The 57,094-nt window shown below is 46.3% G+C and carries 63 protein-coding genes (2 of these 63 only partly in view); 53 read left to right on the forward strand and 10 right to left on the reverse strand.

Annotation, left to right across the window (positions count from 1 at the left end; all coding sequences use genetic code 11):
• The 3 genes from ATL39_RS01240 to argS form a co-directional block, all read left to right on the forward strand.
• Positions 1–164 carry the end of a cyclodeaminase gene (locus ATL39_RS01240; protein WP_120191467.1) on the forward strand. It extends 823 nt beyond the left edge of the window, so 164 of the gene's 987 nt are visible here — the last part of the coding sequence; its start codon lies beyond the left edge, outside the window; the stop codon is at positions 162–164.
• Between the two features lie 162 nt (positions 165–326).
• Complete coding sequence (locus ATL39_RS01250; protein WP_120191469.1) at positions 327–764, forward strand: YwiB family protein; 438 nt, start codon at positions 327–329, stop codon at positions 762–764.
• 4 nt (positions 765–768) lie between these two features.
• Positions 769–2,439: an arginine--tRNA ligase gene (argS, locus tag ATL39_RS01255; protein WP_120191470.1), complete on the forward strand. Its 1,671-nt coding sequence runs from the start codon at positions 769–771 to the stop codon at positions 2,437–2,439.
• Positions 2,440–2,514: 75 nt separating this feature from the next.
• Here argS and ATL39_RS01260 read toward each other — a convergent pair whose 3' ends face one another.
• On the reverse strand, positions 2,515–2,850 hold the full coding sequence (locus ATL39_RS01260; protein WP_147419323.1) for a hypothetical protein: 336 nt from the start codon (positions 2,848–2,850) through the stop codon (positions 2,515–2,517).
• A 183-nt stretch (positions 2,851–3,033) separates the two neighbouring features.
• On the opposite strand from ATL39_RS01260, the gene chrA reads away from it, so the two are divergent.
• Genes chrA through ATL39_RS17590 form a run of 3 tightly spaced genes read left to right on the forward strand, consistent with a single transcriptional unit; the run spans position 3,034 to position 4,644 of the window.
• Positions 3,034–4,206, forward strand: a complete 1,173-nt coding sequence (gene chrA, locus ATL39_RS01265) for a chromate efflux transporter (protein ID WP_120191472.1) — start codon at positions 3,034–3,036, stop codon at positions 4,204–4,206.
• Positions 4,207–4,221: 15 nt separating this feature from the next.
• Entirely contained in the window at positions 4,222–4,482 is a 261-nt protein-coding gene (locus ATL39_RS01270) for a hypothetical protein (protein WP_120191473.1), read from the forward strand.
• Between the two features lie 27 nt (positions 4,483–4,509).
• On the forward strand, positions 4,510–4,644 hold the full coding sequence (locus tag ATL39_RS17590; RefSeq protein ID WP_256497877.1) for a protein-tyrosine phosphatase family protein: 135 nt from the start codon (positions 4,510–4,512) through the stop codon (positions 4,642–4,644).
• Positions 4,645–4,680: 36 nt separating this feature from the next.
• Here ATL39_RS17590 and ATL39_RS01280 read toward each other — a convergent pair whose 3' ends face one another.
• From ATL39_RS01280 to ATL39_RS01290, 3 genes are all read right to left on the reverse strand, one after another.
• Positions 4,681–4,848: a YvrJ family protein gene (locus ATL39_RS01280; protein ID WP_120191474.1), complete on the reverse strand. Its 168-nt coding sequence runs from the start codon at positions 4,846–4,848 to the stop codon at positions 4,681–4,683.
• Positions 4,832–5,467, reverse strand: coding sequence for a sigma-70 family RNA polymerase sigma factor (locus tag ATL39_RS01285; protein WP_120191475.1), 636 nt, complete (start codon positions 5,465–5,467; stop codon positions 4,832–4,834). The genes ATL39_RS01280 and ATL39_RS01285 overlap by 17 nt, the downstream gene beginning before the upstream one ends.
• A gap of 74 nt (positions 5,468–5,541) precedes the next feature.
• Positions 5,542–6,048, reverse strand: a complete 507-nt coding sequence (locus ATL39_RS01290) for a metallophosphoesterase family protein (RefSeq protein WP_120191476.1) — start codon at positions 6,046–6,048, stop codon at positions 5,542–5,544.
• A 67-nt stretch (positions 6,049–6,115) separates the two neighbouring features.
• On the opposite strand from ATL39_RS01290, the gene ATL39_RS01295 reads away from it, so the two are divergent.
• From ATL39_RS01295 to ATL39_RS01350, 12 genes are all read left to right on the forward strand, one after another.
• Positions 6,116–7,579: a xylulokinase gene (locus ATL39_RS01295; RefSeq protein ID WP_120191477.1), complete on the forward strand. Its 1,464-nt coding sequence runs from the start codon at positions 6,116–6,118 to the stop codon at positions 7,577–7,579.
• Between the two features lie 145 nt (positions 7,580–7,724).
• Positions 7,725–8,573 carry an AhlS family quorum-quenching N-acyl homoserine lactonase gene (gene ahlS / locus ATL39_RS01300; RefSeq protein WP_120191478.1) on the forward strand — a complete coding sequence of 283 codons (849 nt, stop codon included), beginning with the start codon at positions 7,725–7,727 and terminating at the stop codon, positions 8,571–8,573.
• A gap of 24 nt (positions 8,574–8,597) precedes the next feature.
• Positions 8,598–9,776: an iron-containing alcohol dehydrogenase gene (locus ATL39_RS01305; RefSeq protein WP_120191479.1), complete on the forward strand. Its 1,179-nt coding sequence runs from the start codon at positions 8,598–8,600 to the stop codon at positions 9,774–9,776.
• Positions 9,777–10,007: 231 nt separating this feature from the next.
• Positions 10,008–12,098, forward strand: coding sequence for a (Fe-S)-binding protein (locus ATL39_RS01310; RefSeq protein WP_120191480.1), 2,091 nt, complete (start codon positions 10,008–10,010; stop codon positions 12,096–12,098).
• A 175-nt stretch (positions 12,099–12,273) separates the two neighbouring features.
• A complete protein-coding gene (locus ATL39_RS01315; protein WP_120191481.1) occupies positions 12,274–13,455 on the forward strand; it encodes an acetyl-CoA C-acetyltransferase in 1,182 nt (393 codons plus the stop codon).
• A gap of 12 nt (positions 13,456–13,467) precedes the next feature.
• Entirely contained in the window at positions 13,468–14,319 is an 852-nt protein-coding gene (locus tag ATL39_RS01320) for a 3-hydroxybutyryl-CoA dehydrogenase (RefSeq protein ID WP_120191482.1), read from the forward strand.
• A 17-nt stretch (positions 14,320–14,336) separates the two neighbouring features.
• Positions 14,337–15,476 carry an acyl-CoA dehydrogenase gene (locus tag ATL39_RS01325; protein WP_120191483.1) on the forward strand — a complete coding sequence of 380 codons (1,140 nt, stop codon included), beginning with the start codon at positions 14,337–14,339 and terminating at the stop codon, positions 15,474–15,476.
• Positions 15,477–15,491: 15 nt separating this feature from the next.
• A complete protein-coding gene (locus tag ATL39_RS01330; RefSeq protein WP_120191484.1) occupies positions 15,492–16,634 on the forward strand; it encodes an acyl-CoA dehydrogenase in 1,143 nt (380 codons plus the stop codon).
• A gap of 19 nt (positions 16,635–16,653) precedes the next feature.
• Positions 16,654–17,286, forward strand: coding sequence for a TetR/AcrR family transcriptional regulator (locus tag ATL39_RS01335; RefSeq protein ID WP_120191485.1), 633 nt, complete (start codon positions 16,654–16,656; stop codon positions 17,284–17,286).
• Between the two features lie 22 nt (positions 17,287–17,308).
• Positions 17,309–20,545: a fused isobutyryl-CoA mutase/GTPase IcmF gene (icmF, locus tag ATL39_RS01340; RefSeq protein WP_120191486.1), complete on the forward strand. Its 3,237-nt coding sequence runs from the start codon at positions 17,309–17,311 to the stop codon at positions 20,543–20,545.
• Positions 20,546–20,685: 140 nt separating this feature from the next.
• Positions 20,686–21,159: a DNA-directed RNA polymerase subunit delta gene (gene rpoE, locus ATL39_RS01345; protein ID WP_120191487.1), complete on the forward strand. Its 474-nt coding sequence runs from the start codon at positions 20,686–20,688 to the stop codon at positions 21,157–21,159.
• A gap of 236 nt (positions 21,160–21,395) precedes the next feature.
• On the forward strand, positions 21,396–22,994 hold the full coding sequence (locus tag ATL39_RS01350; protein WP_120191488.1) for a CTP synthase: 1,599 nt from the start codon (positions 21,396–21,398) through the stop codon (positions 22,992–22,994).
• Positions 22,995–23,040: 46 nt separating this feature from the next.
• On the opposite strand, the gene ATL39_RS01355 is transcribed toward ATL39_RS01350, so the two are convergent.
• Positions 23,041–23,556, reverse strand: a complete 516-nt coding sequence (locus ATL39_RS01355) for a DUF2529 family protein (protein ID WP_120191489.1) — start codon at positions 23,554–23,556, stop codon at positions 23,041–23,043.
• A gap of 132 nt (positions 23,557–23,688) precedes the next feature.
• On the opposite strand from ATL39_RS01355, the gene ATL39_RS01360 reads away from it, so the two are divergent.
• From ATL39_RS01360 to ATL39_RS01390, 7 genes are all read left to right on the forward strand, one after another.
• Positions 23,689–24,054 carry a response regulator gene (locus ATL39_RS01360; RefSeq protein WP_120191490.1) on the forward strand — a complete coding sequence of 122 codons (366 nt, stop codon included), beginning with the start codon at positions 23,689–23,691 and terminating at the stop codon, positions 24,052–24,054.
• A 183-nt stretch (positions 24,055–24,237) separates the two neighbouring features.
• The gene (gene fba, locus ATL39_RS01365; RefSeq protein ID WP_120191491.1) at positions 24,238–25,104 is read left to right on the forward strand and encodes a class II fructose-1,6-bisphosphate aldolase; all 867 of its coding nucleotides are present in this window, start codon (positions 24,238–24,240) and stop codon (positions 25,102–25,104) included.
• Positions 25,105–25,293: 189 nt separating this feature from the next.
• A complete protein-coding gene (gene fsa / locus ATL39_RS01370; protein ID WP_120191492.1) occupies positions 25,294–25,935 on the forward strand; it encodes a fructose-6-phosphate aldolase in 642 nt (213 codons plus the stop codon).
• A gap of 108 nt (positions 25,936–26,043) precedes the next feature.
• Positions 26,044–27,009, forward strand: a complete 966-nt coding sequence (glpX, locus tag ATL39_RS01375) for a class II fructose-bisphosphatase (RefSeq protein WP_120191493.1) — start codon at positions 26,044–26,046, stop codon at positions 27,007–27,009.
• Positions 27,010–27,350: 341 nt separating this feature from the next.
• Complete coding sequence (rho, locus tag ATL39_RS01380) at positions 27,351–28,640, forward strand: transcription termination factor Rho (RefSeq protein ID WP_120191494.1); 1,290 nt, start codon at positions 27,351–27,353, stop codon at positions 28,638–28,640.
• Between the two features lie 109 nt (positions 28,641–28,749).
• Positions 28,750–28,992, forward strand: coding sequence for a type B 50S ribosomal protein L31 (locus ATL39_RS01385; protein ID WP_120191495.1), 243 nt, complete (start codon positions 28,750–28,752; stop codon positions 28,990–28,992).
• A 232-nt stretch (positions 28,993–29,224) separates the two neighbouring features.
• Positions 29,225–29,845, forward strand: a complete 621-nt coding sequence (locus tag ATL39_RS01390; RefSeq protein WP_120191496.1) for a thymidine kinase — start codon at positions 29,225–29,227, stop codon at positions 29,843–29,845.
• Between the two features lie 76 nt (positions 29,846–29,921).
• Here the strand turns inward: ATL39_RS01390 and ATL39_RS01395 are convergent, their stop codons facing one another.
• Entirely contained in the window at positions 29,922–31,253 is a 1,332-nt protein-coding gene (locus tag ATL39_RS01395) for an FAD-dependent oxidoreductase (RefSeq protein ID WP_120191497.1), read from the reverse strand.
• 181 nt (positions 31,254–31,434) lie between these two features.
• Between ATL39_RS01395 and prfA the strand changes: the two genes are divergently transcribed.
• The 25 genes from prfA (at position 31,435) to ATL39_RS01515 (ending at position 51,721) form a co-directional block, all read left to right on the forward strand.
• Positions 31,435–32,508 (forward strand): peptide chain release factor 1, encoded by a 1,074-nt coding sequence (gene prfA / locus ATL39_RS01400; RefSeq protein WP_120191498.1) that lies wholly within the window; start codon positions 31,435–31,437, stop codon positions 32,506–32,508.
• The gene (gene prmC, locus ATL39_RS01405) at positions 32,508–33,365 is read left to right on the forward strand and encodes a peptide chain release factor N(5)-glutamine methyltransferase (RefSeq protein WP_120191499.1); all 858 of its coding nucleotides are present in this window, start codon (positions 32,508–32,510) and stop codon (positions 33,363–33,365) included. Before prfA ends, prmC begins: the two co-directional genes overlap by 1 nt.
• A gap of 126 nt (positions 33,366–33,491) precedes the next feature.
• Positions 33,492–34,538, forward strand: coding sequence for an L-threonylcarbamoyladenylate synthase (locus ATL39_RS01410; protein ID WP_120191500.1), 1,047 nt, complete (start codon positions 33,492–33,494; stop codon positions 34,536–34,538).
• An 86-nt stretch (positions 34,539–34,624) separates the two neighbouring features.
• A complete protein-coding gene (locus tag ATL39_RS01415) occupies positions 34,625–35,068 on the forward strand; it encodes a low molecular weight protein arginine phosphatase (protein ID WP_120191501.1) in 444 nt (147 codons plus the stop codon).
• 27 nt (positions 35,069–35,095) lie between these two features.
• The gene (gene rpiB, locus ATL39_RS01420) at positions 35,096–35,533 is read left to right on the forward strand and encodes a ribose 5-phosphate isomerase B (protein ID WP_120191502.1); all 438 of its coding nucleotides are present in this window, start codon (positions 35,096–35,098) and stop codon (positions 35,531–35,533) included.
• A 14-nt stretch (positions 35,534–35,547) separates the two neighbouring features.
• Complete coding sequence (locus ATL39_RS01425; protein WP_120191503.1) at positions 35,548–36,099, forward strand: TIGR01440 family protein; 552 nt, start codon at positions 35,548–35,550, stop codon at positions 36,097–36,099.
• Between the two features lie 136 nt (positions 36,100–36,235).
• Complete coding sequence (locus ATL39_RS01430) at positions 36,236–37,480, forward strand: serine hydroxymethyltransferase (protein WP_120191504.1); 1,245 nt, start codon at positions 36,236–36,238, stop codon at positions 37,478–37,480.
• Between the two features lie 211 nt (positions 37,481–37,691).
• Positions 37,692–38,321, forward strand: coding sequence for a uracil phosphoribosyltransferase (gene upp / locus ATL39_RS01435; RefSeq protein ID WP_120191505.1), 630 nt, complete (start codon positions 37,692–37,694; stop codon positions 38,319–38,321).
• Positions 38,322–38,759: 438 nt separating this feature from the next.
• Positions 38,760–39,131 carry an ATP synthase subunit I gene (locus ATL39_RS01440; RefSeq protein WP_120191506.1) on the forward strand — a complete coding sequence of 124 codons (372 nt, stop codon included), beginning with the start codon at positions 38,760–38,762 and terminating at the stop codon, positions 39,129–39,131.
• Positions 39,132–39,182: 51 nt separating this feature from the next.
• Positions 39,183–39,911, forward strand: a complete 729-nt coding sequence (atpB, locus tag ATL39_RS01445) for a F0F1 ATP synthase subunit A (RefSeq protein WP_120191507.1) — start codon at positions 39,183–39,185, stop codon at positions 39,909–39,911.
• Positions 39,912–39,971: 60 nt separating this feature from the next.
• Positions 39,972–40,184 (forward strand): F0F1 ATP synthase subunit C, encoded by a 213-nt coding sequence (gene atpE / locus ATL39_RS01450; protein WP_120191508.1) that lies wholly within the window; start codon positions 39,972–39,974, stop codon positions 40,182–40,184.
• A 95-nt stretch (positions 40,185–40,279) separates the two neighbouring features.
• Positions 40,280–40,771, forward strand: a complete 492-nt coding sequence (atpF, locus tag ATL39_RS01455; protein WP_120191509.1) for a F0F1 ATP synthase subunit B — start codon at positions 40,280–40,282, stop codon at positions 40,769–40,771.
• Positions 40,768–41,319, forward strand: coding sequence for a F0F1 ATP synthase subunit delta (locus ATL39_RS01460; RefSeq protein WP_120191510.1), 552 nt, complete (start codon positions 40,768–40,770; stop codon positions 41,317–41,319). Before atpF ends, ATL39_RS01460 begins: the two co-directional genes overlap by 4 nt.
• A gap of 11 nt (positions 41,320–41,330) precedes the next feature.
• On the forward strand, positions 41,331–42,839 hold the full coding sequence (gene atpA, locus ATL39_RS01465; protein WP_120191511.1) for a F0F1 ATP synthase subunit alpha: 1,509 nt from the start codon (positions 41,331–41,333) through the stop codon (positions 42,837–42,839).
• A gap of 40 nt (positions 42,840–42,879) precedes the next feature.
• Positions 42,880–43,740, forward strand: a complete 861-nt coding sequence (gene atpG, locus ATL39_RS01470; protein WP_120191512.1) for an ATP synthase F1 subunit gamma — start codon at positions 42,880–42,882, stop codon at positions 43,738–43,740.
• Positions 43,741–43,773: 33 nt separating this feature from the next.
• Positions 43,774–45,189 carry a F0F1 ATP synthase subunit beta gene (gene atpD, locus ATL39_RS01475; protein WP_120191513.1) on the forward strand — a complete coding sequence of 472 codons (1,416 nt, stop codon included), beginning with the start codon at positions 43,774–43,776 and terminating at the stop codon, positions 45,187–45,189.
• 31 nt (positions 45,190–45,220) lie between these two features.
• Positions 45,221–45,625: a F0F1 ATP synthase subunit epsilon gene (locus ATL39_RS01480; protein ID WP_120191514.1), complete on the forward strand. Its 405-nt coding sequence runs from the start codon at positions 45,221–45,223 to the stop codon at positions 45,623–45,625.
• A 410-nt stretch (positions 45,626–46,035) separates the two neighbouring features.
• Positions 46,036–46,263, forward strand: coding sequence for a DUF1146 family protein (locus tag ATL39_RS01485; RefSeq protein WP_120191515.1), 228 nt, complete (start codon positions 46,036–46,038; stop codon positions 46,261–46,263).
• A gap of 179 nt (positions 46,264–46,442) precedes the next feature.
• A complete protein-coding gene (gene murA / locus ATL39_RS01490; RefSeq protein WP_120191991.1) occupies positions 46,443–47,762 on the forward strand; it encodes a UDP-N-acetylglucosamine 1-carboxyvinyltransferase in 1,320 nt (439 codons plus the stop codon).
• 150 nt (positions 47,763–47,912) lie between these two features.
• The gene (locus ATL39_RS01495; RefSeq protein WP_120191516.1) at positions 47,913–48,728 is read left to right on the forward strand and encodes a flagellar hook-basal body protein; all 816 of its coding nucleotides are present in this window, start codon (positions 47,913–47,915) and stop codon (positions 48,726–48,728) included.
• Between the two features lie 22 nt (positions 48,729–48,750).
• On the forward strand, positions 48,751–49,590 hold the full coding sequence (locus tag ATL39_RS01500) for a flagellar hook-basal body protein (protein WP_120191517.1): 840 nt from the start codon (positions 48,751–48,753) through the stop codon (positions 49,588–49,590).
• Between the two features lie 45 nt (positions 49,591–49,635).
• Positions 49,636–49,911 (forward strand): DNA-directed RNA polymerase subunit beta, encoded by a 276-nt coding sequence (locus tag ATL39_RS01505; protein WP_170146801.1) that lies wholly within the window; start codon positions 49,636–49,638, stop codon positions 49,909–49,911.
• A 68-nt stretch (positions 49,912–49,979) separates the two neighbouring features.
• A complete protein-coding gene (gene fabZ, locus ATL39_RS01510; protein WP_120191519.1) occupies positions 49,980–50,417 on the forward strand; it encodes a 3-hydroxyacyl-ACP dehydratase FabZ in 438 nt (145 codons plus the stop codon).
• Between the two features lie 149 nt (positions 50,418–50,566).
• Positions 50,567–50,740: a hypothetical protein gene (locus ATL39_RS17305; RefSeq protein WP_170146802.1), complete on the forward strand. Its 174-nt coding sequence runs from the start codon at positions 50,567–50,569 to the stop codon at positions 50,738–50,740.
• A gap of 159 nt (positions 50,741–50,899) precedes the next feature.
• Positions 50,900–51,721, forward strand: a complete 822-nt coding sequence (locus tag ATL39_RS01515) for an undecaprenyl-diphosphate phosphatase (protein ID WP_120191992.1) — start codon at positions 50,900–50,902, stop codon at positions 51,719–51,721.
• A gap of 45 nt (positions 51,722–51,766) precedes the next feature.
• Here the strand turns inward: ATL39_RS01515 and ATL39_RS01520 are convergent, their stop codons facing one another.
• The 3 genes from ATL39_RS01520 to ATL39_RS01530 form a co-directional block, all read right to left on the reverse strand.
• Complete coding sequence (locus ATL39_RS01520; RefSeq protein ID WP_120191520.1) at positions 51,767–52,843, reverse strand: branched-chain amino acid aminotransferase; 1,077 nt, start codon at positions 52,841–52,843, stop codon at positions 51,767–51,769.
• An 89-nt stretch (positions 52,844–52,932) separates the two neighbouring features.
• Positions 52,933–54,111 carry a YbfB/YjiJ family MFS transporter gene (locus tag ATL39_RS01525; protein ID WP_120191521.1) on the reverse strand — a complete coding sequence of 393 codons (1,179 nt, stop codon included), beginning with the start codon at positions 54,109–54,111 and terminating at the stop codon, positions 52,933–52,935.
• A 408-nt stretch (positions 54,112–54,519) separates the two neighbouring features.
• On the reverse strand, positions 54,520–54,729 hold the full coding sequence (locus ATL39_RS01530; protein WP_120191522.1) for a hypothetical protein: 210 nt from the start codon (positions 54,727–54,729) through the stop codon (positions 54,520–54,522).
• A 238-nt stretch (positions 54,730–54,967) separates the two neighbouring features.
• Here ATL39_RS01530 and ATL39_RS01535 point away from each other — a divergent pair, with 238 nt between their 5' ends.
• Together ATL39_RS01535 and ytvA are read left to right on the forward strand one after the other, a co-directional pair.
• Positions 54,968–55,342: a hypothetical protein gene (locus ATL39_RS01535; protein ID WP_120191523.1), complete on the forward strand. Its 375-nt coding sequence runs from the start codon at positions 54,968–54,970 to the stop codon at positions 55,340–55,342.
• Positions 55,343–55,482: 140 nt separating this feature from the next.
• Positions 55,483–56,265, forward strand: a complete 783-nt coding sequence (gene ytvA / locus ATL39_RS01540) for a YtvA family blue-light photoreceptor (protein ID WP_170146803.1) — start codon at positions 55,483–55,485, stop codon at positions 56,263–56,265.
• 42 nt (positions 56,266–56,307) lie between these two features.
• Here ytvA and ATL39_RS01545 read toward each other — a convergent pair whose 3' ends face one another.
• The gene (locus tag ATL39_RS01545) at positions 56,308–56,487 is read right to left on the reverse strand and encodes a CsbD family protein (RefSeq protein WP_120191525.1); all 180 of its coding nucleotides are present in this window, start codon (positions 56,485–56,487) and stop codon (positions 56,308–56,310) included.
• A gap of 104 nt (positions 56,488–56,591) precedes the next feature.
• On the opposite strand from ATL39_RS01545, the gene ATL39_RS01550 reads away from it, so the two are divergent.
• Positions 56,592–57,094, forward strand: the 5' portion of a protein-coding gene (locus tag ATL39_RS01550; RefSeq protein ID WP_120191526.1) for an IclR family transcriptional regulator. The gene runs 283 nt beyond the window's last position; the window shows 503 of its 786 coding nt (coding positions 1–503); the start codon lies at positions 56,592–56,594; the stop codon falls past the right edge of the window.

The following is a 57,094-nucleotide window of genomic DNA, read 5'->3' on the forward strand; positions in this document are numbered from 1 at the left end:
TAGAACTTGGCACGATTATCAATGAAAAAACGCCGGGCCGTACTTCTTCCGATCAGGTAACCATCTGCGATTTGACAGGCACAGGGGTTCAGGATACGGCTATTGCCGTGCAGGCCTTTAAAAAGCTCCGTACGGAAAATAAGGGGACTGTATTTGGAGAGTAGAACCACGCAGGATGCGATGTCAGCCGATGTCGCATCTTTTTACGCATCCGCCCCGGAAAAGCAGGGGCCGTTTTTTGATTGTGCTTGCAACGCCAGTAGTGACACGCTACACTTTATCATATTGGACAATAAGACAGAACAGCAGAAGAGGGGAGGAGAGCAATGGAACCCAGCGCCAAAACACCAGTGAACGTAGAAATGGTCACAAAAATAACCCAGGATGGGGAAAAGGATGAAATCCGCCTTTCCGCCAAAGGCAGTCTCGTTCACAAAAACGAGTGGGTATACGTATTATTTACTGAAAAGCTGGAGGAGATGGGCGAAGTCAACACTACGCTTAAAATAGGGGATTCAGAAATGCTGATTCTCCGGTCCGGATCTGTTTCGATGCGCCAGGTATATATCTACGGGCAGATGACAGAAGGCACATACGAAATGCCTTTTGGAAAAATGGCCACAGAAGTACAGACCCATCACCTTGCGGCTTTATGGGAGGATAACGGCCGCTCAGGCAGGATACAGTTCGGCTATGACCTCAAGCTGCAGGGAGAAGAAGCAGGCAGGTACGACATAACAATTGCGATAGAGGAGGAAAAATAAGTACATGAACATTGCAGAACAAATGAAAAACACACTAAAAACAGAAATTATAAAAGCCGTTGAAAAAGCCGGTCTGGCTTCCGGGGAAGAGATCCCTGAGGTAGTGCTGGAAACGCCGAAGGATAAGGCACACGGGGATTTTGCCACTAATATGGCAATGAAGCTGGCAAAGATCGCCAAAAAACCTCCACGCCAAATCGCAGAAAATCTGGCAGCCCAAATAGATAAAGACGCTGCTTCCATCAAAACGATAGACATTGCAGGACCAGGATTTATTAACTTCTTCCTCGATAACAGCTACCTAAAAGACATTATTCCGGCTGTGCTTCAGGAAAGAGAAGAATACGGCTGGACCAACCATGGTAATGGCAAAAAGGTGCAGGTGGAATTTGTTTCTGCCAATCCGACAGGGGATCTTCATCTCGGCCATGCACGCGGAGCGGCTGTTGGTGACTCGATCTGCAATATCCTCGCTAAAGCAGGCTATGACGTGTCCAGAGAATATTATATTAACGACGCCGGAAATCAGATTAACAACCTTGCTTATTCGATCGAAGCACGTTACCTGGAAGCGCTGGGCATGGAAAGCAAAATGCCGGAAGGCGGCTATCAGGGAGCGGATGTAAAAGGTTTCGGCGAAGACCTTGCAAAAGAACACGGCGATAAATACATCAGCATTGATGAAGCCGAAAGACTCGCCTTTTTCAGGGAGTACGGCCTGAAGCGCGAAATGGAAAAGCTGAAAGAGGCCCTTCAGGAGTTCCGGGTGGAGTTTGACGTCTGGTTTTCCGAGACCTCTCTTTATGAAAGCGGGAAGGTACAAGCGGCTCTTGAGTTCCTTAAAGAGAAAGGCGAAACTTATGAAGAAGGCGGTGCTGTATGGTTCCGTTCGACGGAATATGGGGACGATAAGGACCGGGTTCTTGTGAAAAATGATGGCAGCTTTACCTATCTTCTGCCGGATATTTCTTATCATAATAATAAGTTTGAACGCGGATTTGAACAGCTGATCAACGTGTGGGGCGCCGATCATCACGGCTATATACCGAGAATGCGTGCTGCTGTGCAGGCGCTCGGATACGACAAAGATCAGCTTGCTGTAGAGATTATTCAAATGGTAAACCTTTATGAAAACGGCGAACGGATTAAAATGAGTAAAAGAACAGGAAAAGCCGTAACGCTTAAGGATTTAATGGAAGAGGTAGGAATAGATGCAACACGTTATTTCTTTGCGATGAGAAGCCCGGACACTCATCTTGATTTTGATTTGAGCCTGGCTAAATCAGAATCCAATGAAAATCCAGTGTACTATTCTCAATATGCCCATGCCAGAATTTCAAGTATTCTTCGTTCCGCCGAGCAGAAAGGTATTCCATATAATCCCGAAGCGGAGATTGAAGAAATCGGCACCGAAAAAGAGATGGAGCTTCTAAAGAAAATCGGGGAGTTTCCAGAGACGGTGGTGTTTGCAGCGGAAAAGCGTGCGCCGCACCGGATTACCAACTACCTGCATGAACTGGCCTCTGCCTTCCACAGCTTCTATAATGCAAACCGCGTTGTGGATCCGGAAAACGTACCGCTTTCCCAGGCGCGCATGAAGCTGGCGGCTTCCGCACAGTATGCACTTAAAAACGGGATGACGCTGATTGGCGTACATGCTCCCGAAGAAATGTAAAACAAAACAGCTATCCTTTTTCTTTTCGGACAGCCTTAAAATTCCAGTTATCCATTCGTGATAACTGGAATTTTTTTATTGCTGGCGGAATCGTTTGAGAATGGGCAGCTTCCAGAAAAAAGAGCGGGCCGGTTTTTTCTCAGGTTCCTGCTGCTCCTGGTATGTTTCAAAAAATAAATCTTTAACAGGGGTCGACGGCGGTACAGGCGGATCAAGTGTTACGATATCGCCTTCTGTCATATGAATCAGTTCCGTGTGGCATTCGGGCAGCTCTTTTACGAGATCGGCCTGGAAAGCAAGCGCCCGCTGCAAAGTGGGAAATGATGCTTCCAGCATACCGGTTTCTTCTTCTGCTGACGAAGACTGCTCTGCTGTTGTTTCAATCAAAATTACCTTATAGTGAGAGGCCATAGCCATTCCTGCCTTTCTGGTAAATAAAAAGCCATTTTTCATACAATACCCGTAAAAGCAGAGCGGTAAGCCGATCGTCCCTTTTCGGATTTTATTTAGATTTTATTACAATAAGCGCAGGCCATACAGATGGGTTTTTATTTATGATACATTGAAAAAAGTAAAAAAACAGGGGGAGATGAGATGAGAGAAAGAGAAACGAACCTGCTGTCTATATTTATGATTTCGCTTCGGCTCGGTTTGACTTCATTTGGAGGGCCGATTGCCCACCTGGCTTTTTTCAGGCAGGAATACGTGGAGCGGAGACGCTGGCTTAAAGAAAAAGAATACGCCGATCTTGTTGCGCTGGCACAATTCATTCCCGGGCCGGCGAGCAGTCAGGTCGGAATGGGAATAGGGCTCCTGCGGGGCGGCCTGTTAGGGGCATTTATCTCCTTTCTCGGGTTTACACTGCCTTCTGTAGTGGTGCTCATGGTGTTTGCTCTTGCTCTGCAGAGCTACGGCCTGACAGATGCCGGCTGGATTCAGGGATTAAAAGTAGTCGCCGTAGCGATTGTAGCGCAGGCGTTGATTGGAATGGGGAGAAATCTGGCGCCGGATCGGAATCGGGCAACGATAGCTGTACTGACGATTATCGTGCTGCTTGTCTGGCAGACAGTATTCAGCCAGGTTGTTTTAATTGCAGCAGCAGGTGCTGCCGGTTACATATTATATAAAGGAAAAGCAAATGAAAGCACAACGCCTATGCCGGTTCCCTTATCGAAAAAAACCGGTGCCGGCTTTCTGGCCGTATTCACAGGTCTGCTGGTGATACTGCCGCTTCTGCGCCCGGTGGTGAACACATGGTGGTTTGACATGTGGGACAGCTTCTACCGGGCCGGAGCGCTTGTGTTCGGAGGCGGCCACGTCGTGCTGCCACTGTTGGAAAGAGAAGTCGTTCCAGCTGGGCTTGTGACTGCTGATGAATTTCTGGCAGGGTATGGAATGGCTCAGGCGGTACCGGGTCCGCTGTTTACCTTTGCTTCTTATCTAGGCACCGCAGCATCCGGTATCCCCGGCGGCATCATGGCCACAGCGGCTATTTTTCTGCCTGCTTTTCTGCTGATTGCCGGAGTGCTTCCGTTTTGGAACACAGCGAGGCAGAATCGCTCCATGCAGGGAGCCCTGTACGGGATTAATGCATGTGTAGTAGGTATTTTAGCGGCCGCTTTTTATGATCCTATTTTCACAAGTGCCGTCCAGAGCTCTATAGAAGCGGCCCTGGCCGTGCTGCTGTTCGGACTTTTGGTTTTCTGGAAAGCGAAACCGTGGGTCGTCGTACTTACAGGGGCGCTGCTCGGCCAATTATTATTATAGAAAAGAGGGAAATGAATGACGGCAGGACACGTTTTTGAAAAATTATTTTTGTGTGGCGAAACAGAAGCCGCAGAAGCGGCTCAGCAGATGAGTCCGGACTACGTGATCGATCTGCGGGCGGAAGCAGAACAGCCGCTGCAGGGAGCGGTTTCCAAAGAAGGAACGGTTTCTTTTGCGCTTATAAACGGCGGGCCGACCCCTCTTGATGAAATGAAGCGGGCCATTGCTTTTACAGCAGAAGCAGTAAAAAATAATAAAAGCGCGGTTCTTCACTGAAAAGGCGGAAAAAGCCGCACAGGTAGTGTGGCCGCAGGCGTATTACTGGAACTGGGCATTGCAGAAAAAGTAGAAGAAGCAGAAGCACTTGTAAGACAGGCCAGGTCAGAAGCGGTTTTGGACAGGCATGCAAGAGAAGCGCTGGAAAAGCTTTATAAGTAACAACAGGGGATCGGCTGAAGAGCCGGTCCCCTGTTGTTATCGGTTGGACATAAATTTAATCATTTCCGCCAGATCGCCCAGAATTTTTTCGAGCCGTTCAATTCTTTTTTCAAACCGCATCAGCAGGTAAACAGAAATCATAATCGGAAAACCGAAGTTGGCCACCAGATGAATGAACATGGGAATATCATACAGGGTGCCCATATGAAGTCCTTTCCAGACAGATTTTAAGCTTCTTTAACGCCTGACGATTAATTTTGGAGACACCCTGCTGGGTAATATGGAGATGCGCGGCGGCTTCTTTTGTCGTTAATCCTTTATCGTACAAAAGCTGGAGCACTTCGATCTGTCTGGGGGTCAGGAACGAAAGTCCTTCATACAGCTCTTTGTTTTCTATTTTTTTCTCGAGATGCACTTCTTTCTCGGTTACCTGCGTTTCCAAAGAAAGACCTTCTTTGACAGCAGTATGGGAAAGAAAGCTTTCGTCATAGTCGTTTCTCCCGTCATGATAAACGTGTTTGTCTGTATATCTTCGCTGTTTTTTATCAAATTGAACGGCTTCCCAGCGAATCGTTTTACTGACATACTGAAGCAGACGAATACTGCTCAGAAAAGAGTGAAAGGCGCGGTCGAGTGCTTCTTTAGCTTCAGATGAAGGATGACAGGCATACTCGGCCAGAAGCTGCCGGTGGGAATTTTCCTCCAGAAACGATTGAATAAGCGGATGATCCAGCACGGCATGCTGATTTTTCAAATAGGTTTCCATGGCAGGGCAGGGACAATGTTCATTTACGGTGAGGTCTTTCATAAACTGGCAGGTCATGTTGTTCCCCTCCTTACTCTATAAAGGGGGAAAATAGAAAAAATAACAACCAAAATAAGAACACTTGTTCGTTTTTATGATTTATCTTGATAAAATATATGTTCTGCTCTTATTTCCTGCTTTTCAACATATAAAAGGCCAAAGGAATAATACGGCAGTTTTCTTTTGTCCGTAACGGAACCGGGATTAAACAAAAGTGTTTTATTTACATAGCGGAGCAGAGGCAGGTGGGAGTGGCCGAACAGAATACAGTCAGGAGCTGTTTCCATATCAGAAAATGCAGCCACGGCCCGCTTTTCTGTTGTCAGACGCTCCCCGTGTCCATGAACAAGACCGAAAGTGAGACCGCCGGCAGTAAAAATTTCCCGTTCCGGGAGGCGGGCCCGCTCCTTTTCCCCGTCGGTATTGCCGACGACGGCTTTTACTGGTGCAAAATGTTCAAGTTCCTGCAGAAAAGCGAGTTCCTGAATATCTCCTGTATGAACAATCAGGTCGCAGTTTTCCATTTCCTGTATTAACCTGGAAGGAAAGCGGGCGCCTTTTTTAGGCATATGGGTGTCACCGAGAACTACAATTTTCACAGAAGCGGCTCCTCTCATTATTAAATATAGAAGATGAATAAAAAGTGTAGCAGGAAAGGACAAAAAGATGAACTATACAGCGGCATTTGATCTTGGTACTACCTCGATTAAAGGGATTCTAATAAATAAAGACGGAATGATTAAATATACCGAAGAAAGAAACATTCATACGTATTATCCGGAAAAGGGACATGTGGAGCAGGATCCGGAAGAATGGTGGGAGCATTTCTGTTCTATTCTTAAAGAGTGGCAGAAAAGCGATGTGGCCGCTGCTGACATTCTGGCTTTGTCATTCAGCGGACAGATGCAGGACTGTATTCCCATAGATATGCAGGGCCGGCCGCTGCGCCGGGCGGTACTATACAGTGATGCAAGGGCGGACAGCGAGGCGGATGAACTCTCCGGTCTATTTTCCACAGCGGAAAGCAATCCGTTCAACGGCACGATGCTTCCGCCTAAGCTGCTGTGGCTGAAGCGGAATGAACCGGACCTGTTTGAAAAAACAGCCTGCTTTCTAGTTGGGGCAAAGGATTATATTATTTACAGGCTTACCGGGAATGCCTGCACGGACCCTACCACAGCATCCACTACGGGAATGTTCCATTTAAAAAAGCGAAGCTGGATGGAAAAAGAATTAACTACCTGCGGCCTGCCGGAAGATAAACTTCCGCGTCTTTATGCAGCACATGACTTGGCAGGCAGCGTTCATAAAGAAGCTGCCCGGGAATGCGGGCTTCTATCCGGTCTTCCCGTAGTGTGCGGAAGCGGAGACGCAGGAGCTACTACGATTGGAGCAGGGGCGGCGGCAGCCGGTCAGGCCTATGTATATATGGGAACGACTGGATGGATTGCCAGCATCAGTCCGAAGCTGGAACACCACCGCGAGGGAATTTTTCAACTGCTGCACCCGTCACAGCAGGCTTATATCGTCATCGCCCCTTTACTCAATGCAGGCAGCGTGCTGGAATGGGCAGCAGAAACCTGGTACGGAGAGGAAGCAGATCCTTATCAAAAGATGAGCGAAGAAGCAGCTCTTGTGAACGGACCTTTTCCGGATCTGCTGTTTCTGCCTTACCTGCAGGGAGAACGTTTTCCGGTGCAGGATATGGAAGCCTCCGGAATATTTACCGGCATAAAAAAAGAAACCGGCCGAAAGGAGCTCGTACGTGCCGTGTATGAAGGCCTCGCTTTTCACGTGCTTCAGGCTCTGGAACAGTTTTCAGATGGAAAGAACAAAGAAACAGCTGTTCCGCTGATCGGAGGAGGCGCCCGCAATGAAGAATGGTGCAGCGTGCTGGCGGATGTGACAAATGAAAGCTGGACCATCCCCGCAGACATGGATCTGCTTCCGTGCCTGGGGGCGGCAGCACCGGCTTTTATTTATCTGGGCTGGTCGGATGATTATGACGCTTATACAGCACACGTTCTGGCCCGGCATGAAAAACAAAGACACAATGCCGGCGATTCAAAAAAATACGAAGCGCTGTATACCAAATATAAAATGCTGTATCCTTTGTCAGCTCATATGTGAGATGCCTGGAGGTTTTCCTGCATACCCTGATTTGAGCGCCTTCGTTTAGTTTGGAGGTGATTTTTTCGGGGTATCTGTTTTTTAACGATGTTTCTAACTTATTCATTTTTTGTAAGCGCTTAACAAATAATGAGGAGGAAAGAAAATGGCTAATATCAATCACCCGAAGCCAAAACTTTACGTCATGGACAACGGCCGCATGAAGATGGACAAAAATTTTATGATCGCTATGCACAATCCGGCAACCGTTGATAATCCGAATGCGCCGGCTGAGTTTGTAGAGTTCCCGATTTATACGGTGCTGATCGATCATCCTGACGGGAAAATTTTATTTGATACTGCCTGCAATCCAAATTCGATGGGGCCGGAAGGCAGGTGGATAGAAGCCACGCAGAAAACTTTTCCATGGGAAGCAGGGGAAGAATGCTATCTGCATAACCGGCTTGAACAGTTAAATGTCAGGCCCGAAGACATTAAATATGTAGTAGCGTCCCACCTTCATCTCGATCATGCCGGATGCCTGGAAATGTTTACAAACGCTGAAGTGATTGTTCATGAAGATGAATTAAATGGCGCCCTTCAGGGTTATGCGAGGCATAAGCAGGCGGGTGCGTATATCTGGGCAGACATAGATGCGTGGGTCAAAAACGGCCTGCAGTGGAAAACGATCCGTAAAAACGAAGATTTCCTCAAACTGGCAGATGGGGTCACGTTGTTAAATTTCGGGAGCGGTCATGCATGGGGAATGCTTGGACTTCATATAAACATGCCCGAGCAGGGCGGTATTATTCTGGCTTCAGATGCGATTTATACAGCGGAAAGCTATGGGCCTCCGATTAAGCCGCCGGGCATCATTTATGATTCAGTTGGATTTGTGCGGACCGTGGAGAAAATAAAAAAGCTGGCAGATGAAACAGGGTCGCAGATCTGGTACGGCCATGATTCCGCGCAGTTTAAACAGTTCCGCAAGTCGACAGAAGGATACTATGAATAATCACCAAAAAGGAGAAGTGAGAGCATGACGGATGCAAAGCTTGTCTTTACCCCGCTGTCCTATACAGGCTGGGGATCTCTTTCCCATCTGGTGGAAGAAGTGGAAAAGCACAGCCCGGCACGGATATTAGTCGTAACCGATCCCGTGCTTCAGGATATTGGAATAGTAGAAAAAGTAATTTCTCCTCTGAAAAATCAAAAGTATGAAACAGACGTATATACAAAAGTAGTGCCGGAACCGCCTATTGCAGCAGGGGAAAGCCTGGTCGAATATATTAGAAAAGGCGGCTATGAATTAGTTATCGGTCTTGGCGGGGGAAGCGCTCTTGATATGGCTAAAGCTGCGGCCGTGCTTGCCACCCACGAAGGAACGGCAGAGAGCTATTTGAATTTAAGCGGGAGCCGTGAAATCAGCAGCAAAGGACTGCCTAAGATTTTAATTCCAACGACCGCCGGGACCGGATCAGAAGTAACCAATATCGCGGTATTCAGCCTGGAGAATACAAAAGATGTTATCACTCATGACTATCTGCTGGCGGACGCGGCCATTGTAGATCCGGAAATTACGATGAGCGTACCTGCGAAAGTAACGGCCGCTACCGGGGTGGATGCATTGACCCATGCGATGGAGGCGTATATTTCGAAATTCGCAAGTCCGGCAACGGATGCCCTGGCCCTGCATGCGATCAAGCTGATCGGGCGTTCCCTTGTGACAGCAGTGAAGGATGGAAACGATAAAGAAGCCCGCTCGGATATGAGCCACGGCAGCTATATTGCGGGACTCGCTTTTTTCAATGCAGGAGTGGCGGGCGTTCATGCGCTCGCTTATCCGCTGGGCGGACAATTCCACATTGCCCACGGGGAATCGAACGCTGTTCTGCTGCCATACGTAATGAGCTATATCCGCAAAAGCTGTGAAAGGCGTATGAAAGAGATGTATGAGGCTCTTGGTTTTGATGGAAGGGACTTAACAGATGAAGAAGGATCAAAAAAATTGATTGAAACCCTGGAAAATCTTGTAGAAGAGGTGGGTATTCCCAAAACGCTGCAGGGCTTTAATGTACCTGAATCCGCACTGGATTCGCTCACCGACGACGGGGTGAAACAGAAAAGAATCCTGGCACGAAGCCCCCTCACGCTTGAGAGGGAGGATATCCGGAAAATTTATGAATCGGCGTTTACCGGCAGCACAATAGAAGCATAATAACTTTTTCAGCTAAAAACCAGCCTGCCTGTGCAGACTGGTTTTCTTTGTGAAAATAAATGATTCAAGTGTTTGAAAAGCAGCATCTCATAAAAAAGATAAAATATTTTTATGACTGAATGTTCATTCATTATGTTTTTTGTTATACTGTAGTTAATAAAGAATAAAAGAGCGTTGACCGGTTCTTTATATAAAATGAAGAATCACATTTTGAGAGGAGCGATACATCTTATGGAAACATTCATCATCGTTAACTGGATTGCCTTTATTCTTGTAACCGCTTACGCTTTATTCCTGTTCGGCCAGCTTGTGTATACGCGCTATACGTATATAAAGCTCGGAAAAAAAGCGGAATTTGACCGCAGTACGAAAGAACGCTGGAACGATATCGTCGTCAATGTATTCGGCCAGAAAAAATTATTAAAAGACAAAAAAAGCGGCATTATTCATATTATGTTTTTTTACGGATTTCTACTCGTTCAGTTCAGCGCGATTGATATTATCTGGAAAGGACTGGCCGTAGGTTCGCATCTGCCGCTCGGGCCTTTGTATCCAATATTTACGCTGTTCCAGGAAGCTGTTGTCGTTATGATACTTATCGCCGTGGTATGGGCATTCCACCGCCGCTACGTGGAGAAAATCGTACGTTTGAAAAGAAACTGGAAGGCAGGGCTTGTGCTTATTTTTATCGGCGGGCTGATGGTCTCAAAAATGCTTGCCAAGGGCATGGAATTTATTTGGCTCGATAAATCGTTAACCGGTTTTGAGCCGATTGCATCTGCGATCGCTTTTGCGGCCTCTCCTTTGAGCGCCGGAGCGGCCGGGCTGCTCTTCTACGTATTCTGGTGGGCGCACCTGTTGTTTCTACTTACATTCCTTGTCTACGTTCCCCAGTCCAAGCACGCTCATTTAATTGCGGGTCCTGCCAACGTATGGCTTGGAAGGACAGAGCCGGTAGGGAAATTAGCATCAATTGATTTTGAAGATGAGACAAAAGAAGAATTCGGAGTAGGGAAAATTGAAGACTTTAATCAAAAGCAGCTGCTTGACTTATACGCCTGTGTGGAGTGCGGGCGCTGCACGAATATGTGTCCGGCAACCGGAACAGGGAAAATGCTCTCCCCGATGGATCTGCTTCTTAAAATGCGTGACCATTTAACGGAAAAAGGGGCTGCTGTTACTTCCAGGTCACCGTGGATGCCGGCCTATGCGTTCAGCGGCACAAAAGGGAATCAGCTGGCCGCGCAGAGCCCGGAAGAAGCGATGGATGCCTATCATCCAAGCCTGATCGGCGACGTGATTACAGAAGATGAGATCTGGGCCTGTACGACCTGCCGGAACTGCGAAGACCAGTGTCCGGTGATGAATGAACACGTTGATAAAATTATCGACCTCCGCCGTTACCTTGTGTTAACGGAAGGCAAAATGGATCCGGATGCCCAGCGCGCCATGACGAACATTGAGCGGCAGGGAAACCCTTGGGGGATCAACCGCAAAGAAAGAGAAAACTGGCGTGAGACACGGGAGGATATTGAAGTGCCGACCGTAAAAGAAATGAATAAAAAGGGAGAAACATTCGAGTACTTGTTCTTTGTAGGGTCGATGGGATCCTATGACAAGAGAAGCCAGAAGATTGCCCAGTCCTTTGCGAAGCTTTTAAATGAGGCCGGCGTTCGTTTTGCCATCCTCGGAAACAAAGAAAAAAATTCAGGGGACACCCCGCGCCGGATTGGAAATGAATTTTTGTTCCAGGAGCTGGCAGCATCAAACATCAGCGAATTTCAGAAAAACGATATAAAGAAAATCGTAACGATTGACCCGCACGCGTACAACATGTTCAAAAATGAATATCCGGAATTCGGTCTTGAGGACGTAGAGGTGTTTCACCATACTGAACTTCTGGCCGAGCTGGTAAAAGAAGGCAGGCTGAAGCCGTCACATGAAGTTAATGAAACCATCACCTATCACGATTCCTGTTATCTCGGGCGCTACAACGAAGTGTATGATCCACCAAGAGATATTCTGGAAGCCATTCCGGGCCTTACGGTAACGGAAATGGAACGAAACCGGCAGGACGGCATGTGCTGCGGCGCAGGCGGCGGCATGATGTGGATGGAAGAAGACAAAGGAGAGCGGGTCAACGTGGCCAGAACGGAACAGGCGATGGACGTTAACCCTTCCATGATCGGAAGCGCCTGCCCATACTGCCTGACGATGCTTTCCGACGGAACAAAAGCCAAGGAAGTAGAAGAGGATATCCAAACGATGGATATTGCAGAAATATTGGAACTGTCAGTAGTAGGAAAAAAACAGGCTGTATAAGAAAAGAAGGGCTCTATGGTTGAAATGGAGCCCTTTTTCTCTAGTTTTCCCTAAGCCCGTGCGCAATACGGGGTCTTGCCTTTTAGGCAGAATTCTTATACATTTATAATTAAGAAAACGCTTTCAGTTAAAACGAGTGAGCGTTCGCTCAATAAAAAGCGGGGAGAAGGATGAAATGGAAAAAACAGCAATTATTGGCGGTGCGAGAACACCTTTTGGCAGATTCGGAGGAGCGCTGCAGCCACTGTCGGCAAGCAGCCTGGGCGGTGAAGCTATTAAAGGAGCGCTGGAAAGGGCTGGAATCGATGGAAAAGAAGTAGAAGAAGTACTGATGGGTAATGTGCTGCAGGGAGGCCAGGGCCAGCTTCCGTCCCGGCAGGCGGCAAGATATGCCGGACTTCCCTGGGAAACCGAAACAGAAACGATAAATAAGGTCTGTGCTTCCGGGATGCGGAGTCTTACACTCGGTGACCAGATGATTCGAGCCGGTGACAAAAGCATCGTCATCAGCGGCGGTATGGAATCGATGAGCAACGCTCCTTATTTTTCCGATACGGCCAGATGGGGATTACGGATGGGGAATACAGTTCTCAAGGATATGATGGTTCATGACGGGCTCACCTGTTCATTCCGGGACGTTCATATGGGCGTTTACGGGGGAGAGGTTGCCGACAGCTACAATATTACAAGGGAGCGCCAGGATGAGTGGGCGCTTAGAAGTCATGTCCGTGCCGCGGCAGCAATAGATAACGGCTGGCTGGCCGAAGAAATAATAGGAGTTGGCGTACCGCAGAAAAAACAGGAACCTCTAATGGTGCTTGATGATGAAGCACCTCGGAGAAACACAACGCTGGATGGCCTGCGGGGGCTGTCTCCTATTTTCTCCAAAAGCGGAACGATTACAGCTGGAAACGCTCCCGGTGTAAACGACGGGGCGTGTGCGATGGTATTAATGAGTGGAAAGGAAGCGGAAGCCAGAAGAACACAGCCGCTTGCCTGGATCGAAGCACACACCGCTCTAGCAGTAGAGGCGGAGCTTTTTCCTAAAACGCCGGGGCTCGTAATTCAAAAGCTGCTGCAGAAAACGGGTTACAAGCCGGAGGATATCGATCTATTTGAAATAAATGAAGCATTTGCCGCTGTAGCGCTGGTCAGCAGTGATATAGCCGGCCTGGATGAAAATAAAATCAATATTAACGGAGGAGCTGTAGCGCTGGGCCATCCAATTGGAGCCAGCGGTGCCCGAATTATTCTCACCCTCGCTCATGCACTAAAACGCAGGGGCGGAGGCCTTGGAATTGCAGCAATATGCAGCGGCGGCGGCCAGGGAGATGCCGTTTTAATCAGAGTTGACTAACAGGAGGATGCTATGAACATAAAAACAATAGCCGTAATCGGCGCAGGACAGATGGGGTCAGGCATTGCCCAGGTGCATGCAGAAGCCGGCTACGAGGTGTATTTATACGATATCAGCGGAAAACAGGTGGAAAAAGGGCTCGAATCGATTCAGAAACGGCTGGAGCGAAATGCAGCAAAAGGCAGAATGACAGTGGAAGACCAGGAAAAGACGATGGGGAATCTGCATGCTTCTTACGTCTTAAGTGACGTTTCAAGAGCTGAATTAATTATCGAAGCCGCTTCTGAAAAAATGGAGATAAAAAAAGCGATTTTTGCCCAGCTTAATGAGGAAGCGCAGGAAACCGCTATTTTGGCAACAAACACGTCTTCTCTTCCTATCACCGAGATTGCAGCCGAAACGACAAGACCCGACCGGGTCATCGGAATGCATTTTATGAATCCGGTACCTGTTATGAAGCTTGTCGAAGTCATCCGCGGTCTGGCTACAAGCGGAGAAACGACGAAAGCCATTATGGATGTGATTCAAACACTGCAGAAAACAGCAGTAGAGGTTCAGGATTCACCGGGTTTTGCGGCCAACCGGATTTTAATGCCGATGATAAACGAAGCGGTGTTTACGCTGCATGAAGGAACAGCTGACGTGGAAGGGATTGATAACGTCATGAAGCTCGGCATGAATCATCCAATGGGACCGCTTGAGCTTGCTGATTTTATCGGACTTGATACGTGCCTGTATATTATGGAAATTCTGCACGAAGGACTGGGCGAAGACAAATATCGTCCTTGTCCTCTGCTGCGTAAATACGTAAAAGCCGGATGGCTCGGAAAAAAGACAGGACGCGGGTTTTATGAATACAACTAAAGAATAGGGGCGGAAAAATGAATCTCCGATGGACGGACGAACAGCAGATGATGCGGAAAACAGCCAGACAGTTCGCTGAAAAGGAAGTAGCTCCTGAAGTAGCACGTATGGAAGAAGAAGACCGCTTTCCGGCCGAACTGGTGCAGAAAATGGCCGGACTGGGCTTTATGGGGATCCCGATCGCTGAAAAATGGGGAGGGGCCGGAATGGACTTCCCCTCCTACATTCTGGCAATTCATGAAATATCCAAAAAAAGTGCGGCACTTGGCGTAATTTTATCGGTTCACACCTCTGTGGGCACGACGCCGATCGTCCATTTTGGGACAGACGAACAGAAAGCACATTACCTACCCAAGCTTGCATCGGGAGAGTATCTTGGAGCATTTGCTCTAACAGAAGCAGGCTCTGGAAGTGACGCGTCCAGTTTAAAAACAACAGCAGAAAAGAAAGACGGCCGGTACGTGCTGAACGGTTCCAAAGTGTTCATTACCAATGCGGGAGCCGCGGACACCTATATTGTGTTCGCATCTACCTCGCCCGGCACCGGGGCAAAGGGAATCAGTGCATTTATTGTCGAAAAAAACTTTCCGGGCTTTTCTGTAGGGAAAAAAGAACGGAAAATGGGTATGCACGGATCCAACACCTGCGAAATTATCCTGGATCATTGTGAAGTGCCTGTTGAAAACCTTCTCGGCAAAGAAGGCGAAGGGTTTTCGATTGCCTTATCAAACCTTTATGCAGGGCGGATAGGCATTGCCGCACAGTCGCTGGGCATAGCGGAAGCGGCTCTCGAAGCGTCTGTCGCCTACGCCAAAGAACGCAGACAGTTCGGAAAGCCGATCGGTTCGATGCAGGGCATCAGCTTTAAACTGGCTGATATGGCTACAAAAGTGGAAGCGGCCCGGCTTCTCGTGTATCAGGCAGCCGATGCCTATGAAAAAGGAAAAGCGACCGCGCAGTCGACCTCGATGACGAAGCTGTTCACCTCAAAAACGGCAATGGACGTGTCAGTTGAAGCGGTTCAGGTATTCGGCGGCTACGGCTATACGAAAGAATATCCGGTGGAACGCTTTTTCCGTGATGCAAAAGTGTGCGAGATTTATGAAGGAACAAGCGAGATACAGCGGATTGTAATTGGGAAAAGCCTGATGGCATAAAAAGGAGAGAGAAAAATGGACTTTGGACTCACAGAAGAGCAGCAGATGATCAGAAAAATGGTGCGCGATTTTGCCAAAAAAGAAGTAGCACCGACCGCGGAAGAACGGGACGAAGAAGAGCGGTTTGACCGCAGCATTTTTAACAAGATGGCAGAGCTCGGACTTACCGGTATACCGTGGCCGGAAGAATACGGAGGTATAGGGGGCGACTACGTAAGCTACGTGATTGCCGTAGAGGAGCTTTCCAGAGTCTGTGCCTCAACGGGAGTGACTTTATCAGCGCACCTTTCCTTAGCAGGCTGGCCGGTTTATACTTATGGAACAGAGGAACAAAAACAGAAATATTTAACAGCGATGGCTGCCGGTGACATGATGGGAGCCTACGGCCTCACAGAGCCCGGTTCCGGTTCCGATGCTGCCGCGATGAAAACAACAGCCAGAAAAGAAAACGGGGAGTATGTCCTGAACGGCTCCAAAATATTTATCACAAACGGAGGCGAAGCAGATGTTTATATTGTTTTTGCGGTAACGGATCCGGCTCTCAAGCATAAAGGCGTGAGCGCATTTATCGTAGAAAAAAACTTTCCCGGTTTTTCAGTCGGAAAGAAAGAAAAAAAGCTCGGCATCCGCTCCTCTCCCACTACCGAAATTATATTTGAAGACTGCCGCGTGCCCGAAGAAAACCTGCTTGGAAGCGAAGGCCAGGGGTTTGCCATTGCGATGAAAACGCTTGACGGCGGACGCAACGGCATTGCCGCCCAGGCGGTGGGAATAGCGCAGGGCGCACTGGATGCCGCGGTTGACTACGCGAAAGAACGAAAGCAGTTCGGAAAGCCGATTGCCAGCATGCAGGGTATTTCATTTAAGCTCGCGGATATGGCAGTTAAAGTAGAGGCCTCCCGCCTGCTTACCTACCAGGCAGCCTGGAACGAAAGCGAAGGAATTTCGTATGGAAAAGAATCGGCGATGTCGAAGCTGTTTGCAGGTGATTCGGCGATGGATGTTACGATAGAAGCAGTTCAGGTATTCGGAGGCTACGGATACACGAAAGATTATCCAGTCGAGCGGTACATGAGAGATGCTAAAATCACCCAGATTTACGAAGGGACAAATGAAGTCCAGCGTCTCGTCATTGGTAAAATGCTGCTCAGCGACTGATAAATACAGGAGGAGAAGCATGCAGAAGAAAAAAGTGCCTTCCATGGTAAAAGACGAGCAGCTCATACAAATAAGAAGAGAACAGCTGATCAAAGGAGCGGTCAAGCTTTTTAAGGAAAAAGGCTTTCATCGCACAACGACGAGGGAAATGGCAAAGGAAGCCGGCTTCAGCATCGGTACGCTGTATGAATACATCGGCTCTAAAGAAGATGTTCTCTACCTGGTCTGCGATTCGATATATGAAGAAGTAAGGACCCGTCTGGATGCCCACCTTGCAAAAAATGAAGCAGGGATGGACCGGCTCAGGCAGGTTATTGCTTCACTTTTTAAAGTGATGGACGAAATGCAGGATGAAGTGCTCATCATGTACCAGGAAGCCAAATCTCTTCCAAAAGAATCGTTGTCTTATGTGTTAAAAAAAGAAGCAGAAATGACAGCACTCGTAGAAAGCGCTGTTCGTGAAGCATCGGAACAGGGCAGCATCGCGCCTCTTGATCCGACAGAAATGGAAATACTGGCCAACAATATTATGGTGGCCGGACAGATGTGGACATTCCGGCGCTGGACCGTGCAGAAAGCCTGCACCTTATCGGAATATACGGCTGTGCAAAGCAAACTGCTGCTTTCCAGCCTGACAGTGGAAGCAAAGTAGTTTAGAAACGGAGGAATGCAGCATGGCAGTACAGGAGATGCATACATTAAAAAATCCGGTACGGTTTGTGACTGCTTCCAGCCTGTTTGATGGACATGACGCCTCGATTAATATTATGAGGCGCCTTCTTCAGGCAGGGGGGGCAGAAGTGATTCATTTAGGGCATAACCGTTCTGTTGAAGAAATTGTAAACGCCTCCATACAGGAAGATGTTCAGGGTATTGCGATTTCTTCTTATCAGGGCGGACACATGGAATACTTTAAATACTGCTACGACCTTCTTCAGGAAAAAGGAGCCGGCCATATCCGTATTTACGGCGGAGGAGGAGGAGTGATTAACCCTCCTGAAATTAAAGAGCTTCACGAATATGGAATCGCTCATATTTTTTCTCCGGATGATGGAAGAACCTTCGGCCTGCGCGGCATGATCAGCCAAATGCTCGAAGAATGTGATTTTCCGGCAGCGTCGAATCAGGTATTTTCGCTCAGCGATATTAAAGAAAAAAATGACCAGGCCGTCGCTCGTTTTATGACGGTGGCTGAAAATGAGAACCTTCGTACAGGACCCTGGAAAGAAGCACTGCTGTCTATACAGCACACTGAAGGAACATATCCGGTGCTTGGTATTACAGGAACAGGGGGCGCCGGGAAAAGTTCATTAACTGATGAACTCGTGCGCCGGTTCCTGCGGGAATTTACCGATAAATCCATCGCCATTTTGTCTATAGATCCGACCAAGCAGAAAACAGGCGGCGCCCTGCTTGGGGACCGGATCCGGATGAATGCCATTCATCATCCGAGGGTTTTCATGAGAAGCCTTGCTACCAGAAGTTCTAAAACAGAAACGTCGAGCAGCCTCCGGGATGCCATTCAGGTGGCCAAAGCGGCAGAATTTGACCTGATTATTGTCGAAACAAGCGGTATCGGCCAGGGGGATGCTGAAATCGCCGAAATCGCCGATGTATCGCTTTACGTTATGACGAGTGAATTCGGTGCGCCGTCCCAGCTGGAAAAAATAGATATGATTGATTTTGCTGACGTGATCTCTATTAATAAATTTGACCGCAAAGGCTCGGAAGACGCGCTCCGGGACGTTAGGAAACAGTATCAGCGCAGCCGGGAGTGGTTCGACCGACGGACAGAAGAAATGCCTGTCTACGGAACGATAGCGAGCCAGTTTAATGATCCCGGAACGAATATTCTTTTTTCCGAAATCGTTCAGTCTATTGAAAAAAAGTGCGGCGTCGACTGGCATACAACGATTGATACAGACCGGGAAACCGGCAAAAAAGATATGATTATCCCTGCAGACCGTACCCCGTATCTCCGGGAAATTGTGCAGACGGTAAGGGGCTATAAACAGCATGCGGCCGAGCAGGCAGAAACCGCGAGAAAGCTGTTTCAGATTGACGGTACGCTGCGTCTTCTCGAGAAGAACGGCAACACGGTGCAGGAGCTTGAAGAGATAAAAGGGCAGATAGAAAAGCAGCTTGATCCGGAAGTGAAAAGGCTTCTTGACGGCTGGGAAGATTTAAAAACAGCTTACGATGGAGATACGTTCACTTCAAAAGTCCGGGAGAAAGAAATCGTGACAGAACTAAATGTAGAAACGCTCTCCGGTTTAAAAGTAAAACGTGTCGCGCTTCCCCGTTTCAAAGATTGGGGAGCGATCGCAGAATGGCAGATGCTTGAAAACATTCCTGGCTCCTTTCCGTTTACGGCCGGAGTATTTCCATTTAAACGCAAAGGCGAGGACCCGAAACGGCAGTTCGCCGGCGAAGGCACGCCTGCGCGGACGAACCGGAGATTTCATTATCTGTCCCAGGACGATGAAGCGAAAAGGCTGAGCACTGCGTTTGATTCCGTTACTTTATATGGAGAAGACCCGGACGAGCGTCCGGACATTTACGGAAAAGTCGGAGAAAGCGGAGTGAGCATCTGTACGCTTGAAGACATGAAGAAACTCTATGAAGGATTTGACCTGATTTCGCCGTCCACCTCTGTGTCTATGACGATTAACGGTCCGGCACCTATTATTCTGGCTATGTTCATGAATACCGCCGTAGACCAGCAGATAGAGTTGTTTGCAGAAAAAGAAGGACGGCCGGCTTCGGATGAAGAGAAACAGCAGATCAGGGCAGAAACGCTTGCGACAGTGCGCGGAACGGTTCAGGCCGATATTTTAAAAGAAGACCAGGGCCAGAACACGTGTATTTTTTCAACGGAATTTGCCCTGCGGATGATGGGGGATATTCAGCAGTACTTTATTGATAATAAAGTGCGTAACTACTATTCTGTATCGATTTCGGGCTATCATATCGCGGAAGCCGGAGCCAATCCGATCAGCCAGGTCGCGTTTACACTCTCCAATGCGTTTACCTATGTAGAATATTATTTGAGCCGCGGCATGGATATAGATGAATTTGCGGCGAATCTCTCCTTCTTTTTCAGCAACGGGCTCGATGCAGAGTATGCCGTTATCGGAAGGGTCGCCCGCAGAATCTGGGCTGTCGTCATGAAAGAAAAGTACGGCGGCAATGAAAGAAGCCAGAAGCTGAAGTACCATGTGCAGACATCAGGCCGTTCCCTGCATGCTCAGGAAGTGGACTTTAACGATATCCGCACGACGCTTCAGGCACTTCTCGCTATCTATGACAACTGCAATTCGCTTCATACGAATGCCTATGACGAAGCAGTAACCACGCCGACAGAAAGTTCGGTCCGCCGGGCCATGGCGATTCAGATGATAATTACAAAAGAACTCGGTCTGGCCAAAAACGAAAATTCGACCCAGGGTTCTTTCATTTTGGAAGAATTAACAGAGCTGGTAGAAGAAGCGGTGCTCCAGGAAATGAGCCGAATTGACGACAGGGGCGGTGTACTAGGCGCCATGGAAACCCAGTATCAGCGCGGGAAAATCCAGGAAGAATCCATGTATTATGAAATGAAAAAGCATACAGGCGAGCTGCCGATCATCGGGGTCAATACGTATCTGGCCCCTGAAAAAGAGGAAACCGTGTTTGATATGGAGCTGGCGCGCGCAGATAAGGAAGAAAAAGACAGCCAGATAGCCGCTCTCCGCGCATTTCAGCAGAAGCACGAAGCGACAGCCCCGGAGGCGCTGAGGCGGCTTCAGGAGACGGCTGTGTCCGGAGGCAATGTGTTTGCAGAACTTATGGAAACAGTCCGCACGGCAAGTCTTGGCCAGATCACCCATGCATTGTATGAAGTAGGCGGCCAATACCGTCGAAATATGTAATTTTTAAGATTCCTTATCAAACAGCTGGTAAATTAAAAGGAAATATGTTTATAATGGAAAGTATGATTTTAACGGTGCAGATGGAATTATAAAGAATCTGACCCGGCAGCAAGAATACTTTCTGAAAGGATGTGCGGCCAGTGAGCATCCGCGATTTTACGGAAGAACAAATCGTCGAAATGTCCGCTATTGAGTTGGCTTTTGTATTATTGAACGAGGAAAAAAAGCCATATGATTACCAGCAGTTATTCAATCGCATCGTCGATCTGAAAGGTTTGAACCACGAAGAAACAAGCCGCCGCAGAACAAAGCTGTTTACAGCTTTTAATTTAGATGGCCGTTTTATTCATTTAGGCGAAAACCACTGGGGCCTTAGAGAATGGTATTCTCTTGACCAGAGTGATGAAGAGCTTAGTGATACCGTGAAACCGAAGAAGCCTGCAGATGATGATTTTGAACTGGAAGAGGATGTAGAGTCCGATGATGATCTTGAAGACATCAAAGATGATTTGGACGATTACTCCGAGAAGGAAGACGCTGACGAAGACGAAGACAACTTAGACGGATTTGGGAACGTAAAGAAACCAAAAGTGCCGGACGAAATCGAAGAATAGGATTCAGGAGTTACCTCCTTGACTTTTATTCAAAGGCTAGGTAAAATCATTTTTGGGCTTTACGAGAACGAATCAATTCATGCATAACGTTGACGTTAATGACGAACAAGCAAAAGGGCGCCCCTCCCGAGGGTGAGGTGTCGCTTTTGCTTTTTTTTTGTTTTCATGCCCCCTTACCGGCACAGCATGAAATCATTTATAGAAAGAAGTTAACATAAAAAGGAGTAGATTGAGGGATGGCGAGTAAATATATTTTTGTAACAGGCGGCGTTGTATCTTCGCTTGGAAAAGGGATTACGGCAGCATCATTAGGAAGACTGTTGAAAAACCGGGGACTGAGTGTAACAATCCAAAAATTTGACCCGTATATTAACGTGGATCCCGGTACGATGAGCCCGTATCAGCACGGAGAGGTATTCGTAACTGATGACGGCGCAGAGACGGATCTGGATCTTGGACACTACGAGCGTTTTATTGATATTAACCTAAGTCAGAACAGTAACGTCACCACCGGAAAAATATATTCTTCTGTTATCCGCAAAGAACGCCGTGGAGACTATCTGGGCGGAACAGTTCAGGTTATCCCTCATGTAACAAATGAAATAAAAGAACGGGTCTATAGAGCAAGCCGTGAAACCGGAGCGGATGTAGTCATTACAGAAATCGGAGGTACGGTTGGTGATATTGAAAGCCTGCCTTTCCTCGAAGCAATCCGCCAGATTAAAAGCGACGTTGGCGTGGAAAACGTGCTGTATCTTCACTGTACGCTGATCCCCTATCTTTCTGCTGCGGGAGAAATGAAGTCCAAGCCGACCCAGCATAGTGTGAAAGAGCTGAGAAGTCTGGGCATTCAGCCGAATATTATTGTCGTGCGTACTGAAAAACCGGTGCCGCAGGAAATGAAAGAAAAGATTGCGCTTTTCTGCGATATAAATAAAAATGCTGTTATTGAATGTCAGGATGCGGACACGCTTTATAAAGTGCCGCTTGAGCTTCAGAAACAGAATCTTGACCAGATTGTATGCGACTATCTGCATTTAGACGCAAAAGAAGCAGACATGACGGAATGGAAAGAACTGGTTAACCGTGTACGTAACCTTTCCGGCACTGTGAATATTGCGCTTGTTGGTAAATATGTAGCGCTGCCGGATGCGTATCTTTCTGTAGCAGAATCATTAAAGCACGCCGGATATGCATTTGATGCCGACGTGAAAATCAGCTGGATTAATTCAGAGAACATTACAAGCGAAAATGCTGCAGAGACTCTTTCCGGAGTAGACGGTATTCTTGTACCGGGCGGATTTGGAGACCGCGGCATTGATGGAAAAATCTTTGCTATTCAGCATGCCCGTGAAAACAACGTGCCATTCTTTGGTATCTGCCTTGGCATGCAGCTCGCTTCTGTTGAATTTGCCCGCAACGTAGCAGGCCTGCCGGAAGCAGGTTCTGCGGAACTGCATCCCCATGCAAAAGATCCGGTTATTGATCTGCTGCCGGAGCAGAAAGATGTCGAAGATCTTGGCGGAACCCTTCGTCTTGGCCTGTATCCCTGCAAGTTAAAAGAAGGCACGAAGGCAAAGGAAGCATACGGAGAAGAAGTGGTGTATGAAAGACACCGCCACCGTTATGAATTCAGTAACTCCTACCGGGAACAGCTGGAATCCGCAGGATTTATTTTCAGCGGTACAAGTCCTGACGGACGCCTGGTGGAAATTATTGAGCTGGCCGATCATCCTTACTTTGTGGCTTCTCAGTTCCATCCGGAATTTGTATCAAGACCTACACGTCCCCAGCCATTGTTCAGAGACTTTATTAAAGCCTCTCTCGAAAAATAATAATAGATGCAAAAAAGGAGCTGTCCCCTTAGGGAGGCTCCTTTTTTTAGGATGATAATTCCTCAAGCATTTCCTGCATGTATAAAAACAAAAGCTGACCGGTAAAAAGGGCGGCAAGAGAAGCGGGATCCCCTTGTTTTTCACCGGTGTCTGTCGGAACAATCCCGCCGCGAACAAAGGTGGCGAGCCATACATCAAGTGCTTCAAGTTCTGTATTCTCCTGAGCAGAGGCAGGTCCGATAATAACAGAAGAAGCTGAAGCACGGCCGGCTGCCCCCTGCCGGGACAGCATGCTGCTATCCTGGTCAGTGAGCAGAAGCAGACGGTCCGCTTCCTGCATCCCGGATGGAATGTCTTCCGTAAAAACGAGGCCTTCCGGTGCATCAGGATGGCTGCATAGGGAAACAGCTGTACCTTTGAGCGATGGCGCGGCAGCTATGTAAAGCGTACCTGTACCCGAAACCGCCTGCAAAAGCAGCCGGGAGGCATCTTCAAATGCTTCTTCCTGTTTAGACGCAATCGACTGAAAGATCCCCTGCAGCTGGGTGGCAAATATCTTCATCGTATCTCTCCTTTTTCAATACAGTCAGATTTCTATTGTGCAGGATGCAGGACGAAATGAAAAGCGGTACGTTTAATGAAGCGGCTGGGCGTGAAAAGATATGTATAGGCACCAGGTTAGGAGTTTGTTCAAATGAAAAAAATTCTAATTGTAGATGATCAATACGGTATAAGAGTTCTTCTTAAAGAAGTGCTCAAAAAAGATGGATTCGAGATCTTTCAATCAGCTAACGGAGAAGGGGCACTTGAGCTCGTGCAGCAGGAAAAGCCGGATCTTATGCTTCTTGATATGCGGATACCGGGCATGAGCGGTCTGGAGATCATGAGAGAAATGAAAAATCGTGAAATGCAGTCAGATATTAAAATTATTTTAATGACGGCGTTTGGCGAAGAGCAGATGATGACAGAGGCAAAAGAGCTCGGTATTACGGATCATTTTGCCAAACCTTTTGACATTTCCACGATTCGAGAGAAGGTAAAACTTCATCTGGAATCTTAATAAACGAGCGGTTTTTATCTTTTTTCAATAAGTAACCGTTCTCATTTAAGGCGGGCAGATGAATTTTTATTATGATATGCTATAATACAAACAGAAACCAACAGAACAGCTTATTTCACGATTTCATTTTGAAGAAATACTGTTCTGCTGGAAATATTGTTCAATGGAAGAGGGAGGACCAACATGCCTTTAGTATCAATGAAAGAAATGCTGGAAACAGCAAAAGCAGAGAATTATGCTGTAGGTCAATTTAACTTAAATAATATGGAATTCACACAAGCCATCCTTCAGGCTGCAGAAGAGGAGAAATCTCCGGTAATCTGTGGTGTATCCGAAGGTGCCGCCCGTTATATGGGAGGATTTGAGTTTGTTGTAGATATGGTAAAAGCTTACATTAAAGCTTATAATGTAACTGTTCCTGTAGCTATTCACCTGGACCATGGTTCCAGCTTTGAGAGCTGCGTACAGGCAATTAAAGCAGGCTTTACGTCTGTAATGATTGACGGCTCCCATCACCCGCTTGAAGAAAACATTTCTATTACAAAGCGCGTTGTAGACGTAGCACACGCTGTAGGCGTATCTGTTGAAGCCGAACTTGGACGCGTCGGCGGCCAGGAAGACGACTTGATCGTTGACGATGCAGAAGCCGCTTATGCTATTCCTTCTGAATGTAAAGAGCTTGTAGAACAGACCGGCGTAGACTGCCTTGCAGCTGCTCTTGGATCTGTACACGGCCCTTACAAAGGCGAGCCGAACCTTGGCTTTGACCGTATGGAAGAAATCAACCAGATGATCGGCGGCATTCCGCTTGTTCTTCACGGCGGTACTGGTATTCCAACAGACGACGTGAAAAAAGCAATCCGTTTCGGTCACGCTAAAGTGAACGTAAACACAGAGAGCCAGATCACTTCTGCACAGGCAGTACGTGACACTCTTGCAGCACAGCCGGAACAGTATGACCCGCGTAAATATCTTGGACCTGCACGCGATGCAATCAAGACAACTGTAAAAGGTAAAATGCAGGAATTTGGTTCTTCTAATAAAGCATAATTAAACATTTCAAAGAAGAGCTGACATGTAAAAAGACATCAGCATATTGTATGGCGTCTTTTACTGTTGGCTCTTTTCTTTTTTACCAAATACAGGTATTATTTTTAAAGAGATTCTTTTATTCAGAATTATGATAGCGCTATTATATCTGTATTATTAGAATTATCAATCGAATGGAGGAGTCATTTTATGAAATTTTTTATCGATACAGCAAATTTAGACCAAATAAAAGAAGCCAATGATCTTGGTATACTAGCAGGGGTTACAACAAATCCATCGCTTGTTGCAAAAGAAGGCGTTGATTTTCACAGCAGGCTCAAAGAAATCACAAGCCTGGTAGATGGGTCAGTGAGCGCAGAAGTAGTAGCTCTTGATGCTGAAGGCATGATTGAAGAAGGTTTGGAGCTTTCTAAAATCGCACCTAACATTACGGTAAAAGTACCAATGACGCTGGAAGGTTTGAAAGCGGTTAAAGCTTTCTCCGATAAAGGCATTAAAACAAACGTTACGCTTGTTTTCTCAGGCGTGCAGGCTCTATTGGCAGCCAGAGCCGGAGCGACATATGTATCACCGTTCCTCGGACGACTGGACGATATTGGGCAGGACGGCCTTCACCTGATTGATGAGATTTCCGATATCTTTACCGTTCACGGCATTCCAACAGAAATTATTGCGGCTTCCATCAGACATCCGATCCACGTGTCAGAAGCTGCAAGAAGAGGAGCGCACATTGCTACGCTTCCATCAAAAGTAATCGGACAGCTTGTTAAGCATCCTCTTACAGATAAAGGAATCGAACAGTTCCTTGCAGATTGGAACAACCGAAGCTAATAAAGCTTATAACAGAGCTGCCCATGCGATCAGAGCAGGGCAGCTTCTGTTTTCTTTTTATATAGGTGCCCGCATATACATCCAATCCACTTATAGGAGGACACTATCATGGAAAGAAGTCTATCAATGGAACTGGTACGAGTGACCGAAGCTGCTGCATTATCTTCAGCCCGCTGGATGGGCAGAGGCAAAAAAGAAGAAGCAGATGAGGCAGCCACAAGCGCGATGCGCGATGTGTTCGATACGATTCCAATGAAAGGCACCGTAGTGATCGGCGAAGGGGAAATGGACGAAGCGCCGATGCTCTATATCGGTGAGAAGCTCGGAACTGGATTCGGCCCCCGTGTTGATGTTGCGGTGGATCCGCTGGAAGGGACGAACATCGTAGCAAGTGGTGTATGGAACGCAATTGCTGTTCTGGCCATTGCCGATCATGAAAAACTTCTCCATGCTCCGGATATGTATATGGAAAAATTAGCTGTAGGCCCTGAGTCGGTAGGAATGGTTGATATTAAAGCTCCGGTTATCGATAATTTGAAAGCGGTAGCAAAAGCAAAAGGCAAAGATGTGGAAGACGTGGTGGTTACCATGCTTGACCGTGACCGCCATTCCCGTCTGATCCAGGAAGTCCGTGATACAGGAGCGCGCATCAAGCTCATTCCGGATGGAGATGTGGCAGCTGCTATTAATACAGCTTTTGATGAAACGGGTGTAGACATTCTGCTTGGTTCCGGTGGTGCTCCGGAGGGTGTTATCGCAGCGGTCGGCCTTAAGTGTCTGGGCGGGGAGCATCAGGGTATTCTGCTGCCGCAGGATAATACGGAGCTTGAACGCTGCAGAAAAATGGGCATTGAAGACGTAAATAAAGTATTTTATATGAATGACCTTGTAGCAGGCGATGATGCAATATTTGCAGCAACAGGCGTTACGGACGGAGAGCTGTTGAAAGGCGTGCGTTACACAGGGCAGAAGGCGACGACCCAGTCATTGGTTATGCGTGCCAAATCAGGCACTGTCCGCTTTGTGGACGGCAGCCACAATGTAAAGAAAAAACCGGATTTTGTGTTCCGCTAAAATGAATACACGGAGCAGGAGGGTTTGGCATCCTGCTCTTTTTCTATCTTCTTGTTTACAGAGAAGAAGGTTCAAACGAAAAGTAACGATTTATGATTGCATGCGGGGGGCATCCCCGTTACAATAAATAAGAATCCTTGAGCAAGCAAAGCGGAACGCAATCCGCTCCTTCCCAGACTCTCGTCAATGAACAGCCGCTGCCTCCACCTTCAGGGCAGATCTTTTATCTCCGGCTGCTTACACAATTTCTCAAGCAAAACAAACAGTAATAAACATAAAAAATACAATTATAGCTGTATGCCCTGAATGCAAGGCATATGGAAGAAAAGTGGTGACCGTAGTTGAGTAGTATCAATTTAGCAGGGTTGGAAAATATGACGCTCAAAGAGCTGTATCGTTTAGCGAAAGAATACAATGTTTCTTATTACAGCAAGCTGACTAAAAGAGAGCTTATTTTTGCGATTTTAAAAGGACGTGCCGAAAAAGACGGCCTTATGTTTATGGAAGGAGTACTGGAAATTATTACGACGGAAGGGTATGGGTTTCTACGTCCGATTAACTTCCTTCCGAGTTCAGAAGACATCTACATTTCTGCTTCGCAGATCCGCCGGTTTGAGCTTAGAAATGGAGACAAAGTATCCGGAAAGGTAAGGCCGCCTAAAGATTCCGAGAGATACCACGGCCTGCTTCAGGTCGAAGCCGTCAACGGCGAAAATCCGGAAAGTTCAAAAGAACGTCCTCATTTCCCTGCTCTGACAGCTCTTTATCCGGACCGGCGCATGAATATGGAAAACGCTCCCGGCCGAATCTCCTCGAGAATTATCGATTTGATTACTCCGGTAGGATTTGGCCAGAGAGGACTGATTGTAGCGCCTCCTAAAGCAGGAAAAACATCGCTGCTTAAAGAAATAGCCAACAGTATCACGGAAAATCATCCCGAAGCGGAACTGATTGTGCTGTTGATTGATGAACGCCCGGAGGAAGTAACCGATATTGAGCGTTCGGTTAAAGGCGACATTGCGAGCTCTACGTTTGATGAAGTGCCGGAAAATCATATTAAAGTAACCGAGCTGGTGCTCGAACGCGCCATGAGACTGGTTGAACATAAAAAAGACGTTATTATCCTGATGGACAGCATTACGCGTCTGGCAAGAGCGTATAACCTTGTAATTCCGCCAAGCGGAAGAACGTTATCCGGCGGTATTGACCCGGCTGCCTTTCACCGTCCGAAACGCTTCTTTGGTGCAGCTAGAAATATTGAAGAAGGCGGAAGCCTGACGATACTTGCCACGGCTCTGGTGGAAACGGGATCCCGCATGGATGATGTGATCTACGAAGAATTTAAGGGCACAGGAAACATGGAGCTTCACCTCGATCGTAAGCTGGCAGAGCGGAGAATTTTCCCGGCTATCGATATCCGCCGCTCGAGTACAAGAAAAGAAGAGCTGCTTACATCCAAAGAACAGCTCGAAAACCTGTGGGCGATCCGTAAAACGATGAATGATTCGCCGGATTTTGTAGACCATTTCATCCGCAGAATGAAGCAGACAAAGACGAACGACGAGTTTTTTGAAGAAATGGAAAAGGACAAAGCGAAGACAAAAGCTCGGCCTGCTCCTGCAAGAAGATAAAAAGTATTTCAATTTTACATTGAAAAAATGAGCTGGACTTGTTATAATCTCGTTATGTGTGATTACAAATTCTGATTCGAATAGAATTAGGGCAAAGGGAGTGAAATTAATGAAACAGGAAATTCATCCAAATTACCAAAAGGTAGTATTCATGGATACGAGCACAGGATTTAAGTTCTTGAGCGGTTCTACAAAGGGTTCTTCTGAAACAGTAGAATGGGAAGATGGCAACACTTACCCACTATTGAAAGTAGAAATCAGTTCCGATTCTCATCCGTTCTACACTGGTAAGCAGAAGCTTGCTGATGCCGGCGGACGTATCGATAAATTTAAAAAGAAATACAACATGTAAGACGAATAGGAAACAGGCAAGGGAACGCCGCTTGCCTGTTTTTTTATTTGGCAGAAAAGACAGCTGCAAAGCCCGGCGTGCCCGGCGGCAGTGAAAATAAAGCCGCAGGCAGGGTGCGGATTTCCGTTTTTTTACGAAAGGGAACCTCCGAATATATGCAGAAATATAGTATACTTTTACATAGAATAAACGCCAAGCTGCATGAAGCGGATGAAGCATAAGGAGTGGCAAAATGCATATTATGAGAAAAGAAGGCTGGGTCGAACTGATCTGCGGAAGCATGTTCTCCGGAAAGTCAGAGGAATTGATCCGCCGGATTAGAAGGGCGTCTTATGGCAGCTTAAACGTTGTTGTATTTAAGCCGGCTTTAGATAACCGGTTCAGCGAGGAAGAAGTAGTGTCGCATAACGGATCGAAGGTATGGTCTAAGTCTGTCGTTCATTCCCTCGATATTTTAAATGAAGTAGAAGAAGATGCGCATATGGTAGCGGTGGATGAAGTGCAGTTTTTCGATCCGCATATCGTAGCAGTGACAGAAGAGCTGGCCAATAAAGGAATTCAAGTAGTGGTGGCCGGTCTGGACCAGGATTTCCGGGGCGAGCCTTTTGGAGCCATCCAGGAACTAATGGCGCTCGCAGAAGACGTGACTAAACTGCAGGCCGTCTGTCCCAGATGCAGCTCTCCGGCTTCGAGAACGCAGCGCCTGATTGATGGAAAACCGGCGCACTATGAAGATGCAATTATATTAGTAGGAGCGGATGAATCATATGAGCCGCGCTGCCGTCACTGCCACGATGTTCCCGGCAGGCCGGACCGGCTTAAAGCTATTATGGAAGCATCTGCCGCCGAGTAGAAATTATATAATGAAAAAAGCCTCTTTCCTTGGAAAGGGGCTTTTTCGTAACAAAATAGAAGCCGGGAGTTAAAACTTAGGATTTTGCCCGGCGTGCTGTCTGCTGGATAGGATCCCAGACTCCGTTATAGGGAGGGGCATAGGAGAGGTCGAGATCTTCCAGCTCATCAATAGTGGCGCCGTAGTACATAGCGGTTGCGAGGACGTCAATCCGCTTATCGGCGCCTGCTTCACCGATAACCTGTGCCCCGATAAGCTTTCTGGATTCTTTTTGATGTAAAAGTTTAATGGTCAGCTCTTTATGACCCGGGAAATATCCTGCGATGTGGGAGGATTTACTGACCGTTGACACACACGGTATATTTTCCTCCCGTGCTTCTGCCTCAGACAGACCTGTCCGGGCCAGTGTTAAATCAAAGAACTGCAGGATGGATGTGCCGTTGATTCCTTTGAATTCTTTTGAAGTGCCTCCCATATTAAGTCCGGCGAGGCGTCCCTGTTTATTGGCATGTGTTCCGAGGGGAATATAGTCATTTTTTTCTTTCATACGGTGGAATTGAACGGCGCAGTCTCCTGCTGCATAAATGCTGTCTATGTTCGTTTCCATTTTTTTATTAACGATCACGGCGCCGTTATCAAATAGTTCAACACCGGAACCCTGCAGAAAATCAGTATTCGGCGACAGGCCGGTTGCGATGATAACCAGGTCCGCCGGATAGGTACCGCTTTCCGTAGAAATAGAGGAGACGCGGCTTTCTCCATTAATGGAAGTAACGTTTTCCTCCAGGTGGAGCGTCACTCCATGCTTTGTTGCTTCATCTATGATCATGTCGCCCATATCCGGATCAAACATGGATGCCAGGTGGCTTCCCCGTTGAATCATACGGACATTCTGACCGTTCCTGATCAGGTTTTCCGCCATTTCCAATCCAATATATCCGCCGCCGACAATAACCGTTTCCTGCACCGAAGGCAGCTCTTTAACAATTTTTTCGATGTCTGGAATTGTTTTGACGGTATGGACTCCTTCTTTGTCCGTACCGGACCATTCCGGAACAGTCGGACTTCCGCCGGAAGCAACAAGAAGCTTATCGTAGGAAACGGTAAATGGATCTCCGCTGGACAAATCCGTCCCGGAAACGGTCTTCTGTTTGGCATCCACCTTTGTAACGTGATGCAGCGTGCGGGCGTCAATTCCGTATTTACTGCGGAATGTCTCCACTTTTCTTGCAATCAGGTCCTCCGTTTTTGAGACCACTCCCCCGGCTATGTATGGAAGGCCGCACTGGGCATACGAATAAATGGTTCCCCGTTCGAGGGTCGTAATGTCGGCCTGTTTTGTATTCCGGACGAGCTGCATTGCTGCGCTCATTCCCGCCGCATCGCCGCCAATAATGACATATTTCATATCTGCATCTCCTGCTTTCTTTGTCAGTAATTAATTAGTTGTCAGGTTCTTTTCCCTTTCTTAAGATGAAAAAAACGAGAAAGAGGCCCGGCTGAAATATTGGAATGAAGGATGCTTTGACTGCCGATATGGCGTATACTATAATTATAAAGCTATGCAATAGTATAAAGAGGTGAAGTTTGTGATAGATCGATTACAAACGGTAGAGGACAGATATAATCATTTAAATGAGTTACTCAGTGATCCGGACGTTATAAGTGATACAAAGAAACTAAGAGAATATTCAAAAGAGCAGGCTGATCTTTCCAAAACGGTAGAAGTATATAGAGAATACAAAACAGTGACGGAAGAGCTTAAAGAAGCCAAGTCCATGCAGCAGGAAGCAATGGACAAAGAAATGGAAGACATGGTGAAGATGGAAATAGAAGAGCTGATAGAAAGACAAACGGCTCTTGAAGAAAAACTTCACGTCATGCTTCTGCCAAAGGATCCTAATGACGATAAAAACGTCATCGTAGAAATCCGCGGAGCGGCCGGCGGCGACGAAGCTGCCTTATTTGCCGGTGATTTATTTAAAATGTATTCACGTTACGCTGAAAAAATGAATTGGAAAACAGAAATAATTGAATCAAGCACCAGCGATGTAGGCGGCTATAAAGAAATTATTTTCATCGTAAACGGAAGCGGTGCTTATTCCAGGCTGAAATATGAAAATGGGGCCCACCGGGTGCAGAGGGTGCCAAGCACCGAATCCGGCGGACGCATTCATACGTCTACGGCTACGGTAGCTATCCTTGCAGAAGCAGAAGAAGTAGAGGTGGACATCCACGATAAGGATATCCGTGTGGACACCTTTACATCGAGCGGACCCGGCGGACAGAGCGTTAACACGACGATGTCGGCCGTCCGTCTGACGCACGAACCTACCGGCGTAGTGGTTTCCTGTCAGGATGAAAAATCCCAGATTAAAAACAAAGAAAAAGCAATGAAAGTTCTGCGGGCGCGTATTTATGATAAATTCCAGCGTGAAGCGCAGGCGGAATACGATGAAACAAGAAAATCTGCCGTAGGTACAGGAGATCGTTCCGAGCGGATCAGAACGTATAATTTTCCGCAGAGCAGAGTCACTGATCACCGTATCGGTTTAACGCTTCAAAAGCTGGACCAGATTCTGGCCGGCGAACTCGATGAAATTATTGATCCGCTGGTAGTAGAAGAACAGGCGGAAATGATGGAAAGAGCCAGCGAAAGATAATGAACATACCCTACGTATATGAGGCCCTTAACTGGGCTTCTTCTTTTTTAGGTGAACATGGCCGTGAGCCGCAGGCAGCTGTATGGCTTCTCTCATCGAGGATGAATGAAGATCAGACTTCTCTTCATCTTGACCGGGCCGAAAAGCTTACAGACGATGTGTGGAAGGTGTTTCAGACGGATGTAGCCACTCATGCGTCAGGCGTTCCGGTACAGCACATTACAGGAGAAGGTGCCTTTTACGGCAGAATGTTTTCTGTTAATGAACATGTGCTGATTCCAAGGCCGGAAACGGAAGAACTGGCCCATGAAGTGATTCAATGGCTGGGCAGTCAGAAACCGGGAATGACCCGGCGCGTGGTGGATATTGGAACAGGAAGCGGAGCTCTGGCCGTAACGATAGCGCTGGAAGCAGACGGCATAGAAATGACGGCAACAGATTTAATGGACGAGGCCTTGCAGAAAGCCAAGCAGAATGCCCGCATGCTGGGTGCAGGCGTGGAGTTTATTAAAGGAGATCTGGCCCGCCCGCTCGAAGGCCGCCTGTTTGATGTTATTGTGTCCAACCCTCCTTACATTCCGCTGGATCAGTGGGAGCAGCTCGACGACATCGTAAAAGACTATGAGCCGAGAACGGCTCTTGTCGGAGAAGATGATGACGGACTTTTCTGCTACAGACAGCTGGCGGAAGATATTCCGGCGCTTCTCAATCGTCCTGGTCTTGCTGCTTTTGAGATTGGAATGGATCAGGGAGAGGGAGCACTGGCTATTTTTAAGCAGGCTTTCCCGGACGAGCACGTATGGCTGAAGCAGGATATTAATAAAAGAGATCGAATGATTTTTGTAGAAAAAAAGTAAAAGTTATATACAAGCAGTTATCCACTTATTAAGATATTACTGTGGATAACTTTTTTATTTTTGTTATCTGTTAATAAAAACCTTAAAAATCAGTGATTTTCTATAAGTGGAAATGAGGGTAAAAAATTGAGTTATACACATACAAAGATCTGGACTGTGGATAAAAATAAAAAAACACTTCCGTCCGACCCATCCATTGTAGAAGCTGCCGACTATATCAAACGAGGAGAGGTAGTGGCTTTTCCTACGGAGACAGTGTATGGACTAGGTGCAGATGCTTCCAGCAGAGAAGCAGTGAATAAAATATTTGCTGCCAAAGGAAGGCCTGGGGATAACCCGCTTATCGTTCATATTGCAGATTATCCACATCTGGATAACTTAAACGTTCAGGTGGACGATGTCGAACGCAGATTGATGGAAGCATTTTGGCCGGGTCCACTGACTATCGTCCTGCACGGCATTTTTCCGGTATCGGCCAACGTCACGGCAGGGCTGGACACGCTGGCTGTCCGCATGCCGGACCATCCCGTGGCGCTTGCATTAATCAAAGCATCGGGAAAAGCACTTGCCGCGCCGAGCGCTAATTTATCCGGCAGGCCGAGTCCGACGAAAGCGTCCCATGTAACATTTGATCTTGACCGTAGAATTGCCGGAGTGGTCGATGGAGGAGAAACCGGATATGGGCTGGAGTCAACGGTTGTAGAATGGAAAGATGGCGTATGCTGGATTCTGCGGCCGGGGGGCGTTACGAAAGAGCAGATAGAAAAGCTGCTGCCGGACACCCCGGTAAGAAATGAAGCGGGAAGCAGTCAGGAGGCACCTAAATCACCTGGAACAAAATACCGTCATTATGCGCCGGACACGCCTCTTTTTTTAATAGAAGAATCCCGAATAATGAATGAAGTGCGCCGTGCCCGCAAACAGGGGAAAAAAACCGGGGTTTTGTCAAGCAGCGAAAGCTATAAAGATCTGGCAGAAGAAGCTGATTTCTGTCTTGATATGGGATCCGTCCACACCCCGGAGGTATTTTCCTCCAGGCTGTACAGTGCGCTGAGGGAAGCTGACGAGCACCGGCTTGATGTTCTTTTCTGTCCTGTATTTGAAGAAACAGAAATGGGTGCCGCGCTGATGAACAGACTTAAAAAAGCAGCGGAGGAGCCGGCTGCTGAATGAAGCCGTGAAGGTACGGGGCAAAAAGAATCTGTGATAAAATAGAAGCAAGCTTTAGTGAAAGATCAGCAGAAAGGAATGGCTGCGTAATGAAGCATGTCTTATTTGTATGCACAGGAAATACATGCAGAAGCCCTCTGGCGGAAGCCCTGCTTCTTCATAAAAACGAGGAAGAGATTGAAGTGAGGTCTGCCGGGGTATATGCAGCAGATGGCGTTCCGCCTTCCGTGGAAACGCTGGAAGTATTAAAAGAAAAAAATATTTCCTATCAGGAAACATCGAACCTTTTAACAAAAGAAATGATTGACTGGGCGGATATTGTTCTTACTATGACCGTCTCCCATAAACAGGCAGCGGCGGCTATGTATCCCTATGCAGCAGACCGGATATATACCCTTCATGAATTCGCCCTGGATGATAAGGGGCGGGATATTATGGACCCAATCGGCGCAGACACCGACGTATACAGGCAGACAGCTGCAGAGATTGAGCGTCTGATGGATCACGCTATACCAAAAATAAAGAGCTTGTAATAAGCATAAATAAGGAGAGTGCTGGGAATGAAAGTAGCGATTGGATCGGATCACGGCGGATATAATTTAAAAGAGGAAATTAAGACAATGCTTTCCAAAAAAGGTGTAGAAATAGAAGATGTAGGCTGCGACTGCGCGGATTCAGTGGATTATGCCGACTACGCTGTTCCTGTAGCGGAAAAAGTAGCAGCAGGAGAAGCGGACCGGGGCATCTTAATCTGCGGGACAGGTATTGGTATGTCCATTGCCGCAAATAAAGTCAAAGGTATCCGCTGCGCCCTCGTTCATGATTTGTTCAGTGCAAAAGCGACACGCGCCCATAATGACAGCAACGTGCTGGCCATGGGAGAAAGAGTCATAGGACCGGGACTTGCCCTTGAAATTGCAGAAACATGGCTTGATACAGAATTCGAAGGCGGAAGACACGAAAAGCGGATTGAGAAAGTATCGGCAATCGAAAACTAATTGAGGTGAAAGGCATGGAAAACGCAGCTCACTGGAGAGAATCCCTCACTGTATTTTTAGATGCTTTGCATCAGAAAAAAGCTCTTGACCACCGGCACGTTCTGATTATTGGAGCCAGTACAAGCGAAGTGATCGGCAGAAATATTGGTTCCGCCGGCTCAGAAGAAGTGGCAGAAGAGCTGTTTCAGGAGTTTGCTTCTTTTCGGGATAAAACAGGTGTGCATCTGGCTTTTCAAGGCTGTGAGCACATTAACAGGGCCATTACGGTAGAACGGGAAACCGCGGACCGGCTTCACCTGGATCCGGTAAGCGCTGTTCCCCATCCGCGTGCTGGAGGTGCAATGGCTTCGAGGGCCTACCGGAAAATGAAAGATCCGGTAGTAGTAGAGCATATTCAAGCAGACGCGGGAATTGACATTGGTGATACGTTTATCGGCATGCATATGAAGCATGTAGCGGTTCCCGTTAGAACGTCTATTGATGCTATTGGTTCGGCTCATGTTACTATGGCAGTCTCAAGACCCAAGTTAATCGGCGGAGAGCGTGCAAAATATTCACTGGAATAAAACTTAATGTTTTTTAACATTTTATTTATAAAGTACGGAAATAGCTGAATTAAAATGTTATAATGGCTTCGGATATTCAGAAAATGAGTCAAATAACGAATGATAAAAATGGTTGAGAGAGAAGGGAGCACTACAAATGTTAGAAACGGTTAAGAAAAAAGATGCTGCAGTATTTGAAGCAATGGAAAAAGAACTGCAGCGCCAGCGCGATAAAATTGAGCTGATCGCTTCAGAAAACTTTACAAGTGAAGCGGTAATGGAAGCTCAGGGGTCTGTTCTTACAAATAAATATGCAGAAGGTTATCCAGGCAAAAGATTCTACGGTGGATGTGAGCACGTCGATACGGTAGAGGATCTTGCACGTGACCGCGCGAAGGAAATTTTCAATGCGGAACATGCCAACGTGCAGCCGCATTCCGGTGCCCAGGCTAACATGGCAGTGTATTTCACTATATTGGAGCACGGAGATACAGTGCTTGGCATGAATTTGTCCCACGGCGGCCATTTAACTCATGGAAGCCCGGTAAACTTCAGCGGAATTCAGTACAATTTCGTAGAATATGGTGTGACAGAAGACAATCAGGTTATTGATTATGAAGAAGTCAGAAAAGCGGCATTAGAGCATAAGCCAAAGCTTATTGTAGCCGGAGCAAGCGCCTACCCGCGCGAAATAGATTTTAAGAAATTCCGTGAAATCGCGGATGAAGTAGACGCCTACCTTATGGTTGACATGGCGCATATTGCAGGGCTGGTTGCAGCAGGACAGCACCAGAACCCGGTACCGCATGCGCATTTTGTTACAACCACTACGCACAAAACGCTTCGCGGTCCCCGCGGCGGACTGATCCTCTGCGAAGAGCGTTTTGCTAAAAAGATCGATAAGACGGTATTCCCGGGCATGCAGGGCGGTCCGCTTATGCACGTAATTGCAGCAAAAGCTGTAGCCTTTGGTGAAGCGCTGGAGCCTGAATTTGTGGAGTACTCCAAGCAGATTATTGTCAACGCGGTTCGTTTGGGAGAATCCCTTGTAAACGAAGGTATTGATCTTGTATCCGGAGGCACTGATAACCATCTTCTTCTTCTGGATCTCCGCAAAATCGGCATCACAGGAAAAGTGGCCGAGAAAGCGTTGGATGAAGCCGGTTTGACTACAAACAAAAACGCGATTCCGTATGATCCGGAAAAGCCTTTTGTGACGAGTGGAATCCGTCTGGGAACTTCTGCAGTGACGACAAGAGGCTTCAAGGAAGCAGAGATGGACGAGCTTGGAAAAATCATTGCTCTTGTTCTGAAAAACACAGAGAACGAAGAGAAGCTGAAGGAAGCTGCTGATCGAGTAGATCAATTAACAGCACAATTCCCAATGTACCCGAATCTCTAGAACTGAATCTTTAAAACCGCGGCCGGATGCAGGCTGCGGTTTTTTTATGGAAAGACAGGGTCTTTATTTATCTGAATCATTGCTATTTTTCCGGAAACCTTGATTGCGGGGTAATTATTCGGTAGAATTTCAAAAGAAGTGTGCGCAGATAAAACGCTGAACACAGGTGACCGTTCATTCCATTCGATTATATAAAAGAGGAGCTGCATGTATGTCAAAAGTACACGTTTTAAATCATCCATTAATCCAGCATAAACTAACATTTATCCGTGATGTTTCCACGGGAACGAAAGAATTCAGGGAGCTGGTGGAGGAAGTTTCGATGCTGATGGCTTTTGAAATCACACGAGATCTCCAGCTGCAGGAAGTAACCGTGGAAACGCCGGTCGGCCCGGCAAAAGGACATACACTTGCTGGTAAAAAGCTTGGAATTGTGCCTATTTTAAGAGCTGGTCTTGGCATGTCCGACGGTATTTTATCTCTTATCCCGGCTGCAAAAGTAGGCCACGTTGGTTTGTATCGTGACCCTAAAACGCTGAAGCCTATTGAGTACTACGTAAAGCTTCCAAGCGACGTAGAGGAGCGTGAGTTTATCGTAATCGATCCAATGCTTGCGACAGGCGGTTCAGCTGTTGAAGCGTTGAACAGCCTTAAAAAACGCGGTGCTAAGAATATGAAGCTTATGTGCCTTGTGGCAGCTCCCGAAGGAGTAGCAGCCGTTCAGGAGGCTCATCCGGAAGTGGAAATATACCTTGGGGCGCTTGATGAGAAGCTTAATGAAAAAGGATATATCGTTCCTGGTCTTGGCGATGCCGGAGACCGTCTATTTGGAACAAAATAATAGTGAAAAAACCGTGTCTTTTTTTGACGCGGTTTTTTTATTTCATGGAAAAGAAATAAAAGTGTAATAATAAATTTACAATCAAATTGTCATCTAATAGTCACATTTCCGAAAGGCGCTCAAACCCTTATATTGCAAGGTTTTTTTCCTCATTATGGATTGACAGAAAACTCTCCCTATTGTACGATTACTAAGGATATATGATAGGGTTTTCATGTTCATGAACAGACGAGTTCAAATCAGGATCTAGTTAAGCAAACGCTTAAGCTTCTCCTTTGAACCCTCCTAAGCAGCTGTACATAGTTATTATCTGCAGGTTCGTGCAGAGCAATCTTCATTTTAAAAGTAAGTCTATGAAGCTTGGGAGGCAATATTTTAACGTTTTGATTCAGGGTGACGGACTAGTCCGTCTGCTGAAAAAAAGAAGGAGAAGGTCAGATGTCTTCCTTTCAGGAAAATTACAAGCGCTATTTTATGCTGAGTGCAGCAGTCGTTTTTATTTACGCAGTATGCGCAGCACTGACGTCACACAGCCTGTTTTTCTTGAGCCTGGCTACTGGATCTCTGCTGGGATTGTTTAACTTATGGAGCATGTACCGTGATACGCAGGCCGCCGCTGATTTTGAACGTTCGAATAAACTCGCGTTTGCTCTGGGAATGCCTGCGAGAGTGGGAGCCGGCGTCGTTATTGCCCTTCTGTTTCTGCAGTTTCCGGAACACTTCGGCATTGTGCCGCTGGCGGCTGGTTTAATGACTCCATACCTTATCATTCTTTTTTCTTTATTATTTTTTGCTTTTTCGTCCGATTGATGGGGTAACACAGTCATTTGCTAAACTATAGGAAAAGGGGTGAATTTAACCATGGATCACGAATTTCCGATAGCCTACGATGTGTTTGGCATTCCGGGCTTTCATGCGAATCTGTCGAATATTCTTATGCTGACAGTAGCAGCCGTGATCGTATTTATCATAGGAATGATCAGTGCGAGATCGATAAAAATGAAGCCGACAGGAATGCAGAATGTATTTGAATGGGTCATTGATTTTATTAAAAATATTATTTCCAGCACGATGAGCTGGAAAACCGGGGAACGGTTTTTCGGATTAGGAATTACTATTTTCTTATTTATTTTAGTAGCCAACCTTCTGGGTGTTCCTTTTATGCTGTTCACAGAACAAACGCATACAGTCTGGTGGAGGTCGCCGACAGCAGACCCGATCATTACAATGACTTTTGCGATTATGGTGCTCGTGCTCTGCCACTATTACGGAATTAAAATTAGAGGCGGTAAAGAGTACGTTAAGGACTTCTTCCGCCCTATCCCTTATTTATTCCCATTTAAAGTGCTTGAGGAATTTACGAACACGATTACGCTGGGAATGCGGCTGTTCGGTAACTTGTATGCAAAAGAAATTCTGCTTACAATGCTTGCCGCAGCAGGTGGAGCAAGCATACTGGGCGCGCTTGGCGCAAGTGTGCCGATGATTGCATGGCAGGCCTTCAGCTTGTTTATCGGTTCCATCCAGGCTTTTGTATTTTTAATGCTTACCATGGTGTATCTGGCTCATAAAGTAGAAGAAGAACACTAGAATCTTGATATCGGAAACAGCAGATTTGATATAAATTATAATACTAGGAGGATTTTTATTATGGGAGCTTTAGCAGCAGGAATCGCGGCAGGACTAGCCGCACTAGGTGCAGGTATTGGTGTATCACAGATCGTACGCGGAACAATTGACGGTGTAGCCCGTCAGCCGGAATTAAAAGGTACATTACAGACGCTTATGTTTATCGGTGTGGCACTCGTTGAGGCACTTCCAATCATCGCAATCGTTATCGCCTTTATCTTAATGGGTCAATAACTGCCGGCCAAATACAAGCCGGTTTAAAAATGGCGAAGTCCTTCAATTGATACTTCGCCATTCCTTTTGTATAAATGTAGAAAGGAGTGAAAGAAATGCCAGAAACACTAACGTTAGTGGATCCTTTATTTTCGATTGTGACATTTATTATCCTTCTCCTTCTTCTCCGGAAGTTTGCATGGGGACCGATGATGAACATGATGCAGGAGCGGGAAGAAAAGATCGCAGATGATATTGATACAGCGGAGAACAACCGCCTGGAATCAGAGAAATATTTAGAACAGCAGAAGCTTGAAGTAGACCGTGCCCGTGAAGAGGCGCAGTCCATTATAGAATCAGCCAAGAAAACAGGGGAGCAGCAGGGCCGTGAAATCGTAGAACAGTCCCGCCGTGAATCCGAACAGGTGAAAGAAAACGCCCTGGCCCAGATCCAGAATGAAAAAGAGCAGGCTATTGCTGAATTAAGAGAGCAGGTATCAACGCTTTCCGTTATGATTGCAACGAAAATCATTGAGAAAGAACTTGATGAGGCGGAGCAGGAAAAGCTTATTGAAGAATATCTTCAAGAGGCAGGCGGAAACCTATGAGCAACCCAGCAGCAGCGAGAAGATATGCCGTAGCTTTATTTGAACTGGCCGGCGAAAAAGGCATGCTTGAAGAAATCAATAATGAGCTTCAAGTGGTGAAAGAAACCTTTGTCCAGAATCCTGCATATGTAGACTTTTTGGAAAATCCAAAAGTCACCCAGGATAAAAAAGCAGCATCTATTCATGAAGTATTTCTTTCAACAAACGATATGATACGCAGCACTCTGCTGCTTTTGTTAAAGAAAAGGCGCATTGACTGTACTGTACTTATCGCTGAACAGTATGAAAAACTTGCAGATGACCAGCAGAAGCGCGGTTATGCGAAGGTATATACTGTAAAGCCGTTAAACGAGCAGGAAAAAACACGCATTTCCGAAGTGTTTGCAAAAAGAGTCGGAAAAGATACTGTATTTATTGAAAACATCATTGATTCATCTCTCATTGGCGGTATGAAAATACGCATTGGAGACACTATCTTTGATGGAAGCGTAAGAAATCAACTAAATCGTCTGGAACATCAGCTGATTTCCGGAAAAGACCTTAGATAGGGGGGAACACAATGAGCATCAGACCAGATGAGATAAGCTCTCTCATTAAGCAGCAGATTGAAGGATTTGAAACCGATGTGCAGGCAAGCGAAGTTGGTACTGTTATTCAGATTGGTGATGGTATCGCACGTGCTCACGGCCTAGAAAACGCAATGGCCGGTGAACTGCTTGAGTTCTCTACCGGAGTGATGGGCATGGCTCAGAACCTGGAAGAAAACAATATCGGTATTATTATTTTAGGACCCTACTCCGACATTCGTGAAGGAGACGAAGTAAAGCGTACAGGACGCATCATGGAAGTTCCGGTAGGCGAAGAAATTCTTGGACGCGTTGTAAACCCATTAGGCCAGCCGTTGGACGGACAGGGCGCTATCGGCACGACGAAAACACGCCCAATTGAAAGTCCGGCACCTGGTGTTATGGATAGAAAATCCGTACACGAGCCGCTTCAGACAGGGATTAAAGCGATTGACTCCATGATTCCTATCGGCCGCGGCCAGCGTGAGCTTATCATCGGTGACCGTCAGATTGGTAAGACTTCTATTGCAATTGATACGATCATTAACCAAAAAGAAGAAGATATTATTTGTATTTACGTAGCAATCGGCCAGAAGGAATCAACCGTTGCAAACGTAGTGGAAACGCTCCGTCAAAAAGGTGCGCTTGATTATACTATTATTGTAAACGCTGGTGCTTCTGACCCGGCTCCGCTTCTTTACCTGGCGCCATATGCCGGCGTATCCATGGGTGAAGAATTCATGTACAACGGAAAGCATGTACTCGTTGTATTTGATGACTTGACCAAACAGGCAGCCGCTTATCGTGAACTTTCGCTGCTTCTCCGCCGCCCGCCGGGCCGTGAAGCATTCCCGGGTGATGTTTTCTATATTCACTCCCGTTTACTTGAACGTTCTGCAAAATTAAGTGATGCAAAAGGTTCCGGTTCCATGACGGCTCTTCCGTTTGTTGAGACGCAGGCAGGCGACGTGTCCTCCTACATTCCAACTAACGTTATTTCCATCACGGACGGTCAGATTTTCCTTCAGTCCGACCTGTTTTATTCCGGTGTTCGTCCTGCCGTTAACCCGGGTATCTCTGTATCCCGTGTAGGTGGCTCCGCCCAGATTAAAGCAATGAAAAAGGTAGCCGGTACGCTCCGTCTGGACCTGGCAGCATTCCGTGAGCTGGAGGCATTCTCCCAGTTCGGCTCGGATCTTGATGAGTCTACTCAGGCGAAGCTGAACCGGGGCGCACGTACAGTAGAAATGCTTAAGCAGGACTTGAATAAGCCGCTCCGCGTGGAAAAGCAGGTAGCAATTATCTATGCTTTGACACAGGGCTATCTTGATGATGTACCCGTAACAGATATCCAGCGTTTTGAATCAGAGCTTATGGCCTACCTCGATGCGGAAGAAAAAGCGCTTCTTGATGGTATCCGTGAAACTGGAAACCTTCCTGAAAAAGAAGACTTTAACCGTGCAATCGAAGGATTCAAACGTACATTTAATCCGACAAAGTAATATAAGATAATCACCCTAAAGAAGAAGGTGGTGAGATAGTATGGCCTCTTTACGTGACATTAAAAACCGAATTAATTCGGTGAAAAAAACAAAGCAGATAACAAAAGCGATGCAGATGGTATCCGCTTCGAAACTGAACCGTGCCCAGCGTCATTCCCAGGCATATGAACCTTATACAAGAAAGATAAAAGAGGTTGTGGCCAGTATTGCTGCGAGCAAAACGGATGCAACCCATCCTATGCTTGAAGAGCGGCCTGTTCAAAAAACAGCGTATATTATGATTTTTTCCGATCAGGGACTTGCCGGCGGCTATAATGCCAGCTTGTTCAGGAGTTTCATGCAGACGGTGGAAGAGCGCCACTCTTCGAAAGAAGAGTATGGCGTGATTGTAATCGGCAGAATCGGCAGGGATCTTTTGAAACGAAAAGATATTACTATTTTTGATGAAGTAACGGGCCTTTCCGACCAGCCGAGTTTTGAAGATATTAAAAACATTACACGGCTTGCCGTGGACATGTATAAAGACCAGGCAATAGACGAGCTGAACATCTGGTACAACCATTTCGTGAATCCTATTCAACAGGACGTTACGGAGAAAAAAATTCTGCCGCTTACGGATTTTGCAGAAGAAGATCAAAGTAACCAATCCTACGAATACGAGCCTTCCGAAGAGGCAGTACTTGAACAGCTTCTGCCCCAGTATGCAGAAAGCTTGATTTACGGGGCATTGCTGGATGCCAAGGCGAGTGAGTTCGGTGCGCGGATGACCGCCATGAGCTCAGCAACAGATAACGCTACAGGCATCATCGATGAACAGACTATTGTTTACAACCGTGCAAGGCAGGCAGCAGTTACGCAGGAAATAACCGAGATTGTCGGCGGTGCTGCAGCACTGGAATAAAAGCCTTTAAAGTAACAGTGAGGAGGGAAATGAATGAACAACGGACATATTACTCAGATCATGGGACCGGTTGTGGATGTTAGATTTCCAGACGGCCACCTTCCTGAGTTAAATAACGCACTGACTATTTCGCAGTCAAGTACGGCGGAAGGAACATCCGAGGTGCACGTAACGCTTGAAGTAGCGCTGCATCTTGGCGACAACTCTGTTCGTACCATTTCCATGGGCTCTACAGATGGATTGGTTCGAGGCACAGAAGTAGTAAATACCGGCGGTCCTATTTCCGTTCCTGTCGGCGAACAAACTTTGGGACGGGTATTTAATGTACTTGGCGATACCATTGACTTAGATGACAAGCTGGAAGAAAGTGCTGGAAGCAGAAGCCCTATTCACAGACAGCCCCCTAAGTTTGATGAACTCTCTACACAGGCAGAGATCCTTGAAACGGGAATTAAAGTAGTTGACCTGCTTGCCCCTTACGTAAAAGGCGGAAAGATCGGCCTGTTCGGAGGTGCCGGTGTTGGTAAAACGGTTCTAATTCAGGAGCTTATCAATAACATCGCGCAGGAGCACGGCGGTATTTCCGTGTTTGCCGGTGTTGGTGAGCGTACGCGTGAAGGAAACGACCTTTATTTTGAAATGACTGATTCCGGGGTTATTAAAAAGACCGCCATGGTATTCGGTCAGATGAACGAGCCGCCTGGTGCACGTATGCGTGTAGCCTTAACAGGTTTAACTATGGCAGAGCACTTCCGTGATAAGGAAGGAGCAGACGTTCTGCTCTTTATCGATAACATCTACCGCTTTACCCAGGCTGGTTCTGAAGTATCCGCCTTGTTGGGACGTATGCCATCAGCGGTTGGTTACCAGCCTACCCTGGCCACTGAGATGGGCCAGCTGCAGGAACGTATCACTTCCACTAAAACTGGTTCCGTAACGTCTATCCAGGCGATCTATGTACCGGCCGATGACTATACAGACCCGGCTCCGGCTACAACGTTTGCCCACTTGGATGCGACAACAAACCTGGAGCGTAAATTAACAGAGCAGGGTATTTATCCGGCTGTGGATCCGCTTGCTTCCACGTCCCGTGCCCTTTCACCGGACATCGTAGGAGAAGAGCACTATCAAGTGGCGCAGGAAGTTCAGCAGACGCTTCAGAAGTATAAAGAACTGCAGGATATCATTGCTATTCTAGGTATGGATGAGCTGTCGGAAGAAGATAAGCTCGTTGTACACCGCGCAAGACGTGTACAGTTTTTCCTATCCCAGAACTTCCACGTAGCAGAACAGTTTACCGGCCAGACAGGATCGTATGTCCAGGTGAAAGACACCATCAAAGGATTCCGCGAAATTCTGGATGGAAAACATGATGACGTGCCTGAAGATGCATTTCGTCTAGTAGGCCCAATTGAAGCTGTGCTGGATAAAGTAAAAGCATCGTCTTAATAATGGAGGCTGCTGTGAAGGAGGATAAATGATGTCTACTACCAATCTTAGTATCGTTACTCCTGACGGCACAGTTTATGAGGGAGAAGCTGACCTGGTCAGTGTACGTTCCACCACGGGGGAACTCGGTATACTGCCAGGCCATATTCCTTTAGTTGCGCCCCTGGAAACAAGCCCTGTGCGGGTGAAAACAAATTCAGGCACAGATCTTGTAGCAGTGAGCGGCGGCTTTGTAGAAGTGCGTCCTGATACGGTCACTATTTTAGCCGAATCAGCAGAGCGTCCGGAAGAAATAGACAAAGATCGTGCGCAGACGGCAAAAGAAAGAGCGGAAGAGCGACTAAACCGTGCTAAACAGGAAGAAATTGATATCAAGCGGGCTCAGCTTGCTTTAAAGCGTGCCAATACCAGACTTGAAGTAGCAAAACAAAAATAAAAAATGGTTCACTGTGTCTAAACAGTGAACCATTTTTTATTTTTATACGTTAGCTGAGTAAGCAAACCTTTTAGTATCAGCAATTCTTTTCTATATTTGTAATTTTCTATCTATTGTTGTAATCTTTTTGTAAAGGTAACTTAAAAAACATGTTATATTATATGTACTATTTCTGTAAATATGGTACATTAGGTAAGGAATTATTTAAATTTTTCTTATTTTGTGCAACTTTTGTCCCTAATTATAAAAAATAATGGGAAAAAACAATGGACCGTTTATGTTTTTACTGAGAGGGAAAAAGAATAATGGAACTTGAAGGAAAAGACTAGGAATTTTGACCCTTCTTTTATATCTGCAGATAGCTTATGATAGTGTGCGGATTGTACCATCCTCAATAAGGAGTTTTTTTAATGGATGCCGGCCAGGAAGCAGTTTTACATATACTCGTAAACATCTTTTTTCTCATAGTAGTATGGTGGAGCCTGCAGGCCTTTCGTTTTGACGTCTTTTTGAGGAATCCCGAAGGCTTGAAAGCTAAATTGCTTTATTTATTTGTCACGATAGCTATCAGCTATCTCGTCAGCTCTTTCTTTATGGAGTATCTTCAGGGTTCTTTCATGTTAAGAAATCTGCTCTAAAAGGAAATTTTTAAGAAATAACAATTAATCTGTAACCTTTGCTGCATGCTGCCGACTATATTAGGTGGAAACGTGCTCGGTGCAGCATAACTGTAAATCGTAACTGTAACTAACTTAAGATAATCATTGGATAATAAAAATGACTAATAACGATGTATTAAATAGTGGAGGGAATAATGGTGGAAAAAATTCTAGTACGAGGCGGAAAACGCTTAAAGGGATCAGTGAAAGTAGAAGGAGCTAAAAACGCCGTTCTACCTGTTATTGCAGCATCACTGCTTGCAGAAACGGGAAAAAGCACGATCTATGAGGTACCGCCTTTAGCCGATGTATATACAATGAAGAGCGTCCTTTCCCATATCGACGCGGCAATTGATTATAAGGATGGGGTTTTTACAGCTGATGCGAGTGGATCTATCGGCACGGAAGCTCCGTTTGAATATGTTCGCAAAATGAGAGCATCCTTTCTTGTTATGGGCCCGATGCTTGCAAGAAAAGGACTTGCCCATATTGCACTTCCAGGCGGATGCGCAATTGGTTCCCGTCCAATTGACCAGCACCTGAAAGGATTCGAAGCGATGGGTGCTGTTGTGGAAATTGGCAACGGCTATATCGAAGCCAAGGTAGAAGGCCGTCTGCAGGGAGCCCGTATATACATGGATTTCCCAAGCGTAGGCGCAACGGAAAACATTATGATGGCTGCAGCTCTTGCAGAAGGAACAACTATTCTGGAAAATGTAGCAGAAGAGCCTGAAATTGTAGACCTTGCCAACTATATTAATGCAATGGGCGGTAAAGTACGCGGAGCGGGAACAGGCACTATCCGCATTGAAGGCGTAGAAAGCATGCAGGGTGCTGTACACACAATTATACCTGACCGTATTGAAGCAGGTACCTTCATGATTGCCGCAGCTATTACAGGAGGAGAAGTGTATGTAGAAGGAGCTCTTCACGAGCACCTTCGTCCTCTCGTAGCGAAAATGAGAGAAATGGGCGTTATCATTGAAGACGAAGATAATGGAATGCTTGTTAAAGGTCCAGATATGCTTCGTCCGGCTGATATTAAGACACTTCCGCATCCCGGCTTTCCAACAGACATGCAGGCTCAGTTCATGGCCCTGCTCACACAGGCTCATGGTACAGCCGTCATTACGGAAACAGTTTTTGAGAATCGTTTCATGCACGCAGAGGAATTCCGCCGCATGAACGCTGATATTAAGACAGAAGGCAGAACAGCTGTTGTTACAGGACCTGCTCACTTAACCGGAGCAGAAGTTGCAGCAACAGATCTTCGCGCAGGTGCTGCTCTTGTTCTTGCCGGATTAGTGGCAGAAGGAGAAACATCTGTAACAGAGCTCCGCCATCTTGATAGAGGATACGTAGACTTCCATCAGAAGCTGCAGGCGCTTGGGGCAAATGTAACGCGTGTCAGCGTAGAAGATAATCAGGTGGAAGAAGTTGAAGAAAATACAGTACTTCGTTCCGTACAAAACCGTTAATATGTAAAAAAAAAGCCCGGCGCTTCTGCGCCGGGCTTTTTTTTAGGGGAAAATGGATAAAAAAAGTACACATTGTTCCACTTGTGCCGATATAGAGATAAAGATGATCAAAAGCAGCGGAAAGAAACTAAAAAAGGATGTGCAGCCCGGATGTTAAGAGGGTTTTATAGTGCAGCAAGCGGAATGATGGCTCAGCAGCGAAAAACAGAGATGCTCAACAATAATATATCCAATGTCAATACACCCGGTTTTAAAGAAGACAAAGGAGCTATCCGGACATTTCCCGAAATGCTTCTGCAGGCTAAAAATACGACGGGACAAAACGGGCAGGGGTCCCACCCGATTGGAGAGCTTGCGACGGGAGTTTACATGCAGGAGAAGACGGCTAATACCGTACAGGGAGATCTGCAGGAAACAGGCAATGCCGTGGATGTTGCTATTTTAAATGGAAATGTGCCCGAAAATGAAGCAGGAGACCCAAGCTCCATTTATTTTGCAGTGACGAATGAAGATGGAGAAACCGGCTATTCCCGAAATGGTAATTTCGCCGTGGATGGGGCAGGATTTTTAACAACCAGCCAGGGCCATTATATTCAGGATACCGACGGTCAGCCCATTGCTGTAGGAAATGAACGGTTTACATTGAGCCGGGATGGAATCGTCACAACCGAAGATGGAGAGCAGGCCGGGCAGATTGCCATAGCTTATTCAGAAAACAGCGATGATCTCGTAAAAGAAGGGTCAGGGCTGTATCGTTCAGAAAACGGAGATCTGCCGCCTGCCGGTGAGTCAGGAGCTGATTATCAGCTGCAGCAGGGTTTTGTTGAGCGTTCCAACGTAGATACCACGCAGACCATGGGGGAGCTGACGAGCAGCTACCGTAATTTTGAATCCAATCAGAAAATACTTCAATCCTACGATCAAAGCATGCAGCGTGCCGTAAATGAAGTCGGCAGGCTGGGATAGTCATAAATAAAGGAGACCACATATGAATTCAATGATGATGCCTGCATACAATACAATGGGAGAAATTCAAAAACAGATGGATGGCATTACAAATAATCTCTCCAACAGCAATCAAATTGGCTATAAACGAAGAGAAAGCACCTTCTCGGATTTATTGTTTCAGCAGATCAACAACCAGCCTAACGCGAACCAGCTGGGCCGCAGAACGCCTGAAGGCATCCGCCAGGGGAATGGAGCGGGTATAGCCCAAACGGCTCTTCGTCTGGAACAGGGCGCTTTAAAACAGACGGACCGTGAGCTTGATTTTGCAATTACAGATGAAGATTCCTTCTTTCAGGTAGAGAGCACGGACGGAGGAGCGGCGGAAATACGTTATTCCAAGGACGGTAACTTTAAGATGTCCGAGAATCCAGAGGCTCCCGGCTCATGGACGCTGGTAAACAGTTCGGGAGAATATGTACTCGGAGAGAACGGAGAGAGAATAAACATGCCGGCAGGCGCCCGGGACATCACGCTGCTTAATAACGGACAGCTCACAGCTGTTCTGGAAAATGGGGAAACAGCAGAAATTGGCAGTATTGAACTGGCAAGAATACTCAAACCGCAGCTTTTGGAAAATCAGGGCGGTAATTCTTATACACTTCCAGATCCTGCATTGCTTGATGTTGCAGAAGAAGATATGATAGAGTTGCAACCGGGAACATCAGGTCTGCTTCAGCAGAACACATTGGAACAGTCGAACGTTGACATGGGCCAGGAAATGACAAATCTTATTCAGGCACAGCGCAATTATTCCTTTAATGCCCGTGCAATTACGCAGGGAGATCAAATGATGGGATTAATTAACAGCGTACGCGGTTAATCAGCGGGGCTTGCTTGCCGGATGGATGGTATGGGAGAGGAACCAATGAAGCCAGGAAAAACACCCAGGCAGGGGGCAACCAGAACGGAACAGAGACACCGGGAAAAATCAGCACCGGAGAGCGGTCCCACGCATGGTGAAAAGGAAGATAAGTCTATTCCACCATTATGGAAACGTCTGACAGGTCTTCTTATTGCCTTACTTATTCTTGCATTCGTAGGATTAATCGTCGGCTATCTGATTTTAGGGGACGGTGAATCTCTGCACGTATTGAATCCTGTTACGTGGATTGAACTGCTCCGCTTTGTCACGGGTCGATAGCACAGCTTGTTTATGGCATACTATAAACAGGCTGTGTTTTTATTATGCTTAAAAAAGGAGAGATACATATGTTAACTATTGATGAAATCAAAGACATTATTCCGCACCGCTATCCATTTCTTTTAATCGATAAAGTAATTGAAGTAGAAGACGGTAAACGAGCGGTTGCTATAAAGAATGTCACGGCAAATGAAGAGTTTTTTAACGGCCATTTCCCGAAATATCCGGTAATGCCCGGCGTCCTTATTGTAGAAGCAATGGCCCAGACCGGGGCTGTAGCTCTTTTAAAGCTGGAGGAAAACCGGGGCAAGCTTGCTTTGTTTGCCGGTATTGACGGCTGCCGTTTCAAGCGCCAGGTAAAACCGGGTGACCAGCTTACGCTGGAAGTGGAGATTAAAGGATTCCGCCGCTCGATTGGAAAAGGAAAAGCTACAGCAAAAGTAGATGGTGAGATTGTAGCGGAAACGGAACTGACTTTTGCACTGCAGGACGCACCATCCTCTTAAATAACGCGGAGTACTAATCTATTGAAGAGCCCGGTAGGAATCAATTCCGGGCTCTTTTTCTATATATCTGCATCAGGCATTTTCTGAAAAAGAAAGGCCCTGCTGTGATAAAATAAAAAAAAGCGAAAACGTCGAGGGGGAGTCCTGCCATGCTTCTAACATCCAAAGAAAAAAAGCATCTGCTGAAAGTGTTAAAAAGAGATCAGTACAAATGGTTCCAGCCGCAGGCGGAAAAAGAAAAATCAAAAGAGCTGTACGACAAAATCAAGCAGACGATCCGAAATGAAAAAATAAACGAAGATAAGCAGAGCAGCAAGCTTTAAAGCGCTGACCATATTGATTTTTGCCAGAGAAGCTTTTCTGGAAAACAGTAAGATAGGAATGGGGAATTAGATCCTTGTTTATTGCAGGCTGTGTCTATACATTATATAAGCAGGTATTGTTTATATTCCATGAGAAAAGCAGGGTGGCACAGCGTGAATATGTGGGAATGGTTTGTTGCTTTTATCCTTGGAATGGTAGAAGGATTGACGGAATTTGCGCCAATCTCTTCTACAGGCCATATGATTATTGTCGATGATATGTTATTTCAATCAGCAGAACTTTTTACACAGGAAGTGGCAAACACATTCAAAGTAGTGATTCAGCTTGGCTCTATCATGGCTGTTGTCATCGTATTTAAAGACCGCTTTAAAGAAATGCTGTATATAGATAAAAAAGCGGTGACTTCTAATCCCCGGCAGCGCCTGAAGCTTTCCACGATTATAATTGGGCTGCTGCCTGCAGCTGTACTCGGTTTTTTATTTGAAGATTATATTGATACGTACTTATTTTCCATTAACACTGTTATCGCAGGTTTAATTGCAGGAGCATTTCTTATGATTGCTGCAGATAAATTCAGGCCGGCATCGGGACTGACTGCTTCAGTGGACCAGATTTCCTGGAAACAGGCTTTACTTGTGGGAGCGGTACAGTGCCTGGCCCTATGGCCCGGGTTTTCAAGGTCAGGCGCTACGATATCAGGAGGCGTGCTTCTTGGAATGACACATAGAACGGCAGCTGATTTTACGTTTATCATGGCCGTTCCGATTATGCTCGGGGCAGGGAGCCTTTCTCTTATTAAGAACTGGCAGTATTTTACGGTGGATGCCCTTCCTTTTATGGGGATCGGCTTTATCAGTGCGTTCTTGTTTGCGCTGCTGTCCATCCGCTTTTTTTTAAGGCTGATCGACAAAGTAAAGCTCGTTCCTTTTGCCATTTACCGGTTAGTGCTGGCGGGAGTGCTAATCCTCATATTAATCTAAAAACAGAGAGAGCCTCATGGCTCTCTCTGTTTTTTGAATTCTTATTTAAGCCTGAACAGTAACGGTCCAGCCCATTTTATCTTCCATCATTCCGGTTTGAATTCCGGCAATCGTTTCATATAAGTCCAGGGATAGTTTTCCGGTTTCGCCATTATTGATGGAAAGATCTGTACCTTTCCATTTAAGAGTGCCTACCGGCGAAATGACAGCGGCAGTCCCGGTGCCGAATACTTCTTCAAGTGTCCCATTTTCATGAGCGGCTTCGACTTCTTCGATAGAGATCAAACGCTCAGTCACTGGAATGTCCCAGCTTTTAAGCAGCTCGATCACGGAATTACGGGTAATACCTTCCAGAATACTGCCGTTTAACGCAGGAGTAATAACCTCTCCGTTAATTTTAAAGAAAATGTTCATGCTTCCTACTTCTTCTATATATTTCTTCTCGATAGCATCTAGCCAGAGCACCTGGTCATATCCCAGTTCTTCAGCCTTTTTCTGGGCTTTGAGGCTTGCGGCATAGTTGCCGGCCGTTTTTGTGAAGCCAACGCCGCCTTTAACCGAGCGGACATAATCATCTTCTACAAAAATACTCACGGGACTCATCTGCTCGGAGTTGGAATAATAAGCTCCAACCGGAGATAAGATAATAATTAATTTATAGCGCGAGGATGGCTTTACGCTGAGACTGGCTTCTGTAGCAATGATAAAAGGACGAATATAAAGCGACTGTCCCTCTTTTGTAGGGATCCAGTCTTTCTCCAATTTAACCAGCTCTTTTAAAGCATCCACCATGAAATTCTCATCAATTTCCGGAATGTTCATACGCCGGTTCGATTCATTCAGCCGTTTGAAATTTTTCTCAGGCCGGAATAAAAGCAGCTTGTCCTGAAAATGATAGGCTTTTAACCCTTCAAACACCGCCTGTCCATAATGAAACACAAGACTGGATGGATCCATTGTTAAAGGCTGGTAAGGAATGATTCTGGGCTCGTGCCAGCCGTCCTCCGTGCTGTAGTCCATCATAAACATATGGTCGGTAAATTCTGCGCCAAAGCGGAGGTTATCATAATCCGGCTTTGACTTTTTTTCTTCTCTCTCGTGAATGGCCAATGATAAAGACATACCGTATCGCTCTCCTTGTGTGTAAATACAATCATATGGTCTGCATTATAGCAAGTATACTCTTAAAAAACCACTCAGGGAAAGAGTCCTCAAGAATAAGAGACAATAGATTTTTCAATCACATGGCTTTTTAGAAACAACAACACAATACCGAGCAGCAGAACTGCTGCTGATAGAATAAAACCGCCTGTGTATTCGCTGCCGGTTGTAACTGCCGCTGCAGCAAGGGGGCCGAGTAGCTGGCCAATGCCGTAACTTGCTGTAAGACCACCCATAATAAGCTGTGGTTTCAGCGGCTGAAGCTGTCTGGCAAGTATCATCGTTAAGGCAACAATTCCCATGAAAGAGCCTCCATAGCCGATAGCGGAAGCTACTGCAAATCCCGTAGTGGGAGAGATAAGCGGCAGAAGCACCGCTGCTGTCTGAAGAATATAGGCACTTTTTAACGATGAAAGAAGCCCGATCCGTTTTTGCAGCCAGGCCCAGAATAAACAGGAGGGAATTACTGCTGCTCCTACTACCGCCCAAATATAAGAAGGAGACAGACCCAGCTCTCCTTTGGAGGCTAAAAGTGATATAACAAACGTGCCGAATATAATATACCCAAAGCCTGCACAGGCGTAAATCAGGTAAAGAGCCTGTACGGCTTTCGGGTCGGGAGCACTGTTGGACGAAAAGGACACTTTATCTTCCGAAAGATTCCGGCTGGAAAGCTCAGGCAGCTTTAATTGAAAGCCCAGCCAGATGAAAATGGAAAGAAGCAGGCTGACAGCTCCAAAACCGAGCCAGGCTCCCTCCATTCCGGTTCTTTCGACTAAAGCAGGAGTAAGCAGTCCGGACAGCAGAATGCCGCCGCCTACGCCGCCGTAGAGCACGCCGGATACAGGCAGGCGGTCATACGCTTTTAATTTATTTAGAACAAACGCGGCAGTGAGTACAAATACAAGGCCGCTTGCAATACCTGACAGCAGCCGCCAGACCAGCCAGGGAAGCAGAGAACCGCTGAGCCCCATTGCAGCTGTAGTAAGGATACTTACAGCCAGACCGGAATAAATAATACCTCTGCCGGGTTCAAGCCGCCGCGCCCACATGGCTCCGATAAAATAACCTGTATAGTTGGCGGAGGCAAGAAGCCCCGCGGAAAAAGGAGCCAGGCCCCGGCTTTCCATTGGAGGAAGAAGCGGCGTGAAAGCAAACCGCCCTATCCCCATTACTACAGATAAAGCAAGGAACCCCGCCGCCATATAAACAATAGGAATCCATTTCATTGTATCAGCCTCTTTTTTCGTAGTTCTTATTTCTTTATTTCAGTAATTCGGCCGCTGTTTGTAAATAGTTATTAAGCGGAATTTTATTATTATCGTTTCATAATGACGCTTTATGGCATATGTATATAAACTTGTAAAAGGTAAAAAGAAAAGATGAGAGAAATAAATAAAGTAATGTTTCGGATTGGAGAAGGTGCTGTTTTATTATGGCATCCGTCCTCATTCTACACTAAATGTTCCATTGGCAGCACATAATGATGAACCACAGCGGCATAGAAAGCAGCCCGAGAGGTTTTCGCTGCTAATGGCTGTGCTTTATTCATTGCAGGAGCGGTGGATCTGTATGGCGCTTTTCTGCTGCTTTTATTATCTGCAGCAGAAAAACTTAAATAAAAAAGCCGGCCCCTCTTAAGTAGAGGGAACCAGCTTATTTTCCGGTGTACTGCTGTATCTATCATTAAAAGCTAAAATAGGGCACGATGCGCAGCTTTCGTTGATTCCGGTGCAGGTAACCATGCATTCTATTTTTCCTTTGTTGTATACCTGGGACAATTCCTGTTTCACATAACAATCAAGCTTGGAGCAGAAAACCAGCTGTTCTGAAAGAGCATATTCCATCGTGTGCACCTCCCTTATTATTTGCCTTAAAAAGTATCTTTATACTTCTATATACCCATTATAAGACAGCGGAAACAACAATATTTGTCGTCTTCATAAAAATTATATTCTTTAAACGGGGAAAGAAATGTTTAAAAAAAGCGGAAATAAGGAAAATATTACTAGTATATATTAATATGCATGAATTGCCTTTCTTTATCCGGAAGGCTGTCTGCTGTAACGGAAAGGGGAGGCTGAAATGAAATACTGCGCATACATATTTTTTCTTTTGTCTATTTCAGCCCTGCTGGCCGGATGCGGCACAGAGACCAAGCCTTCAGCTCTCTTGGACGAAGCTCCGGGGAGCCCTTCTTTTTTTCTATTTTCCAACGAAGAGAATATGAAAGAAGAAAAACCATTCTATGATGCTCTGCTTACTTATTCTAATGCATGTGGAGAAGCAGGAGGAGCAGCGGTGGAAATCTTAAGCCAATCAGCAGGCATGGACAGTGATACTGCTTTTTTTCTTTTTGCCGATCAGGATGGAGAAATGTCGTATGATGGAGAAGCAGATGCAGAAAGTATTTATACTTTTATGGAAAAACAGGCGCCCTGTCCGTCCAATAATAAATAAGAGATTATATATACAAGGCAGAAAACCTTTACCGAAAAGAAACGGTCAATAAAAACAGCAGTTATTTTGCTGTAGCAGGAGATTATTGAAGAGAGTATAATAAAGAAATAATGCTTGTAGATAGAAAGAGGGAAGCTGCGATGGAAAACAGTTATATTTCAAAGGAGTTCGCTGATTCGCTCGTTGTTCAGACTATTGATTCAGCACAGGTGGGCGTAACGATTACCGATCCTTCCCGCCCCGACAATCCCATAATCTATTTAAACAGTGGATTTACAAAAATTACAGGCTATACGAGCAGTGAGACGCTTGGACGAAACTGCCGTTTTCTGCAGGGTGGTGTCGGCAGTGCGGAAGCTGTTGAGGAAATGCGGCGCGGCATCGAAGAGAAAAAGCCGGTTACGGTGGAAATACTCAACCGTCATAAAGACGGCAGTGTCTTTTGGAATGAAGTATACATAGAACCGTTGTACAGAGAAGGAAAGCTGTATTTTCTTGGCGTACAGAAAGATATCTCCAAACAAAAAGAGTATGAAGAAAATCTGGAAAAAACCCAGGCGCAGGTCTATCAGCTGTCGACTCCAATCGTACCCGTAACAGAGGAATTTTCCGTGCTTCCTGTTATCGGCGACCTCTCGTATGAACGCTTTGAAACGATCCGCAGCTATATATCAGAAACGTATTATTCCATGCATTATTCCTATCTGGTACTCGATCTATCAGGGCTGGGAACATATGATGAAATAGTAGCAGATGGTCTGCTGAACCTTAATCGTCTTCTGAAGATGCTCGGAGCAAAGCTTATTATTACGGGACTTTCCCCGGAGCTGTCGATTGCTTTCGTGAAAAGAAATATTAATTTGAATGATATTCAAACAGCATCGACTGTGAAAGACATCCTGAAGCAGTATGGTATAACGTAAAAGCCGGAAATCCTCTGAAGGATTTCCGGCTTTTATTTATGATTAGTTTTTCTTTTTTAAATTTCCAATTCCTTCTTGGGTCTTGCCTTTGGTTTTATCTTTTTTCGCGTCTGCCTGCATGTCCGGATCGTTTTTAGCATTTCCTACCTGATCCTTTACTTCACCTTTAGCTTTGTTGACTGCACTCTTGGCTTTGTCGCTGAATCCTTTTTTATCTGCCATTATATTTCGCTCCCTTTATAGGTTAATATTTATCTATTCCTTTCCTGGAGGGAAATGAAACCGGGTTGTGATATAATAGCGTCTCCATAAGGAGGAATAAACTGATGAACAATCACAAAGGACCGTCTTCCGGCACTTCTATTCAATCTGTAGACCGGGCGCTGTTAATTTTGGATCTGCTTCAAAACAACCCGGAAGGATTAGGAGTAACGGAGCTGGCTAATAGGCTGGACGTTGCTAAAAGCACGGTGCACCGGCTGCTGATGTCTTTACAAAAGAAAAAATACGTAGTGAAAACGGGGGACAAGTATTTACTGGGCTTGAAATGCCTTGAAATAGGAGAAGCCATGTCATCCCGGCTTGACGTACGAGCCACAGCTTCCCCAATACTGGAAGCACTCTCCAAAAAGACAAAAGAGACGGTGCATTTAGTTACCATGGACGAAGGAGAAGTGGTTTATATAGATAAAAAAGAAAGTGAAGCTGTGATACGTATGTTTTCACAGATTGGAAAGCGCGCTCCGGTTCACTGTACGGGTGTAGGAAAGGCAATGCTGGCCTTTTATCCGGAGAAGCAGATAGAAGGTATTCTCGACAAACATCCAAT

Origin of the sequence: Sinobaca qinghaiensis (assembly GCF_003610495.1) — a bacterium.
In the GTDB taxonomy this organism is placed as follows: Bacteria; Bacillota; Bacilli; order Bacillales; family Marinococcaceae; genus Sinobaca; species Sinobaca qinghaiensis.

Coding starts and splice junctions, on each gene's coding strand:
- ATL39_RS01270 (WP_120191473.1), top strand. CDS start 4,222: ATGACGGCAGGACACGTTTTTGAAAAATTATTTTTGTGTGGCGAAACA.
- ATL39_RS01520 (WP_120191520.1), bottom strand. CDS start 52,843: ATGTCTTTATCATTGGCCATTCACGAGAGAGAAGAAAAAAAGTCAAAG.
- argS (WP_120191470.1), top strand. CDS start 769: ATGAACATTGCAGAACAAATGAAAAACACACTAAAAACAGAAATTATA.
- ATL39_RS01320 (WP_120191482.1), top strand. CDS start 13,468: ATGAACATAAAAACAATAGCCGTAATCGGCGCAGGACAGATGGGGTCA.
- ATL39_RS01430 (WP_120191504.1), top strand. CDS start 36,236: ATGTTAGAAACGGTTAAGAAAAAAGATGCTGCAGTATTTGAAGCAATG.
- ATL39_RS01415 (WP_120191501.1), top strand. CDS start 34,625: ATGAAGCATGTCTTATTTGTATGCACAGGAAATACATGCAGAAGCCCT.
- ATL39_RS01460 (WP_120191510.1), top strand. CDS start 40,768: ATGAGCAACCCAGCAGCAGCGAGAAGATATGCCGTAGCTTTATTTGAA.
- ATL39_RS01425 (WP_120191503.1), top strand. CDS start 35,548: ATGGAAAACGCAGCTCACTGGAGAGAATCCCTCACTGTATTTTTAGAT.
- chrA (WP_120191472.1), top strand. CDS start 3,034: ATGAGAGAAAGAGAAACGAACCTGCTGTCTATATTTATGATTTCGCTT.
- ATL39_RS01500 (WP_120191517.1), top strand. CDS start 48,751: ATGAATTCAATGATGATGCCTGCATACAATACAATGGGAGAAATTCAA.
- prmC (WP_120191499.1), top strand. CDS start 32,508: ATGAACATACCCTACGTATATGAGGCCCTTAACTGGGCTTCTTCTTTT.
- atpD (WP_120191513.1), top strand. CDS start 43,774: ATGAACAACGGACATATTACTCAGATCATGGGACCGGTTGTGGATGTT.
- ATL39_RS01485 (WP_120191515.1), top strand. CDS start 46,036: ATGGATGCCGGCCAGGAAGCAGTTTTACATATACTCGTAAACATCTTT.
- ATL39_RS01480 (WP_120191514.1), top strand. CDS start 45,221: ATGTCTACTACCAATCTTAGTATCGTTACTCCTGACGGCACAGTTTAT.
- ahlS (WP_120191478.1), top strand. CDS start 7,725: ATGGCTAATATCAATCACCCGAAGCCAAAACTTTACGTCATGGACAAC.
- ATL39_RS01525 (WP_120191521.1), bottom strand. CDS start 54,111: ATGAAATGGATTCCTATTGTTTATATGGCGGCGGGGTTCCTTGCTTTA.
- ATL39_RS01505 (WP_170146801.1), top strand. CDS start 49,636: ATGAAGCCAGGAAAAACACCCAGGCAGGGGGCAACCAGAACGGAACAG.
- ATL39_RS01250 (WP_120191469.1), top strand. CDS start 327: ATGGAACCCAGCGCCAAAACACCAGTGAACGTAGAAATGGTCACAAAA.
- ATL39_RS01360 (WP_120191490.1), top strand. CDS start 23,689: ATGAAAAAAATTCTAATTGTAGATGATCAATACGGTATAAGAGTTCTT.
- atpA (WP_120191511.1), top strand. CDS start 41,331: ATGAGCATCAGACCAGATGAGATAAGCTCTCTCATTAAGCAGCAGATT.
- ATL39_RS01305 (WP_120191479.1), top strand. CDS start 8,598: ATGACGGATGCAAAGCTTGTCTTTACCCCGCTGTCCTATACAGGCTGG.
- atpE (WP_120191508.1), top strand. CDS start 39,972: ATGGGAGCTTTAGCAGCAGGAATCGCGGCAGGACTAGCCGCACTAGGT.
- ATL39_RS17305 (WP_170146802.1), top strand. CDS start 50,567: ATGCTTCTAACATCCAAAGAAAAAAAGCATCTGCTGAAAGTGTTAAAA.
- ATL39_RS01315 (WP_120191481.1), top strand. CDS start 12,274: ATGGAAAAAACAGCAATTATTGGCGGTGCGAGAACACCTTTTGGCAGA.
- ATL39_RS01530 (WP_120191522.1), bottom strand. CDS start 54,729: ATGGAATATGCTCTTTCAGAACAGCTGGTTTTCTGCTCCAAGCTTGAT.
- ATL39_RS01545 (WP_120191525.1), bottom strand. CDS start 56,487: ATGGCAGATAAAAAAGGATTCAGCGACAAAGCCAAGAGTGCAGTCAAC.
- upp (WP_120191505.1), top strand. CDS start 37,692: ATGTCAAAAGTACACGTTTTAAATCATCCATTAATCCAGCATAAACTA.
- ATL39_RS01325 (WP_120191483.1), top strand. CDS start 14,337: ATGAATCTCCGATGGACGGACGAACAGCAGATGATGCGGAAAACAGCC.
- ATL39_RS01330 (WP_120191484.1), top strand. CDS start 15,492: ATGGACTTTGGACTCACAGAAGAGCAGCAGATGATCAGAAAAATGGTG.
- fsa (WP_120191492.1), top strand. CDS start 25,294: ATGAAATTTTTTATCGATACAGCAAATTTAGACCAAATAAAAGAAGCC.
- ATL39_RS01390 (WP_120191496.1), top strand. CDS start 29,225: ATGCATATTATGAGAAAAGAAGGCTGGGTCGAACTGATCTGCGGAAGC.
- rpiB (WP_120191502.1), top strand. CDS start 35,096: ATGAAAGTAGCGATTGGATCGGATCACGGCGGATATAATTTAAAAGAG.
- ATL39_RS01440 (WP_120191506.1), top strand. CDS start 38,760: ATGTCTTCCTTTCAGGAAAATTACAAGCGCTATTTTATGCTGAGTGCA.
- atpF (WP_120191509.1), top strand. CDS start 40,280: ATGCCAGAAACACTAACGTTAGTGGATCCTTTATTTTCGATTGTGACA.
- ATL39_RS01260 (WP_147419323.1), bottom strand. CDS start 2,850: ATGGCCTCTCACTATAAGGTAATTTTGATTGAAACAACAGCAGAGCAG.
- ATL39_RS01285 (WP_120191475.1), bottom strand. CDS start 5,467: ATGACCTGCCAGTTTATGAAAGACCTCACCGTAAATGAACATTGTCCC.
- ATL39_RS01515 (WP_120191992.1), top strand. CDS start 50,900: ATGTGGGAATGGTTTGTTGCTTTTATCCTTGGAATGGTAGAAGGATTG.
- fba (WP_120191491.1), top strand. CDS start 24,238: ATGCCTTTAGTATCAATGAAAGAAATGCTGGAAACAGCAAAAGCAGAG.
- ATL39_RS01395 (WP_120191497.1), bottom strand. CDS start 31,253: ATGAAATATGTCATTATTGGCGGCGATGCGGCGGGAATGAGCGCAGCA.
- ATL39_RS01535 (WP_120191523.1), top strand. CDS start 54,968: ATGAAATACTGCGCATACATATTTTTTCTTTTGTCTATTTCAGCCCTG.
- icmF (WP_120191486.1), top strand. CDS start 17,309: ATGGCAGTACAGGAGATGCATACATTAAAAAATCCGGTACGGTTTGTG.
- atpG (WP_120191512.1), top strand. CDS start 42,880: ATGGCCTCTTTACGTGACATTAAAAACCGAATTAATTCGGTGAAAAAA.
- ATL39_RS01355 (WP_120191489.1), bottom strand. CDS start 23,556: ATGAAGATATTTGCCACCCAGCTGCAGGGGATCTTTCAGTCGATTGCG.
- ATL39_RS01350 (WP_120191488.1), top strand. CDS start 21,396: ATGGCGAGTAAATATATTTTTGTAACAGGCGGCGTTGTATCTTCGCTT.
- ATL39_RS01385 (WP_120191495.1), top strand. CDS start 28,750: ATGAAACAGGAAATTCATCCAAATTACCAAAAGGTAGTATTCATGGAT.
- ATL39_RS01280 (WP_120191474.1), bottom strand. CDS start 4,848: ATGGGCACCCTGTATGATATTCCCATGTTCATTCATCTGGTGGCCAAC.
- ATL39_RS01495 (WP_120191516.1), top strand. CDS start 47,913: ATGTTAAGAGGGTTTTATAGTGCAGCAAGCGGAATGATGGCTCAGCAG.
- ATL39_RS01335 (WP_120191485.1), top strand. CDS start 16,654: ATGCAGAAGAAAAAAGTGCCTTCCATGGTAAAAGACGAGCAGCTCATA.
- atpB (WP_120191507.1), top strand. CDS start 39,183: ATGGATCACGAATTTCCGATAGCCTACGATGTGTTTGGCATTCCGGGC.
- ATL39_RS01295 (WP_120191477.1), top strand. CDS start 6,116: ATGAACTATACAGCGGCATTTGATCTTGGTACTACCTCGATTAAAGGG.
- ATL39_RS01310 (WP_120191480.1), top strand. CDS start 10,008: ATGGAAACATTCATCATCGTTAACTGGATTGCCTTTATTCTTGTAACC.
- fabZ (WP_120191519.1), top strand. CDS start 49,980: ATGTTAACTATTGATGAAATCAAAGACATTATTCCGCACCGCTATCCA.
- glpX (WP_120191493.1), top strand. CDS start 26,044: ATGGAAAGAAGTCTATCAATGGAACTGGTACGAGTGACCGAAGCTGCT.
- ytvA (WP_170146803.1), top strand. CDS start 55,483: ATGGAAAACAGTTATATTTCAAAGGAGTTCGCTGATTCGCTCGTTGTT.